Raw genomic sequence first — 56,340 nt, forward strand, 5'->3', positions numbered from 1 at the left:
GCTGGTGGTGGATGTGCTGCGGATACAGCTGCAATACAGCACCCTAGAGTATGGCCTGCGCGCGGCATTGCGGGAGCTGCAGGCCGAGTCGGCCGCTGGGCGGATCCCCTTGGCTGGCGCTATTCGGGAGCGGTTACTGAAGCAAGGGCACGGTGAATTGGCCGGGGTGGAGGTGACTGTCAGGCATCATGTGTCACTTGCAGCCATGTTGGGGCAACAAGAGGGGGGGCTGGATCCGGGCAGTGACATCCGTGCGCCTGCCGATCCCGTGCTGGAGGTGACTGCCAGACTTCGCCCCCGTTTGCTGCTGACCCCGAGCTGGCTGGTGGCCGATCGCCAGCTGGGTTATCAGAGCACCTTGTTGTTGCTGACTGACCGGTTGCCGGCAGGTGGTGCAGGATGAGCAGAACCATCACTCGACCTGCACAAAACAGAGGGAGTATCAGCATCGAGGCGATGTTGTTTATCCCCGCGCTGTTGGCCCTGCTCAGTTTTGGCAACGAGGCATTGCAACTGCTGCGCCTTGAACAGCGGTTGCACAATGTGGCCTATAACGTGACGCAGATAGTGACCCAGCAAGGGGTCACGCAGGATGCGGCGGCAGTTTCCCAGCTGGCGTTTTATCAAGGATTTGTGCAGCAGCAACTGGCGGCTCTGCATGGTGGGCAAGCGGCGTTGACCATAGAGCAGTACAACAGCGCCAGTGGTGAACTGTTGCCGCTGTTGCAGGGAAGTGGCTGTGCCGGGCAGGGCAATTGGCCGCCGCTGCGGGTTGGCACCTTGATGCGGGTGACCCTCTGCTATCGCCCGGATGTGGACGGGGGGGGCATGTTTCGCCGCCTGTGGGGCGATCGTGCATTGACCACCCACTTTATTCAGGAGGTTCACTGATGCCACTATTGTCTGAACAGCGTGGCGGCTTATCTCCGGCATTCGCATTGATGCTGGTCGGGGTATTGGCGCTGACCGGGGTCGCCATCGAGCTGGTGCGCGGTTACAACGGCCAGAGTCTGCTCAGCGCCGCTGCCGATGCAGTCATCTACTCTGCGGCAGATAGCGACACAGCCTTGCAAGATGCCCAGGCGCTGATGCAGGCCAATCTGAGCGGGCGTAATCTGCAGGTGGCTACTCCCCGCCTGAGCCAGGGAGAGCAGGGGGCGCAGGTGATCTTGCAGGGAAAAGTTCCCGCTCTGATGGATCTCTCGGCGATAGATGAAGGGGAGGAGGGGATGCCGATTGCGGCGGCTGCGCGTGCCAGCAGTGCACGAAGCCGGATCGAAGTCGCGTTGGTGCTGGATATTTCCGATTCCATGTCAGGTGCACCCATGAAGGCAATCAAGCAGGGCCTTGTCGAGTTTGGCGAGGTGCTGTTTGGTCGCGAGCGGCGCAATCAGGATCGGGTAGTCAGCATCATTCCCGCCACCGGGCTGGTCAATATCGGCGATCATCCCGAGCTGTTTCATCCCGAAAGCATCGAAATTCCCTTCGGGTTGCGGACGCTGGCAGAGGAGCGTGGTTGGCTCAATCTGTTGTCGCGAGAGGTGCCAGGGCGTCAACGCAAGGCATTCTGTGCCAGATTGCCAGAACATGTTGATGGTATCGATCGGGTGGCAGAGGTCACGCCCGGCTGGATCCGCAAACTGGAGCAGGCCCCGCGGGATGAACTGCGGCCCCATCTTTTTTACAGCACCAAGCCTCCCCCCATTGCCCGTTATGGCGATGGGACGCCCTTGCTGGCCTTTGCGCCAAAAGAAAATCCGCTGGATCGCTATCTGGAGAACCGCCGTGACAAGCTCGGTATTTTCGATGATGCAGATTGCGGGGTCAGTCCGATCCAGCCTCATCTTGCGACCCGTGCAGACTATCGTCAGGCGCTTGATACCCTCTATGCCGCATTCAATACCAACACGGCAGAGGGGGTGATGTGGGGTTGGCGGCTGCTTTCACCAGAGTGGCAGGGACGCTGGCGGCAGGGGGCGGCAGCCTTGCCGCGCCCATATGGGTTACAGGATAACCGCAAGATCATGGTGCTGTTTTCCGATGGGGAACACATGACCGAGGCGGCATTGCGGGATCGCAAGCAGTTGCTGTTATGCCGGGAGATGAAACGCAAGGGGATCCAGATCTATACGGTGGCGTTCGAAGGGGATACCCGTTTCGTGGCTCAGTGTGCCAGTGATCGCTCCCTGGCCTTCAAAGCAACCAAAAGCAATATTCGTACTGTACTGACCCGGTTGGCGAGCTCCATCAACGATGTCGTGTTGACGAAATAATGCAAAGAGGGGCCTGATCGGCCCCTCGCTATTCAAGGTGTTAACAGGGTCACATCGCCGCGCGGAAGATGGCGACGATCTCTTCGTGGCTTGCCTGTTTCGGGTTGGTGAAGCCGCAGGCATCTTTCAGGGCGTTGCTGGCCAGGGTATCGAAGTCATCGGCCTTGACGCCGAGCTGCTCCAGACCGGCCGGGATCTTCACATCCAGCGCCAGCTGCTTGATGGCGGCAATGGCCGCGGCGGCGCCCTGCTCGTCGTTCATGGCGCTCACGTCCACCCCCATGTAGCGGGCCACATCCTTCAGACGAGCCGCGCTCACCTGGGCGTTGAACGCCTGAACGTGGGGCAGCAGCACGGCGTTGCAGACACCGTGGGGCAGGTCATAGAAACCGCCCAGCTGGTGGGCCATGGCGTGCACATAGCCCAGGCTTGCGTTGTTGAAGGCCATGCCGGCCAGGAACTGGGCGTAGGCCATCTGCTCGCGGGCATGCAGGTCATCGCCATGGTGAACGGCGGTGCGCAGGTGCTTGGCAATCAGCTCGATGGCCATCACGGCGCTGGCATCGGTTACCGGGGTGGCGATGGTAGAGACATAGGCCTCGATGGCGTGGGTCAGGGCATCCATACCGGTGGCGGCGGTGAGACCAGCTGGCTTGGCCAGCATCAGCTCGGGATCGTTGACCGACATCAGCGGGGTAACATGCTTGTCGATGATGGCCATTTTCACATGGCGCGCTTCGTCGGTGATGATGCAGAAGCGGGTCATCTCGGAGGCGGTACCGGCGGTGGTGTTGATGGCGATAAGCGGCAACTGCGGCTTGGCGGAGCGATCCACCCCTTCGTAATCCTTGATGCTGCCACCGTTGGCGGCGACCAGCGCGATGCCCTTGGCGCAGTCGTGGGGCGAGCCGCCACCCAGCGAGATAACGCAGTCGCAGCCGTTGGCCTTGATCATCGCCAGACCCGCTTCGACGTTGCTGGTGGTGGGGTTGGGTTTGGTCTCATCGAAAACTGCGCTTTCAATGCCATGTTCAGCCAGCAGGGTGGTGAGCTTGGCGACCACGCCGATCTGGTTGAGGATTTTGTCGGTGACGATCAGCGCCTTGCGGTAGCCGTAACCCTTGATATCGGCGGCAGCCTCTTGCAGGCAGCCGGCACCCATCAGGTTGATAGCGGGAATATAGAACTTGAATGTAGCCATGATGGACTTCCTATAGTTAGCCATTAAGTGGTATTTGAGAGCTAGGCTACCATCTAGAAAGGGATACAAAAGCATCTTGTTTACAACTTTACGGGGTCGATCACGAGTCGTTAATTAAGCGCTGAACCAGGCTTGACTTTCCCGCATCTGACTCGATTTGCAGAAAAACGTTTGTCAATTATTTCATTGAGTTAGCAAACGTTTTGCGCAATGTTTATCACTGTCAATGCGTGGAAGTGTGAGGCGCTTCAAGGAATTGGAAAGCGCTTTCGACCATAGTTGGCGCCTCCCCGAAGAGGGGGGTAAAGGCTTGAAAGTATCATAAAGAATCATCTTAACTTGTGCCCTGACCATGCTGGCAGGGGGCAACCAGGAGTCCACTATGTCTGATGTATTTCACTTGGGTTTGAAGAAAGCGGATCTGCAAGGCGCCACCCTGGCGATCGTCCCCGGTGACCCCGAGCGCGTGAAGCGTATCGCAGAGCTGTTGGATAACCCGGTGCACCTGGCCAGCCATCGTGAATTCACTACCTGGCGCGGCGAGATGGACGGCAAGGCCGTGATCATCTGCTCTACCGGTATCGGTGGCCCGTCCACCTCCATCGCGGTAGAAGAGCTGGCCCAGCTGGGTATCCGCACCTTCCTGCGTATCGGCACCACCGGCGCCATCCAGCCGCACCTGAACGTGGGTGACGTGATCGTGACCACCGGTTCCGTGCGCCTCGACGGTGCCAGCCTGCACTTTGCACCGATGGAGTTCCCGGCTGTTGCCGACTTCGACTGCACCACAGCGCTGGTGAACACCGCCAAAGAGATGGGCTCCAAGCTGCACATCGGTGTGACTGCCTCCTCTGACACCTTCTACCCGGGTCAGGAGCGTTACGACACCGTATCCGGCCGTGTAGTGAGCCGTTTCCAGGGTTCCATGAAAGAGTGGCAAGCCATGGGCGTGCTGAACTATGAGATGGAGTCCGCAACCCTGCTGACCATGTGCTCCAGCCAGGGCCTGCGTGCCGGTATGGTGGCTGGCGTTATCGTCAACCGTACCCAGCAGGAAATCCCGAACGCCGAGACCATGGCGAAGACCGAATCTGATGCCATCAAGATCGTACTGGGCGCTGCCCGCAAGCTGATCTGATAGCACCACAAAGAGTGGGGGGTGGGGGCCGTTGCGAAAGCGCGGCCCCTATCTTTATGGCTCTGTCCCAATTACGTGTTGAAAGGCTAATCTTGAAGTAGGCCATCACCTTGAGGTCTACCATCATGGATACCCCAGCCTTTCAACACCTGTTGTCCCTTTTTCCCCAGTTAACCCTGCGCCAACGCCGTGTTGCTCAGCAGGAGCTCACTGCACCCCACACCATTACCTCGCTCAATACTCAGTTACCGGCATGCAGTGGCTGCCCCCATTGTCAGGCCAATGTTACCCAGCTGGCGCCTTGGGGATGGAGTCGGGGGCTGCGCCGCTACCGTTGCAAACTGTGTCTGCGCACCAGCACCGTTCTGACCAAGACGCCCTTGGCCAGATTGCGTAAAGCACAGTGCTGGGAAGACTACGCGCAAGCTCTCATCGAAGGACTGACTGTCCGCCAGGCCGCGCGGCGCTGTGGGGTCAGCAAAAACACCGCATTCCTCTGGCGTCACCGCTTCTTGCGCGCGATGGCAACCCATCAGGCCACCCGGGAAGAGGGCATCGTTGAGGTTGATGAGACCTTCTTCCTTGAATCGTTCAAGGGGCAGCGGGGACTGCCGCGTCCACCACGTCATCGCGGTGGTAAAGGTCGAACTCGTGGAACCGGGCCAGATTACATCCCGGTGATGGTGGTACAAGACCGTGCAGGCCACCATGCGGATTTCCAGTTGGAGAAAATAGATGCCGAGACGGTCATCGCGGTGTTGAAGCCGTTGGTGTCACCGGATGCGGTGCTGTGTAGCGATGGGGCGGGTGTGTATGCCTGTTTCAGCAAGGAACAGGGTATAACCCATCAGGTGGTGCGCAATCGTCAAGGCGAACGGGTAGTCGGTGCGTATCACATCCAGCATGTGAACGGATATCACCATCGGTTGAAAGAGTGGATGGAGCGGTTCCATGGCGTGGCGACGCACTACCTGAAGAACTACTTGGGTTGGCGCCGGATGCTGGAGCGTTACGGAAAAGGCGTAAATATCAAAACATGTTTGCATGAGGCGCTGGGGCGCCCCATGCAACACGTAATTGGGACATAGCCATCTTTATCCGCCATTTACCGCCTTTCCTCTCCCGTCACCCCTTTCACTGATCCCGTCGCCCTCGCACTTGTTGTTCCTAGCCATTGCCTCTAAAACGACGCTGGACTGCGTACTTGCATTGGCTCGCCGCTCACCGGATGAGCAAAATCCAGCTCGCTGGCATGCAGCATCAGCCGCGGTGCCTGTTCGCAGCCGGGCGGCAGCAGGCCACCATACAGATCGCAACCGAGGATGGGGTGGCCCAGCAGCTGGCTGTGGATGCGCAGCTGATGGGTGCGGCCGGTCTCCGGCACCAGCCGCACCCGGGTTAAAGGCACGGTTTGTCCCTGCATCTGCTGCGCTAGCCGCTCAACCACCTGATAGCGGGAGCGGGCGGGTTTGCCGCTGGCGGCGCAGATCTTCATCAGCGGAAAGAGGGCCGGATCCTTGGCGATGGGGGCGTCGATAACCCCTTCGTCGTCAATCAGATGACCGCACAGTAGGGCGCTGTAGGCTTTGCTCACCGCCCGCTGGCTGAACTGCTGGCAGAGCAGGGCATTGATGGCCTTGTTTCTGGCCACCACCATGATGCCTGAGGTGCCAAAATCGAGGCGATGCACCAGGGTGCAGCCGGGGTAATCCTGCACCAAGCGATAGTGAACCGAGTCGAGGTTCTGCGGGTTCTTGCCCGACAGACTCAGCAGGCCGCTCGGCTTGTTGATGAGCAGCAGGTGTTCATCCTCGAACAGGATCTCGATGGTGCCCTTGCAGGGTGGGGCGATAAAGGTGTCGACAATAACGGACATAAGGTGCACGGGCAGAAAACGGGGGGCGATCATACCCGAACCGGCGCGGCTGGGCGAATGGGCGGTGCGCAGCCTCGGAAAATGAATGGGATGACGCCATGCAACCTTTTGATAATGAGCCGCGTTGAGCGGGGCGGTGTGCCGTGCAAACCGCCCAGGTCAGCAACAAGGCCCCGTTTTGTGACCCCCTCCCGAGTTCATCCGAGGCTTGCTTGTTAAGGTATGGCTCCCTGTTATGTTGTAAGGACTCATCCCATGGCACTGCCCGTTATTCTCGATTGTGATCCCGGCCACGACGACGCCATCGCCCTCATTCTGGCGCTGGCCAGCCCTGAACTTGACGTGCTGGCGGTCACCACCAGCGCGGGCAACCAGACGCCGGACAAGACCCTCAACAATACCCTGCGCATTCTCACCCTGCTGGGACGTGACGATATTCCGGTGGCGGCGGGGGCACCGAAACCGCTGGCCCGCGAGTTGATTATCGCCGACAACGTCCATGGCGAATCGGGCCTCGATGGCCCCAAGTTGCCGGATCCCGCCTTTGCACCGCAGAGGATGACGGGGATCGAGCTGATGGCCAAATGTCTGCGCGAGAGCCCGGAGCCCGTGACTCTGGTGCCGACCGGCCCGCTGACCAATATCGCCCTGCTGCTGGCAGCACACCCCGAGCTCAAACCCAAGATTGCCCGCATCGTATTGATGGGGGGCGCCGCAGGGGCTGGCAACTGGACGCCGGCGGCGGAATTCAATATTTATGTCGATCCGGAAGCGGCCGATATGGTGTTCAAGTCGGGCATCCCCATCATCATGTGTGGCCTCGATGTGACCCATGAGGCGCAGGTGATGGACGAGGATATCGAGCGAGTGCGCGCCATCACCAATCCGGTGGCCCAGTGCGTGGCCGGGCTGCTCGACTTTTTCATGATCTACCATCGGGATCCCAAGTGGGGATTTGCTGGCGCGCCGCTCCACGACCCCTGTACCATTGCCTGGTTGCTGGCTCCCGAGTTGTTCCACGGGGTCGAGTGCCGGGTCGATATCGAGACCCGGGGGGAGCATACCGTGGGGATGACGGTGGTGGATCGTTATGGTCTGACCGGCAAGCCAGCCAATGCGCTGGTATTGTTGGGGCTGGATCGTCCGGGCTTTATCGATCTGCTGGTGACGCGGCTGCGGGCCTTTGACTGAGCGCCGGTTCATTTTTGCAAGAAGGGGCGGGGAATGTGGAAGAGAGGCTTGGTGCTGCTGGCCGGGTTGCAACTGACAGGCTGTGCGACGCCATTCGAGCGGATGTGGCAGGGGCTGGCGACCTGTGAATTTACCGATCTCTATGTGGATGAGACGGGCAGGCCCGCCAATCTACAACTGGCCAACTACACCCCCTACAAGGTGAGCGACGGCTTTGCCTGGTACAAGGTGCACGAGGAGCTGCACGGCTTGCCGGTGGTCGGCTTTATCGTGCCCGCTTCCAGCTTCGAAGTGCATGCTCTCTTTGTCGATACTCCCATCGCCAATGCCCGCCGGTTGACCCACAACGCCTACGGCAGCGAGTTTGGTGACGAGCAGAAGCATGACGAGGGGTTGGCGCCCCTGCTGCTGCGGGACCCCAACAACCCCAAGCGCTCCATCATCGACTGCACCCGTGGCGAGTCTGACGGGGAGCTTGAGGATTCGGCCATGCCCGAGTAGGGCGCCTGTCATGCCATCGGCCTGAAAAAAGAGGGGCCAGCCTTGCCGGCTGGCCCCTCTTTTCTATTGTTGCTCAGTGCCCTGATCAGGGATAGCTCAGCGTCTCCTTGATAAGCGGCAGTTGAGCCTTGATCCATGCCGGATTGCAATAGGTTCCCCAGTCGCAGGCCTGACTCGACATCATTTCAGGGATAGCTCAGCGTCTCCTTGATAAGCGGCAGTTGAGCCTTGCTCCATGCCGGATTGCAATAGGTTCCCCAGTCGCAGGCCTGACTCGACATCATTTCAGGGATAGCTCAACGTCTCTTTGATAAGCGGCAGTTGAGCCTTGATCCATGCAGGGTTGATGGGGCCCCAGTCGCTGATGCGGTAGTGCCCCTGCAGATGGCGAGCCCCCTCGGTCTGCTCGAAGGCGCAGCTGATATCGAGTTCGGCCAGCGCGCTCAGGGTATCTTGCGCGGTGCGGCGCGGCATGCCGGTTGCCTCCATGATGGCAGGTACCGTGTCCGTGCCCTGGCTGATCAGCCAGGCCACGTAGAGCCGCCGGTAGAAGCTGGTGCGGGTCTTGCTCGGCTCGCTCATAGCTCGTCCTCGAGACGATCGAAGTAGCGCCAGGTCGCAATGGCGGCCTTGCCCATCACCAGTGCCCAGAGGCCGAACCAGAACCAGCGGAAGAAGCTCCAGGTGGAGGCGTCAGGTTCCGTGCTCTCAATCTTGGTGACGTTGGGGAACATGGAGAACATGTTCACGCGCCAGCCGTAGGAGGTAATGATAGCCAGGCGTTTCTCGAACTCCATCGACTTGGCCTTGGCCTGGACGTCTGCGGCGTTGAACTTGAAGTAGAAGGGCCAGCCCCACTCGGTATCTTCATTGCGAAACACCCGGATCTTCTCGCCGGGGCGTTCGGTGTAGATGTAATAGACGTCGGTGGTGGGGCCGTCAGCCGGGTTCTTCTGGCTGATGGGGCCATCCTTGTCGGTGCGCTTCACCTCGACCCCGGTGATGGTGGCGATGGTGTGCTCCGGCAGGTAGTAGTCGAGCCAGGCGGCGGAAATGAGGGCGATGAGCCCCAGGGCGATAAAAGCGGGTTTCTTGAATCTCAGGCTCATGGTGTGCTCACGTGAGGGGGAGTAACGTGCCTCTACCATACCGATATTTGACAGGGCAGCCCAGCCCCTTATGGCACCAACGGCCAAAAAATGGCGTTTAAAACAGAGACAAAGCCATTGTTCCATCAACAAGAAAGGCCCTTGTGGGCCTTTTTGTCTGGTTCACTTTATGCGCTTACAGCTGGAATTGAGCCAGCTGTTTGCGTTGCTGCTCGGCGAGTTGCGAGAGCTCGTTGCTGGCACTGGCGCTCTGGCTGATGCCGGCGGAGCTCTGACTCACGATCTCGTGAATATTGGTGATGTTGCGGTTGATGTCGGCGGTAACGCAGGACTGCTCCTCGGCGGCGGTGGCGACCTGGGCGTTGGCGTCGTTGATCTGGCGCACTGCACCGGTAATGCCGCTTAGCAGATCCTGCACCTGAGCGGACAAGCGCTGGTTATGGCTGAGGATCTCCAAAGTCTCCTGTACGCCGTTGTTGGCGGATTGGGACTGGCTCTGCAGCCGCTCGATGATGGCCTGGATCTCCTTGGTGGAGTCCTGGGTACGGGCTGCCAGCATTCTCACTTCGTCGGCCACCACCGCAAAACCACGACCCGTTTCACCGGCACGGGCCGCTTCGATGGCGGCATTGAGCGCCAGCAGGTTGGTCTGCTCGGAGATCCCCTGGATCACTTCAATTACCTTGCCGATCTGCTCGGACTGGGATTTGAGCTGGGCCACGATGGCTGCGGCATCTTCCAGACTGCCCGCCATCCGGCTGTTGGCGGCGATGCTTTCGGTAAAGAGGGCGAGCCCCTGTTCGACCCGGCCATTGGCATCGCGCGCCAGCTCATCGGCGACGGCGGCGTTGTGGTTGACGTTGTCAGCGGTGCTGGAGAGTTCGGTCACGGCGGAGGCGACCAGTTCGATCTCGCTGTGCTGCTGCTTTGCATTGGCCTCGGACTGGGTCATCACGGCGGCCAGCTCGGTGGCGGCGGAGGCGACGCTGTTGCTGATCCCGGTCAGGTTCTCGATGGTGCTACCAAGTTGCCCCAGAGTGAGGTTGATATCTTTGGCCAGACGGGTCAGCTCGTTGTTGCCCTCCGCTTTGGCACGCACGTTGAAGCGTCCTTGCGCCACGGCGTGCATCACCTCTTGTAGCTGACTGATGGGGCTGACGATGCGCCCGGAGAGGACCCAGCCACAGATCAGCGCCGCCAGCAGGGTACCGGCGGTGAGCAGCAGGGTACGCAGCAGGGTGGCGTCGTAGTGGGCCTGCTCTTCGGCCAGCTCTTGCTGGATCAGCTGGTTGATGTGGGCGGACATGCTGTCTATCTGCTTGATCAGCTGTTCACCCAGCTCGCGGAAATGGAGGCGAGCCGCCTCGTAGGCGACCGGATCGCCGCCACCCTGATGTTTTTGCGCCAGCAGCGGCAGCATGTTGCTGCGGGTATGGCTGAGGTAGGCCTGCAGGGCGGCAGCGACCTGACGGTTATCCTGCTCGGCACCGGGGAGCACCAGACGGCCGAGGATGGCGTTGATCTCCTGCTCGGCGCTGTTGAGGTTTGCGGGCAGTGCGGCAAACAGCTTGGCATCGTAGAGGCCATAGATGGCGCTGGTGCGTAGCCGGTAGGTGGCGTGGATCAGTTTGGCAATATCGTCCTTGTGCTGGACCACGCTCTGGGTCGTCTCATCTATGTCATTGATGGCTTCATCCAGACCCTGTTTGCTGATGGCGATCATCACCATCATCAGCAGGCTGGCCAGCAGCAAAGGTATCAAGACCTGGACACGTATTGATAGATTATTCAATGACATAAATGGCTCTAATCCGGAATTGGAGGAGCCGACATCTTACACATGCACGTCAGGAGCTGTCACAGGCTTTTATTGCTGAAATGTGCTGAAGAAAAGGTTTTTTCTTGTGAGAAAGGAGCCATTTAGGCATGATTGAGCGCTTTATCCCCTGAATATGTGGTACAACTGGCTGGGTTGTGTCAATCCTGTCCCGTTTTCGTGATTTCCCGCTCTCGTCATATGGAGGTGTGTTGTGTCCAGCTGGATCGATCCGGCCATTCTGGCTCTGTTTATCCCGACCTTTTTCTTTGTTTCGGTGACCCCCGGCATGTGCATGACCCTGTCGATGACCCTGGGGATGAGCCTGGGGGTGCGCCGTACCCTGCACATGATGTGGGGGGAGCTGATCGGGGTCGGGCTGGTCTCGGTGCTCTCGGTGATCGGGGTGGCAGCCATCATGCTCAACTATCCGGGGATCTTCGCCGCCTTCAAATATGTGGGGGGCGCCTATCTGGTGTGGCTTGGTATCCAGATGTGGCAGGCCAAGGGGAAGATGGCCATTCCGGCGGATCTCTCGGCCGGTCAACAGACCAGCGCCATGGGGCTGGCGCTGCAGGGCTTTGTCACCGCCATCGCCAACCCCAAGGGGTGGGCCTTCATGATCTCCCTGCTGCCCCCCTTTATCTCTGCCGACAAGCCGATGGCGCCGCAGATCAGCGCGCTGGTGGCGCTGATCCTGGTCATCGAGTTCTCCTGCCTGTTGCTCTACGCCAGCGGCGGCCGCACCCTGCGCCACTTCCTCGCCAAGAGCGGCAACGTCACCCTGATGAACCGCATCGCCGGTACCCTGATGCTGGGGGTGGGAGTCTGGCTGGCGCTCGGGTAAGAGCTGTCAGTGACTCTCGCCACAAAAGAAAAATGCCACCGGTCGGTGGCATTTTTAATGGGCGCAGGGTGGCTCAGCGAGGCTTGAAACGCTCGACCCAGGGGTTGGCGGTGAGGCCGTGCAGGATGACGCTCAATATGATGGTGCAGAGCACGGTGGCGATGATGGGACGCTGGCCAATCAGGGCAGGCTCGTTTTGCAGCACCATCACCGCAAAGACGATACTGGCAAGGCCCCGCGGGCCGAACCAGCCGATAAAGAGCTTGAGCTCCGGCTTGAGGCCGGTACCGATGAGGCTCAGCCAAACCGGAACCATCCGCAGCAGGGTGAGGCTGGCAATGGCATAGAGCCAGTATTGCCAGTGCAGCAGCTCCGGCAGAATGGGCATCAGGGTCGCGCCAAACACCATCCAGATCACCACGGAGAGCAGGTCGCCGTAGCCTTCGCAGCTGTCCATATAGGCGTGCTTGTGCTCGCCGAGGCGGTGGCCGATAAAGAGGCCGCCGACAAAGGCGGCGATAAAGCCGCTCCCCCCGAGAGTCTGTGCCAGCGCAAAGCAGAGCAGGGCCAGCCCCGGCATGGTGAGCTGGCGCCAGAGCGGCAGTTGCCAGCCGTTGAGATAGGAGATTTTCAGTAGCCGGATGGTGAGGCTGGTCAGCACAAAGGCGACCAGCAGGCCAATGCCAATCTCCTCTAGCATCAGGGTGATAGCCAGAGTGGCGGTGCCTGCGTGCTGCTCGGTGGGGGCGATAAGGGCCAGCAGCAAAAGCAGCACAGGTACGCAGATGCCGTCGTTGAGGCCGCTCTCCTGATTGAGCCCTTCACGCACCGGTGCCGGCACCGCGGGGTTGCTGACCACCGCCTTGCCGAGCGCCGCATCGGTGGGGGCAAGAATAGTGGAGAGGATGGCCATCTCCAGCAGTGGCAAGTCGGGGAAGATCCAGTGGCCAAACAGGGCGCCACAGAGCAGGGTGAGGGGCAGGCCAATCAGCAGCAGCCGGATGGGGAGCTGGCGGTTGGCCAGCAATACCTGCCAGTTGGTGTTGGCGGCATCGTTGAACAGCACGATGACCAGCGTCAGCTCGGCCAGCAGCTTGATGCCGGCGCTGTCGATAGAGAGGGAGAGCAGCTCAAGCCCTCCCGGCCCCAGCAACCAGCCGGTCAGCAGAAAGAGCAGGGGGCCGTTGACCAGTTTTGACTCGAAGCGCCCCGCGATCAGGCTGTAGATCAGCAAGAAGGCGGCGATCACCGCCAGATTCTGGTAAAGCAGGTGTGCATCCATACAACCTCCTTTCTGCCCCCGCAGGGGCGGTTTAATCGGTCAGGCAGTCGGGATCGAACACATACTCCCCATCCAGCCAGCGCACGATTTCGTCGACGCAGGATTGGTCACGAAACGGCAGATAGCGCGCCTTGAGGGCGGCAATCTGCTCGGGGGTGAGCTGTGCCAGCCCCAGATCCTGAAACAGCGGCAGGTCGGCCTCGATCATCGCCGAGATCTGCGGGCCGCAGGTGGCGTTGAGGGCGGCATGCAGCGCCTTGTCGGGGTCGTACTGCTTGCCGAGTCGGTAGCTCATCGGCAGGGTAGCGAGGGGCAGGGCCGACAGCGCCGCCTGTTTCATCGGGTTGACCGCATGGCCAGAGACCAGCTCTGCCAGCTCGGCGGGGCGGTTCTCGAAGGCGCGCAGGTGCAGGTAGCTGCTCGCCTTGCTGCCATCGTTAACCGGGTAGTTGTCCCACAGGAAGGGCTTGCGGCCGAGCAGTTCGGTCACCTGCTTGAGGTGACTGGCTGGATATTCGCTGGAGCAGACCTTGGGGCCGGTCCAGAAGATCTCGAAACGGCGATCGAGCTGCTCGCCAAGCTCCTCCAGATAGCGCGGTGGCATGGCGCCGAACACCTTCTCCAGTACCGGATCGGTCGAGTAGTAGCTGGGGCAGAAGATAAGGCGGCTTGCCTTGCTGTGGGCCGCGATGTCGTGGGCGATGGTGAGCTGGTGACGGGCCAGATCCGGGGTATCCCCTTTCATGTCGTCAAACAGCACCGCCAGAATATCGGGCTGCAGCATCTCGTCGATGAGGCGCACTTTCTCAAGCAGCGCCGAGCGTTTGCGATCGTAGTCGTGATGCGCCCCCATGGGGCTCAAGCCCACCCCGAAGGCGAGCCCGTTGGCGCGGCACTGGCGCGCCAGCTCGGCGAGATCGGCCAGCTGCTGCTCGGGCCAGGGGAGGGCCCAGTGCTTGCGCAGATAGCCATCCTCTTTCGGTGCATAGATATAGAAGCCGTAGCCGTGGCGTGGCAGCCACTGGGCGTAGCGGGCGCGGGCCTGCCAGCTCCATCCCTTGCCAAAAAAGCCTTCAATGACCCCCAGATTGGCAGCGGGGGGCAGGGGGCCGGACAGCAAACTTTGATATGGCATAACACTCTCCCTTCTTGCTGGGGACTTGATACGGGACGGTCGGTCAGACCGGATCCTCTTCCTGAAAGCGCACCCCGATCTTGCTCGGCACGCTCTCGTCCATTTCGGCCACGGTCCAGATCAGGCCCTGCCATTCGATGTTGTCACCGACTACCAGATTATCGCCCAACTGGCTGGCAATAAAATCGCCCAGTGTCTGATCCGCCACCTCGCTCACATCCAGCCCGTAGAGAGGGGCGAGATCCACCAGCCGCGCGGCTGCTTCCAGCAGGAAGTCACCGAAGAAGCGGGGGCCGAGATCTTGCTCCGGCGCCTGACTGAACAGCTTACCGAGGGCGGGGAGGTCACGTTCGTGACCGATCACGCAGAGGATGTCATCGGCCTGCAGACAGGTACTGCCCGAGGGGTGGAGCAGCTCGCGGCCGCGAAAAAGGGCGCAGATCCGGGTGCCGGTGGGCATCTGCAGATCCCGCAGTGGCGAGCCGATGCACCACTTCTCCTCCCCCAGCTGGTAGACGAAGGTCTCCCACTGGCTGTCGAGATCGATCTCGAGCCCGGAGCGGTTGATGGGGGACGGCGGTGCCGGTACCTCCACCCGCGCCAGTTTTGAGGCCAGCGGCAGCGAGCTGCCCTGCAAAATCAGCGAGACCAGCACCACGAAGAAGGCGACATTGAAGTAGAGCTGGGCGTTGGGCAGCCCCGCCATCATGGGGAACACCGCCAGAATGATGGGCACTGCGCCGCGCAGGCCGACCCAGGAGATAAACCAGCGCTCGCGGGGGGCGAAGTTCTTGAACGGCAGCAGCCCGATCCAGACCGACACCGGGCGGGCAAACAGGATCATCCACATCGCCAGCGCCAGCGCGGGCAGGGCGATGGGCAGCAGCTTGTGGGGGGAGGCGAGCAGACCCAGCACCAGAAACATGCCGATTTGGCTGAGCCAGGTCAGACCGTCCAGCACCGACAATGTGGTGCTGCGGCTGCGCAGGGCGAGGTTACCGAGCAACAAACCAGTGAGGTAGATGGCGAGGATGCCGCTGCCACCGACCGCCGTGGTGAGGGCGAAGATCAGCAGACCGCCGCTGACGGTGAGCAGCGGATAGAGTCCCGGCGCCAGGCGGGCGGTGTTGATAAGGCGCCACAGCAGCCAGCCGCCGCCAAGGCCAATCCCGGCGCCAAGGCCAAACTGCTTGACCAGTTGCAGCAGCAGGAAGCCCCCATCCAGCCCTTGCTGGGCGGTGGCGAGCACCTCGATCAGGGTGACGGTGAGAAACACTGCCATGGGGTCGTTGCTGCCTGACTCTATCTCCAGAGTGGCGCTCACCCGCTCGTTGAGACTGCGTCCGCCAAGCAGGGAGAAGACCGCCGCCGCATCGGTGGAGCCGACGATGGCGCCGATCAGCATCCCCTGCATCAGGTTGAGATCAAACAACCAGGCAGCGGCGAGACCCGTCAGGCCGGTGGTGATGGCCACCCCGACCGTCGCCAGCGACAAGGCAGGCCAGAGTGCCACCCGAAACGAGGAGACCCGGGTGCGCATGCCGCCGTCGAGCAGAATGATGGCAAGCGCCAGGTTGCCCACCAGATAGGCGATGGAGTAGTCAGCGAAGTGGATGCCACCTGGGCCATCCTCACCGGCCAGCATGCCGACGGCGAGGAAGATAACCAGAATGGGAATACCGAGGCGGGAAGAGAGGGCGCTCAACAGTACGCTGGCTCCCACCAACAGGGCAGCGACAAAAAAGAAACTGTTGATGGTAGCGGCATCCAAGGGCGAACTCCTTCCTGGTAATGTGCAAAGTAGGCACATTATATGCAGTTAGGCCCCCTTTGTGTGGCTTATTTGTGCATCAATTTGCACTTTCTTACATTTTTCATCCCTTTTTCAGCATGGCCGCGCCATATTCTGACAGTGACGGGGTTAACGAAAGTGGAGTCAAAGGAGCGTCGATTTCAGGATGCGCAGGGAGGAGAGGGCGGGGAAAAGCGAAACGGCACAGCAGAGGGAGAGGGGAGCACAAGGGCGCTCCCCACGGGATGGGGGCGGGATTCAGTCGTCCTCGTCATCCTTCACTTCGCGGATCTTGTCCTTGTAGTTGGGCAACTGCTTCTCCAGCCGTTTCATGTCTTTGATGGCATTGAGAAACAGCCCGAGCAGGAACAGCAGCGGCAACCCTATCCACAGCCAGAGATTCATGGGATTTTCCTTTCGTCAGGACAGGTGGTGACATAACGGGCCAAAATTTCATCAAGGTTGGCCAATATGGTCGACTTGCCTTCAATATCCGCCTGTTGCAGACAAAGTGCCAGTGCCGCGGGATCGAGCCGCTGCTCATCGGACTCCAGCGAAAAGCTGATATGCCAGGGCTCGTAGGCGACCCCGCTCTCTGCCCCGACCGGCTTGGCATAAGGGAGGAAGAAGCCGAAGTCGCTCATATGGTCGCTGAGCCACTCGCTGAGATCTGCAAACCAGCCCTCGGCTTCATACTCCCAGGGCTCCAGTGCCAGTTTGGCATCGGCGGGCAGGCAGTCCGGGTCGTAGATATCGAGATCGGTCCCCCAGTGGTGACGGCTGGTGCCGGGCAGGGCACTCCAGCGCAGGATGGCGTGCAGCCGCTCCACCTCGCTTAGTTGCAGGGCATCGATGGGTTGGCTGTTGGCATCGAGCAGTGGCCGTTCGCCGCACCACTTGCCATTCCAGATGGCGAGCTGGCGCTCGAAGCTGCGCCAGCTGGAGGCCGCCTGCAGGTTGAACCCCTCATAGGCGGCCGCCACCTGCATGTCATTGAAGGCCGCCGCGGTGGCGGCGGTCAGACGATGGGGGCCGCGCCCCACCACAATAAGGTGACTCTCGTCGAGCCCCAGCAGTTGTTCCTGCGTCATGCCAGCAATCTCTCGAGCACCCCTTGGTACATGTCCGCCAGCAGATCCAGATCGTCCGCCTTCACGCACTCGTTCACCTTGTGAATAGTGGCGTTGACGGGGCCAAGCTCAATCACCTCGGCGCCGGTGGGGGCGATAAAGCGCCCGTCGGAGGTGCCGCCGGTGGTGAGCAGGGCCGGTCGCTGACCGTTCACCGCCTCGATAGCCGCCACGGCCGCATCGAGCAACGCGCCGGTGTCGGTGAGGAACGGCTGGCCGGAGAGGGTCCAGCTCAGCTGATAATCGAGGCCGTGTTTATCCAGCAGCGCCTCGACCCGCTCGCGGATATCCAGGTCGGTCAGTTCGGTGCTGAAGCGGAAGTTGAACTGGACGTGCAGTTCACCGGGAATGACGTTGGAGGCACCGGTGCCGGCATGAATGTTGGCTATCTGGAAGCTGGTGGGGGGGAAGTAGGCATTGCCCTCATCCCACACGGTGGCAGCGAGTTCCGCCAGCGCTGGCGCGGCTTTGTGGATGGGGTTGTCCGCCAGATGGGGATAGGCCACATGGCCCTGCACCCCGCGCACCAGCAGATCGCCGGTGATGGAGCCGCGGCGGCCGTTCTTCACCACATCACCGACCACGGCGGTGGAGGAGGGCTCGCCGACGATGCACCAGCGGATCTTCTCGTTGCGGGCCTCCAGGGTGTCGATCACCCGGGTGGTGCCATTGATAAAGGGCCCCTCTTCATCGGAGGTGATGAGAAAGGCGATGGACCCGGTGTGATCCGGATGCTCGGCCACGAAGCGCTCGACCGCCACCACCATGGAAGCCAGCGAGCCCTTCATATCGGCGGCACCGCGGCCATAGAGCAAGCCATCCTTGATGGTCGGCTCGAACGGCGGGGTGTGCCATTTGTCCAGCGGCCCGGCGGGCACCACGTCGGTGTGACCGGCGAAGCAGAACAGCGGCCCCTCGCTGCCACGACGGGCCCAGAGGTTGGTGGTGTCCTCAAACACCATGGGCTCGATAACGAATCCGATCCTGGCGAGGCGCTCCGCCATCAGGGTCTGGCACCCTTCATCGAGGGGGGTAACGGAGGGGCGGCGGATCAGATCCTTGGCCAGTGCGATGACATCCGACATCAGTTGTCCTTAGTTGTCCTTAACGGGAGAAGAGGGATTGGTAGTGATCAGCCTTGAAACCCAGGGTCAGTTCGCCGTCACGGTCCAGCAGCGGGCGCTTGATCATGGCCGGATGTTCCAGCAGCAGGGCGCGCGCCTTGGCGGTGTCGAGCCCCTGTTTGGCCTCATCCGGCAGGGCGCGGAAGGTGGTACCGCGACTGTTGAGCAGTGCTTCCCAGCCGAGTTTTGCCAGCCAGCTGTCCAGATCGTCCGGGTTCAGACCATCGGCGCGGTGGTCGTGAAAGCGGTAGTCGATACCGGCCTCATCCAGCCACTTGCGGGCTTTCTTGATGGTGTCACAGTTTTTGGGGGAAATGCCGTAGAGAACGACTTTGCATTCGGTCTTGTTTTCCATGGGGTTCACCGTGTTCCGTTTGATGGGCTGTAGCATACAGACGATCTGCACGTATGAAAACGAGGCTGCCTTGGGTTAGCCACCACGGTGGATGGTGTGCATTGGCGGACACGAGAGTGATTCGGTAAAAAAAATTCACATTGATATTGTTAGAAGTGCCGAGATCCTGATAGGCTTATCTCATCTTGTCTTTCTGCCTTGTTCGTCAGTTCTTGAATGTGGGCCAATGTAAAGGTGTTGCCATGAGCCGTTCCCCAAAAGCCTATTCCTACATTCGATTCAGTACCCCAAAACAGGCACAAGGGGACAGCTACCGACGTCAGTTGGAGCTTGCTACGGAATACTGCCAAAAGCATCAACTACAACTTAGTGATAAAGCACTTGAGGATTTTGGGGTGAGTGCCTACAGGGGGAGCAATCGAACTAATGGAGCTCTGGGGCGTTTCATTGATGCAGTGAAGGATGGGAAGATTAAGGAAGGATCTTACCTGTTGGTCGAATCGGTTGATCGCCTAAGTAGGCAAGCAATTGAGGACGCGTTACGCCAATTCCTAGAGATGATTGGTTTGGGAATTGTGATTGTAACCCTTATTGATGGGCGAGTTTATAAAAGTGGGGCTGTGGACATAACATCGCTACTTGTTTCAATCGTTAGTATGGCACGAGCCAATGACGAGTCTAAAACAAAAAGTAAAAGGAGTAGTGAGGCTTGGGAGAATGGTCGCAAGCACGCTAGAGAGAATAACCAAGTGATGAAAAACTCTCGCTTACCTTCATGGCTGAAATTAGAGGAGGGCAAGATTATTGCTATCCCTGAACGAGTCAAAGTCGTGAACGAGATGTTTGAGCTGGCAAAGTCCGGCTGTGGCTACGAGCAAATAGCCAAGATCTTTCTGGAGAAGGGCTATAAGACTTTTGGAAAAAAAGCTGACTGGCGTCCCGCAGGCATTCAGGCGGTTATCAAGAGTGAATCTGTGATCGGAGTGTTTCATCCACATCAAATAAAGGATGGTAAGCGGATTCCGGAGGGAGACCCTATTTGGGGATATTATCCGGCGATAGTCGAACCTATGTTATTCAATGAAGTGAAGCATCTTATCAACCAGAGAAATAATCATAGTGGTTCTTATCGGAAAGGCACTTATAACAACCTCTTTAGCGGTATACTGCGTTGCCAGTGTGGAGAATCGTTACGCTACCAAAATAAAGGGCGAGCAGGGAGCCCTCGTAACTATCTTGTTTGTCCTAAGCAGAATATTACAGGGTGTAATCTGCCAAACATGCTCTATGACAAAGTTGAGCCTCAGTTATTACAAGCAGTTAGTATCCTATCAGAAGTAATGCAAAGACGGGTGGGGGAGAATGAGAAGTTTTTATCTCTTCAAGAACAGTTAGCAACATTGAGGACTCAATTAGATGTTGAGAGTAGAAAGAAAGATAAAGCTGCTCAATCCATATTAGATTTTGACGATGATGCTACTTTTCGAAACGCATTTGTAAAGAGCAAAGCTAGCTGCAAAGTCTTAGAAGAAAAAATACGCGAACTTGAAAACGAGCTCATGAGTCTTGAGTTGTCAGAAAAAACAATTCTCAATCTACTGAAACCAGAGGAACTGATCAGCACGGAGCAACGTCAACTATTTAATAGCCAATTAAAAGCAGTGCTGAAAGAGATCAAATTTAGCTACGATGGTTATGATCTAGCCGCAGTATTCAAGGGGTTAGATGATCAATTCATGCTAGAGCAAGCTTTCAAACCCAAGCTGGCAGGCAGTAGCGTTAGAGATCTCTGCGGGGAGGAGTTGTTAAGGACAACCTCGGAAGCTCCCTACATTGATGCTGCGTGGGTGAAGGGGGAGATTGAGGAATACGCTCTCCACCGGAAAGATGTGTCAAGCGGTCTGGATGATGAGTTCGAGGATTTGAGTTTACAAGAGTCAAAGTGAAGGCATTGCAAGGGGAGTTTGGCGTGGTAGGTATCTTTGTTGGGCACCATTCACAGGGGATCATCGACCCAAGAGCATTGCTGTCACAGATACCTGGCTTCAATGGGCGTTACAGTCAGTACGTCAGGCGGGCAATCGCCAACCTCCGGCAGGTGCAGGGGCTTGACCTGCCGGAGATTCCCGAACCCGGTAATGGATTGGGGACGTGGACTCCCTTACAAGCCTTGGCTGTGTTGACCTATGGCCCCAGCTTTCACCTGAACGCAGTGTTGATAGCGGAAATCGAGCGGTTGACCGGACAATCATTACCACGAGAGGAAGGTCAGAGCCGCTATGAGGCAGCATTTTACACAGAGTACCTAGTGTCGCTGCGTGCTTATTTTGAAGAACAGCAGCCGGGTTTGCGAATCGAAGTGATCCCGCAATTCTCTTGCGGCCCTTACCGAATAGATTTCCGAGTCGATTTGCAGTGGTTCGACCCAGACGGAAAGTATTTTGACAAACCGATCCGGCAGGAGGTGTACTTGCTGGAGTTTGATGAAGCCTATCATCTGGAGCCAGCGAACCGCCAAGCAGACCACCAGCGTGATGCCTACATCGAGCAGCAGACGGGCCTCAGACCGCTCAGGATACGGCACGAGGAACAAGAGCTGTGGGCCACCATCTGTCGTGCTCAGGGACGCATCCTAAGCGTGGAGGAGTACCTGCAAGGGCTGTTGATGGCTATGGCAGAGCCGGGCGATGGCCGACATCTTGATATAACGCGAGATTCTGCCCAGAGTGCTTATACCTGCGATCCAGCCGGGTATCTACGATATCCAGCTCAGCCGGGACGAGACCTTAAAGCGATTGCAGAGCGGCTTGACTGGCGGTTGAGTCAGAGGCATAGCGGTAATCTGGCATATCACCGTCTGACCCCGCCGCGAGTGACTGCCAATCGACACATTTCGGGGTGATGTGTCTGGTCGATTTGAGTCTCATCGACACATCCGACAGCGTGTTCATGGGCTTTTCGGCGGTATGTGTCTGGTGTTCCAGCTGTTCCAGCCCGATATATATACCCGTTTAGTTACTCTGACTCTTATCTATTTACTGCACCGAGGGGGGAGCTTACCAGCCACCCAAAGGAGAGATTTCGAGAAGATTGCAACGATCTTGCCCGGTTGATTGCCCGGCAAAAACAATCCCAAACCCCACCAGCACAAGGAAAACGAGCAGGCAACATTCAGACCAAACGCCGGTATAAGCCAGATGAGACCAACACCATAGGAGAATCCCATGGAATACATCACATCTGGCCCCTTGTCGGGAGCCATCCAGCAAGGAGCAGGCGTATGAATGAGCAGCAAGGAAACCCGTTACTGAAAGCGTTGGAGGCGGCACTGCTGGCAGCCTTGGGCGTCCTCATTAAGGAAGCCGTCAACTCGATGCAGACACCGCCGCCTCCGCCGAAGGAGCCGGACGCTCAATAGACCATGCCCGTGTGACAGACCGGAAGCCCCCCGGCAACCCCTGTCACACGGGTTGGTTTTCGAGTTTTGACACGTTTTTCTTGCAGGGTCTTGAGCCTATTGGGAGGCCATCATGGCAATCATCGGGTATGCCCGTGTCTCGACCACGGGGCAATCGCTGGAGCAGCAACTGACAGCTCTGGCGGGGTGCGAAAAAGTCTTTAACGAGAAGGTCAGCGGTAGCAAGACGGATAGGCCGCAACTACAGGCAATGCTCGAATTCGTCCGCTCTGGAGACGTGCTAAAAGTGACAAAACTGGATCGACTCGCTCGAAACACCCGTCACTTGCTGGAGGTCACAGACCAGCTACACGCCAAAGGGGTAACATTGCAGATCCAAAATCTGGGCATCGACACGGCGACACCAACGGGCAAGTTGATGCTGACCATGATCGGAGCCATCGCCACGTTCGAGCGGGAAATAATGCTGGAGCGTCAGGCGGAAGGGATCGCCTTGGCGAAGGCAAAAGGGGTCTACAAGGGCCGGAAGCCGACAGCTATGGAGAAGCGTGATGAAGTGCTGTATTTGGTTTCACAAGGACAACCAAAAGCTGCGATAGCTAGACGTTTAGGGATTAGCGGTTCAAGTGTGCATCGTATCGTTAAGGGCTCCATGTAGCCCTTATAGTTTGCTTTCCATAGCTTTTACATGGATATACACTTGCCCAACCATTAACTTTTTGGAACGGATACAGAATGCTGCTTGATGACTATAGTCGCTATGTGATTGATTGTGAGCTAGAAATGGGGCGGATTCCCAAAGATGCTCCAGATATGCCCCTGAGAAAATGCTTGCCATTTTTCATCAAGCTGATTGATAGCGGTAAAGCTGTATACCCGTTTAACAATGAAAAATCAGTCTTACGCATCATTAGTTATGATGTATCTGATCCGAATGCTCTTACGCTGCTTTTCCAGTTGTCTGATAGCGGTGTTTCCGACCCTGCGTTTGCAAAACTTGCTACTGGTGAATCACGAGTAGTGAAAAAAGGTGATGGTGAGGGAGTGGCAGCAACGGCACATCTCGTAATTGCTCTTGATCCAATAAATGCTTCATTTTCAGACATTTACGCCGCTGTTTTTGAGGAGGTCCCCGGAGTCACGAAGACGCTGATCGGTGCCTGTATGACATCTTTCATGGCGGATGCTGTATCACTTGAGTTTGAACGAGTTAACGGTAGTAAACGCTCTACGGTTAAATGTCGACCTAGCATTTCATTGCAGCCATTAGCAGGCCAAAGTATTTCTGATTGCTTAAAAGATGGCTGGCTGTTGGGGTTCACTGTAGTGCAAAAGTCAAAGAATGCTGTTTTGGATGATGATGGAGACTTGAGGGTCGAAGAAACTCGGCTGATGATCAAAACGCCAAAAACTCGTGCAGAAAAAGCAATGGCATTAGTGAGAAAAACAGTAGGTCATTTTCAAAATACCGAGTACACAGGGCTACGTTTGATGTACGAGGATGGTGATAAACGGAGAAAAGGAATTCAATTGGATGCGAGACGAGATGATTACCTTGCATCTAGCTTTGTGAGGACAGAGCATGTTGTTCTGTCAGAACAAATTCTGCATTGCCAAGACTCAATTCATCCAGATCTTAATCATAAGATGTTGAAAATACTTAAGAAAAGGTGATTTATGTTTGTCGTGGATAAGCTCTTAAAGCCGCTGCACTATGTGTTGATATCGAGCACCGAGAAAAGGTGGTTCGATTTTGGCTTACCGCTGATTTTTGCCGCGATGAGCATTCTGGTGATTTACGTTTTTCTGCCACAACCGATTTCATTTATCGGAAAAGACAGCATCATTTCTCTATCAAATGGGATTTTGCAGATATTATCTGGTTTTTACATTGCTTCAATGGCTGCTGTGGCAACCTTTAACCGTGAGGGCATGGATGATCTCATGGAAGGGTCTGATAGACCCAAATTGCGTGGTTTAGCTCTGAGCAGACGCAGTTTCCTGAGTTACCTATTTGGTTATCTTGCATTCATGAGCATTGCAATGTACTTCGCTGGTGGCTTGGTACAGTTAGCGTCAGGAACAATACATAGCTTCTGCATAGAGTATCCTTTTTGGAAAATGGTTCTAGCGACACTCTATCTCTTAACTCTTTGGAATATATTGTTCACGACGGTTTTAGGAATGCACTTCCTGATTGATAGGATTCATCGTTCGAAACCCGAGATGATTATTGGAGATGGTCAGAAAGACGATGAGAAACAGTAGCTTTTGAGTCTTTAGCCCGAGCCTAGCTTGGGCTTTTTTGTATCACCAGCTCGGTACTTTCAACAATAATATCTGCAGTTCTTGATGCCATAGAGGGTGATGGCCATGGGGAGTCCTTCTCTTGTGGGCGCTGGCCGTGGCCGTGCCCGAAAATCCGAATCAACAGAGTGCAAGGGCCCGATTCTGGCATTGTGGCAATCCCATGGCAACGCCGATGGTCTGGCTCGCGGGTTTTACCGGAACTGGTCACACCTGAACGGCGATTTTGAGCACAAGGTCAGAAGCAGTGGGGCTGGCGTGCCCGATGGGGTTGGGTATTGCGGGAGAAGATCGACTATTGCAGGAGAAAAAGAGAAGGGGGCAAACGCCAGATAGCCAAAACGCGCCAGCGGGCGCGTTTTGGTCGGCATCATCAAGCACCTCAATCAGTGCAGGGTGGTCCACTCATGGTCAAAGACCCGGGCCCGTTCCCAGGGTGCATCAGGCAGGCTGGAAGAGAGGCCAGTGTATTTGCCCACGTCGTCCACCACGATGGCGGAGAGGATCGGCAGGTTGTTTTCGGTGCAGTACATGCGGATGCGTTGCAGCAGGGTGCGCAGTTCATCCTGGCACTGCTCCAGCCCGGCCTGCTTGGCCAGTTTGGAGTAACGAATGGTAGTGCGTTCCTTTGCAGACTCGACGAGGATGTCCCACAGCTTGTAGTCGCAGGTCGAAGCACCTGCGGTGGCTTGGCTTGTCATAACTCTCTCCGGCGCGAAATGGTCGCTATATGTCGAAGCGCATCTTCGCCAGTTCGGCGCCGTCATATGTTGATCCAACGCAAAAAAGAGGGGAGTCGCGTCACACAATTCCCGGATATAGGGTGATAAAGGTTTTTCGGCAGTTGAAATAACGAAAAATTGTTACATGGCCGACATATTATGCTAATGAATCACGGTGACGGCACCTTTATTGATAGGGATCAAAGGCAAACAGTGGTCAGATCACTAGATTTCGCTCTTCGATAAATTTATCAGGAGTGAATATTGGAACTTTTATTCGTCTTGCTCGTTCTGGTCGCCGTGGTCTACGGCATCATCAAGGATTACAACCCGCAGGCGGTGCTGGCGCTGGCGGGCATGGCCATTTTTGCGGTGGCCTACTGGCTGGGGCTGCACCCCATTCTCCCCGCTGACAAGAGCACCGGTTTCGCCCTGTTCGACCTGTTCGAAGTGTTCAAGGGGATCTTCTCCTACCGCGCGGCGGGACTTGGCCTCACCATCATGGCGGTGGCGGGTTTTGCCACCTACATGTCCCATATCGGGGCCTCCCAGGCGCTGGTGCGGGTGGCGGTCAAACCGGTGGCAGGCATCCAGTCCAGCTACCTGATGCTCTCCATCTGTTATCTGGTGGCGGTCTTTGTCTCCCTGTTCGTTACCTCCGCCACCGGCCTTGGCCTGCTGTTGATGGTCACCATGTATCCGGTGATGCGCAACCTCGGCATCAGCCCGGCCTCCGCCTGTGGCGTCATCGCCACCTCACAGGCGTTTGAAATTGGCCCAACCCAGACCAACGCCATCTTCTCTGCCGGTCAATCCGGTATGGATCCGACCAGCTATTTCGTCGACTACCAGATCTGGCTGGTGGCCCCCATGCTGCTGGTGACCATGGTGCTGCACTTCTTCTGGCAGCGTCACTGCGATCGCAAGGATGGCTGGGATCCTGCGCTCCATCGCGGCGATCACGCCGAGCTGGACGAGCAGGGCACCGAGAGCGTGCAGGCGCCTACCTGGTATGCCCTGCTGCCGATCATCCCCTTCGTGCTGATGATGACCTTCTCCAAGCTGCTGGTGAGCGACATCAAGATGAGCGTGGAGGTGGCCATGCTGCTGTCGGTCTTTATCGGCATGCTGTGCGAGCTGCTGCGTAGCCGCTCGGTGCGTACCGCATTTGCCGGGCTGTCGAGCTTCCTCGATGGTATGGGCAAGGTGTTTGGCCCCGTGGTGGCGCTCATCGTCTGTGCCGAGCTGTTTGCCGAATCCCTCAAGGCCATCGGCGCCATCGATACCTTGCTGCACTCTGCCAGCAATGCCGGTATCGGCAGCGGTCTGATGACCCTGGTGATGGTGGCGCTGATCATGGTGGCGGCGGTCATCATGGGCTCCGGCAACGCGGCGTTCCTCAGCTTCTCGACCCTGGCACCGGCGGTGGCGGCCAAGTTCGGCGTACCTGCGGTGACCATGCTGCTGCCGATGCAGCTCGCTTCCAGTATCGGCCGCACCGTCTCCCCCATCGCTGCGGTACTGATCGCCTGTGCGGGGATTGCCAAGGTATCGCCCTTTACCGTGGTCAAGCGCACCAGCGTGCCGATGGCGGGGGCGCTGCTGACGGCGTTGACCCTCAACTATCTGCTGTTCATGTAGTGATGTGGGTTATGTAAGTGGTGTTTGGAATTTACCGGTCGGGCGGGTGGCATGGCTGCCCGCCTTTTTCTCACTGTGTCGCATTGTTGCAATAGACGATCGGCCATCAACGCTGATTGTTGCATGGAGAAGATAATGACAGTTGTAAAGAGCCCGTTTTCCCTTGATAGCTATCTGGCCGATCTGGCTCCGCTCATCAACCTCGATTGCGGTACTCGCACCCCGGCCGGGGTAGCGAAAGTGGCCGACATCATGACCGAGAAATATGAGGCCATCGGCTGGCAGGTGACCCGCCACCAGTTCGCTGCCGAGTGCGGCCCCTGCCTCGAGATCACCAATGCGCCGGGTGCCGATCACTACGACGTGATGCTGTGCGGCCACATGGATACCGTCTTCCCCGAGGGGACGGCGGCCAAGCGCCCGCTGAAAATCGAAGGCAATCAAGCCTTTGGTCCCGGCGTCTCGGACATGAAGAGTGGCCTGCTCTCTATCTGGTATGCCCTCAAAGAGATGGATCCGGCATTGCTTGCCAAGCTCAAGGTGCTGGTCTGCTACAACTGCGACGAAGAGATTGGCTCCCCCTGGTCGAAAGATTGGCTGGTGGAGAAGGCCAAACAGAGCGGCTGCGTGCTGGTGGCCGAGGCTGCTCGCCCGAGCGGAGATCTCATCAGCGCCCGCAAGGGCAATGCCAAGTACCGCATCACCTTCCACGGCAAGGCGTCCCACGCCGGTTCGGCCCTGACCGAAGGGGTCTCTGCCATTACAGAACTCGCTCATTGGGTGCTGGCCATCAACGAGCAGGTCAACATGACCACGGGCACCACCATGAACGTTGGCGTGGTACAGGGCGGCACCGGTGTCAACGTGGTGCCGGACTTTGCCGAGGCGATCGTGGATTTGCGCTTCTGGAGCAACGAAGAGGCCGCAGCGGTGCACGACCGGCTCACCTTTATGGCCAACAACCCCTTCCTCGCCGGTTGTCGGGTCGAGGTGGATCGCCAGACCTTCAAGCCGGCGATGCGCCCGAGCGGTGACACAGAGGTGCTTATGGCGCTGGTAGAGGTGGCAGCCAAAGAGGAGGGGATCCCCTTCAACTGGCTGGAGGCCGGTGGCGGCTCGGATGCCAACTTCACCGCCGCCGCAGGGGTGCCGTCGCTGGATGGCTTCGGCCCCATGGGGGGCGGTTTCCACTCGGAGGCGGAGTTCCTGCTGCTGGAGAGCATCGAGCCGCGCATCCGCCTGCTGCAGCGGGTGCTGGGCAAGCTGGTGAAATAAGCCGGTTTATCCCTTGTTCGGGTCGTCATGGCCCGCTCAAAACTGGTCCGCTCAAATCCAAACGGGAGGCTGTAGCCTCCCGTTTTTTTTCTCGATTTTTCGCGTGTCCCTGAACGAGCGTGCCAGATCGCCTGAGGCCGTTACCCCTGTGGCTCGGCCAGATAGGCCAGATGATCCTGGCGCGCCACCTGCCAGCCATCGAGGCGCAGCGGGGCGGCAAAGCCCGGGCCGTCGGTCACCATGGTGTGGTACTCCCCTTGCTCGCCGCAGGCATCGAAGCCCTCGCGCTCGGCCAGTTGTTGTAGCTCGCAGAGGGTGGCGGCATCAAGGGGGCGCCCAGTCCACTCGGGGGCCAGTACCCGGGTATCGACGCAGGAGAGGTGGGCGATGATGCCGCGTGCCAGCATATCCGCCAGCAAGGCTTGGCGAGATTGCTGCCAGAGCGGGGTATGGACGGTGAGACCCAGCGGCTGGCAGCGTTCGCGGATCCAGTTAGACGCACCGCCCACGCTGTCGATATCGCCGGTCACCACGCCATCGAGTTGCCACTCCTCCTTGAGCCGCGCCAGTGCCCGCTCATAACCGAGATCGAACGGCGCTTCTATGGTGACCAGCAAATGGGGCAGCCCGAGGGCTTCCGCCTGACGGCGCACCAGCGGCAAGGGGTGAGCCAGAAATCGGGGCTCTGGCGGCGCAAAGGTGGCCAGTGCCACCACCTGATGGCCCGCTTGGCGGGCATGACAGAGGGCCAGCATGGCATCTTTGCCACCGCTCCAGAGCAGGATGACGCGAGACATGGATGAGATTCCAGTGGTGAACGAAGGGGCATGCTACCCAGCGGCGGGGGCAGAGGTAAAGGCATAGTGTCCGGAAATGGCGGCGGGGAAGTGGTTGAGGTAACGGAGCGGGGAAAAAAGCAGGCCCCCGAAGCGGGGGCCTGTATTGCAATAGCGTGGTAAACGCCGCTGCGATTAGAGCAGGATGCTGGTGAGGATAAAGCCCAGCGAGCAGGAGGTCACCACCCCGATCAGCCCCGGAATGATGAAGCTGTGGTTGATGATGAACTTGCCGATGCGGGTGGTGCCGGAGCGGTCGAAACCGATACAGGCCAGATCGCTCGGGTAGGTCGGCAGCACGAAGTAGCCGTAGCTCGCCGGCAGGAAGGCGATCAGCAGCTTCGGCTCCACGCCCAGCGCCAGACCCATGGGGGCGATGGCGGTCAGGGCGGCGGCCTGGCTGTTTACCAGCTTGGAGATGAGGAACAGCACCAGGGCGTAGGTCCAGGGTTGGGCCTGTACCACATGGGCTAGAGTCTCTTTGAGCAGCGGCATGTGAGCCTGGAAGAAGGTCTCACTCATCCATGCCACCCCGAATACGGAGAAGATGGCGACCATGCCTGCCTTGAAGACGGCACCGTTGGCGATCTCGCCCGGTTTGACCTTGCAGCGCATCAGGATGATGGCACCGGCGATCAGCATCATCATCTGGATCACCAGGTTCATGGAGAGCGGGCCAGTTTTGTCCTTGATGGTGAACACCGGACGCAGACCTTCGTTGGCACCGAGCAATACCACGGCAGCGATGGCGGCGAAGAAGATCCAGGTAGACCAGTATGCCTCTTTCGGGAACTTGGTGTTGAGCAGAGTTTCACCACCGCCGTAGATGAAGGCACGCTGCTCCGGGTCTTTGATCTTGGCCTGGAACTCTTCATCCTTGTCCAGATCCTTGCCGCGACGCAGGCTCCACAGGGCCGCCACGATGACACCGGTCAGGGAGGAGGGGATGGCGATCATCAGGATGTCGAGCAGGCCGTAAGCCTGACCGATACCGTGACCGGCCGCCAGAATGGAGACCATGGAGACCACGGCAACGGAGACCGGGGAGGCGCAGATGGCCATCTGGGAGGCAACGGAGGCCACGGCCATCGGACGCTCGGGACGGATGTTCTTCTGCAGCGCAATGTCAGCGATGATGGGGAACATGGTGTAGACCACGTGGCCGGTACCGCACAGGAAGGTGAGGGTCCAGGTCGTGAGCGGCGCCAGGATAGTGATGTATTGCGGGTGACGGCGCAGCAGACGCTCGGCCACTTGCATCATCAGGTTGAGGCCACCGGCAGTCTGCAGGGTAGCGGCACAGCCGATCACCGCCAGAATGGTCAGCATTACCTGAACAGGCGGTTCGCCCGGCACCAGGCCGAAGACGAAGGTCAGCAGGAAGAGACCGATACCACTGATGAGACCGAGTCCCATGCCCCCAAAGCGGGTACCCAGCAGCAAGCAGCCGAGTACCACTAAAAATTCCATCAAGATCATTCCGTTACCTCGTGTGATTCAACCCATATTGCCGCGGGTAGCCTGAACCATGAATTGTCATTGTCTGTTTTATTTAGCCCAAAAGGGTTAGTTGCTATTCTGCTCCCCTGAAAAAGTGAAAAAATTGAGTTACTTCAATAACTCGATGAATTTTTGATTAAACCACTTAAAAACTACGTACTAACAAAAACATTATTTTTGTCACCAAGTGGTATCACTCGGGGCCAAGCCAGCGGGTGGTCATGGTGGCGGCACAGAGCGGCAGCAGGGCGGCAGGGGAGGGGCATAAAAAGGGCTCGATTGCGGCAGAAGAGGGTGAAAAAACCAGCGCTCAGGCTATTTATGCCAGCAAGGGCTGACTTCGGCGGGTTGGCTCACTTGGCCGCAGGTGCTTGCTGCAGATAGCGGCGCTGATAATCTTCGCTCAGCTTGGCAATATCGAGTCTGGCAATGGCCTGTGCCACCCGTTGTTGCAACGCCTGCTGATCGGGGTGAAACATGATGTGCAGGCTCTTGTGTTCGAGGATCTTCGGGTGAAATTGCAATCCGGAGCTGCTCAGCTTGCGATCATGGTTGATGAGCCAGTGAAAGACATCCCGATCGATCACCGCCAGATCGAGCCGGTCGCGCTGCAATTTGCGCAGGTTGAGCAGGTCGGAATCGACGGCGGCAGTGTTGAGGCGCTTGCTGGCCATCAGGGCATCGAATTCACGGGTGTTGACGTATCCCTCCACTACGCCGATCCGGTAGGGGGCGAGATCCGTGAGCTGCTGCCAGGGGATGGGGGGGCCTGAGCGCTGCGCCATGCCCAGCACGCTGTCGCCCACGCTGGGGGAGCTGCGCCACAGGGTGGGCAGGGTATCGGAGAGGTACTCGGGAAAATAGCCGCTATAAGGCTGGGTCGGGTCGGCCGCCAGCCGTACCGCCCGCTGCCAGGGATAGAAGTCGAACGTCACCTCCAGTCCCGCTTCGGCAAAGGCGCGTTTGACGATATGACCGGTGAGGCCGCCATCGGGCAGGCTCTGGCTGGTGTAGGGGGGCCACTCCAGGGTGGTCAGACGAACGGGCTCGGCCCACAGTTGAACAGGCATGCAGGACAGCAATAGCGAGAGCAGCAGGCGATATCCCATAGGCGACGAGTTCCTTGTGCCGGTTGATCCTGAGTATCACCCATAACGGTGACAATAAAAAAGCCGACCCACAGGTCGGCTTTTGCAATGCAGTGGCAAGATGCCGCTGATCAGAACTCGGCGGTACGCGGAGTACGCGGGAACGGGATCACGTCGCGGACGTTGCCCATGCCGGTCACGTATACAACCAGACGCTCGAAGCCCAGACCGAAGCCGGAGTGCGGCACGGTACCGAAGCGACGCAGGTCGCGATACCACCAGTAATCTTCCTTGTTCAGGCCCATCTCGGCCAGGCGGGCATCCAGCACGTCCAGACGCTCTTCACGCTGGGAACCACCGATGATCTCGCCGATGCCCGGTGCCAGTACGTCCATCGCGGCAACGGTCTTGCCGTCGTCGTTGAGGCGCATGTAGAAGGCCTTGATATCTTTCGGGTAGTTCTTCACCACCACCGGAGACTTGAAGTGCTCCTCGGCCAGATAGCGCTCGTGCTCGGAGGAGAGATCGATACCCCAGGAGACCGGGAACTCGAACTTCTTGCCGCAGTTTTTCAGCACTTCGATGGCGTCGGTGTAGTCGATCTGGGCGAAGTCGGAGGAGACGAAACGCTCCAGACGGCCGATGGCATCCTTGTCCACGTGCTGGGCGAAGAACTCCAGATCGTCGCGACGCTCGGTCAGTACGGCGTTGAAGACATACTTCAGCATGGCTTCGGCCAGTGCGGCGTTATCTTCCAGATCGTTGAAGGCCACTTCCGGCTCAACCATCCAGAACTCGGCCAGGTGGCGGCTGGTGTTGGAGTTTTCAGCGCGGAAGGTCGGGCCGAAGGTGTAGACCTTGGAGAGTGCGCAGGCATAGGTTTCGGCGTTCAGCTGGCCGGATACGGTCAGGAAAGCCTCTTTGCCGAAGAAATCTTCGTTGTAGTCCACCTTGCCGGCGTCGGTGCGCGGCAGGTTTTCCATGTCCAGAGTGGAGACGCGGAACATCTCGCCGGCACCTTCGGTGTCAGAGGCGGTGATGAGCGGGGTCGCAACCCAGAGGAAACCCTCTTCGTGGAAGAAGCGGTGGATGGCTTGCGCCAGGCAGTGACGAACGCGGGTCACGGCGCCAACGATGTTGGTGCGCGGGCGCAGGTGGGCCTGTTCACGCAGGTATTCGATGCTGTGGCGCTTGGCGGCCATCGGGTAGGTGTCCGGATCTTCGACCCAGCCGACTACCTTCACCTTGGTCGCCTGCAGTTCGAAAGCCTGGCCGCTGCCCTGAGAGGCGGCAACCACGCCGGTCACTTCCACGGAGCAGGCAGTGGTCAGACGCAGCACTTCATTCTCGTAATTGGCCAGGGTATTGGGGACAACTGCCTGTACCGGATGGAAACAGGAGCCATCGGAAATGGCCAAAAATGAGATCCCCGCCTTGGAATCACGGCGAGTCCGGATCCACCCTTTGACAGTATGGGTGGTGCCGACCGGATACTTACCGGCCAGCACATCTACTACGGATGCGTGCGTCATCGAAATATTGTCTCCAGCTTGTTCTTGCAGCGCTATTTGCAACACTAGGGAGTCTGGCCCGGGCACAGATGGCCCACCATGGCAGACTAAGCCGTCAATCTTACCCGCGCGGGTTTGATAAACAAGCAAAAATGTCGGACTCTGGTGGGGTTTTCGGCATGGTTCACTCAACAAGAGTGTCACGGGCGCAGGAGAGGTGGGTGAAAGATCGGCGGCATGGGCCAGATTGGCTGACACGGGTGTTGCAGGGGCTGGTGATGCTCTGCTGGGGCGGCTTTATCGTGCTGCTCTCCCTTTACCACTATGCCCGGCCCGAAATTGCCTACGGTTTTCTGGTCTATGGCGGGATCGAGGTGCGCGATTATTGGGACCCGGCCCTTACCCCCTGGCTGGTCTACGGGCTCTGGAGCTGCTGCGCCCTGACGCTGGCGGTGTTGCTGCTGGAGCGCAAGCGCAGCCGCCGTCAGGATGACTCCCGGCATGTCAATCTGGCCATCCTGCTATTGGTGCTGATCGCCAGCTTGCTCTTCTACTACGTCGGTTAAGCGTTCGTCTTAGCGGGGCTGATCCGGCTCCTGCCTGCTGGCCTTGGTGCGCTTGCCGAGCTGGCGCTCCACGCTGTCGAGCATCTGGTTGTAGGCCACCGCCACCCGGCCAATCTCGTCGCCGTCATCCCCCTCCAGCCGGTGGCCGAAGTCGTGCAAGTCGGTGGCCTCTTCCATGGAGCGGGTCAACTGGTTGAGAGGGCGCACGATCCAGGTGCGGATGACCCAGAGGGTCAGCAGCAGTCCCATCCCGAAGATGCCGGTGAGAATGAGCGCCGAGGTGAGAATATTCTGCTCGACCCGGGTAAACAGCGAATCGAGGGAGTAGTCAAAGCGCACCGCCCCTAACACAGTGTTCTCCGGCACCAGATGACAGCTGGTGCAGTCGGTGCCGCGAAAATCCTTCTTGGCCAGCAGCGGTCGGGTGACCACCAGACGGCTGTGCATGCCGTTGTGCACCACCTCCAGGCTCCCTTTGCTCGCCAGAGCCAGCTCATCAAACTCATCTTTTACCTGCTCTGTCTCCCGTCCCGGCCCGAACTGTTTGCTCACCGCATCGCCACGAACGATGCGGGCATCCTCCACATGGGCGTGGTCGAGAAACTTGCCGCGCAGGGTATCGCGGGCATCCATCTTGCCGGTCAGCATCAGCATGTTGAGGCCGTCGAAATAGGCTTCGGTCTGCTCGCGGCTCTGCTCCTTGATGAGGGTCAGGATGAGATCGCGCTCGCGCACCGCCTGATAGGCTGCGGAGAAGACCAGTACCATGGAGAAGATGAAGAGCAGGAAAAAGTTGATTTTGGCAGCAATGGAGAGGCGCATGAGCAGTCTTTCTTGATGGTAAAACCGCAGCAGTTTACCCCTCTTGGGGCCTCAGGTCTGGTGTTTTGCTCACATTACGGCAAGTGAAACTGCACTGAAGTGGATAAAGTTGCCCTCTTTATATATCAAATGCCGGTAGTCAAACGGGCGGCAGCGATGGCCGCCCGCTGCATGCATTAAAACTCGCCTTCGGCGATGGCCTGACGGATGGCGCCGGTCAATACCCGCAGCTCTTCAGGGGTGATGACGAACGGAGGCATCAGGTAGACCAGCTTGCCAAAGGGGCGGATCCAGGCGCCCAGTTCGACAAATTTGCGCTGGATGCGCGCCACATCCACCCGCTCTTTCATCTCCACCACCCCGATGGCGCCGAGCACCCGCACATCCGCGACCGCCGGGTGCAGGGTCAGCTCCACCAGCTCGGTACGCAGCTGATGCTCGATGGCGCGCACCCGCTCCTGCCACGGTGAGGCCAGCAGCAGATCGATGGAGGCGTTGGCCACCGCGCAGGCGAGCGGGTTGCCCATAAAGGTGGGGCCGTGCATAAAAACGCCCGCCTTGCCGTCACAGATGGTGCGGGCGACATGCTCGGTGGTCAGGGTCGCCGAGAGGGTGAGGTAGCCGCCGGTAAGCGCCTTGCCCAGACACATGATGTCGGGGCTGATCCCCGCCCAGTCGCATGCAAACAGCTGGCCGGTGCGGCCAAAGCCGGTGGCAATCTCGTCAGCAATCAGCAGCACGCCGAACTCGTCGCACAGGGCGCGCACCCACTGCAGGTAGCGGGGGTGATAGAAGCGCATGCCGCCAGCGCCCTGTACTATGGGCTCAAGCACGATGGCGGCGATCTCCTCGTGATGATCCGCCATGAGTGTCGCCAGCTCCACCACGCACTGCTCATCCCACTCGGCGTGGAAGCGACAGCTGGGCGCATCGACAAAATAGTGTTCCGGCAGGAATCCCTTGTAGAGCTCATGCATGCCGCCATCGGGATCGCAGACGCTCATGGCGCCAAACGTGTCGCCGTGATAGCCGCTACGCAGGGCGACAAACTTGGCTCTGGGCGTCCCCTTGGCGTGCCAGTACTGCTGGGCCATCTTGAGTGCCACTTCCACTGCCACCGAGCCGGAATCCGCCAGAAATACCCGATCAAGCCCCTTCGGAGTGATCTCCACCAGCTTGCGGCAGAGCTCAACCGCCGGAGCGTGGGTGAGGCCGCCAAACATCACGTGGGACATCTTGCCGAGCTGGGCGGTGGCGGCGGCGTCCAGCTCCGGCACCTGATAGCCGTGCACGCAAGCCCACCAGGAGCTCATGCCATCCACCAGTTCACGGCCGTCGCTGAGAGTGATCTTCACCCCTTTGGCGCTGGCTACTTCATAGCAGGGCAGGGGGTGAGTGAGGGAGGTATAGGGGTGCCAGATGTGGTGCAGGTCGAACTCTTGGTTGGTCATTTTATATTCTGTTGTCAATTGATTTGATCTGGTCGGTGTTGACAGTCTACGCGTGCTCTCTACACTAGCCAACAATTTCAGCCACTTGGCACTGCGCCTCACCCTGAGCGCGCAGGCCCGGCGGCGGGTTTTGTGGCCGTCCATCCCAAGATGGCGGGCGCAGGATCCCACTAATAACAACCGGAAGCCATGTATGAATGCTCTCACCGTGGGCGGTCACGCCCTTCGTCATGACTGGACCCTCGCCGAGGTTCAGGCCCTGTTTGCCCTGCCATTCAACGATCTGCTGTTTCAGGCCCAGACCGTCCACCGCGCCCACTTTGACCCGAACGAAGTGCAGGTGAGCACTTTGCTCTCCATCAAGACCGGCGCCTGTCCGGAAGATTGCAAATACTGCCCCCAGAGCGCCCGTTACCACACCGGGCTTGAGGCCGAGCGGCTGATGGAGGTGGAAAAGGTGCTGGAGCGGGCCCGCGAAGCGAAGGCCAACGGCTCGTCACGCTTTTGCATGGGGGCCGCCTGGCGCAATCCCAAAGAGAAGGACATGCCCTACATCATCCGGATGATTGAGGAGGTGCGCGGGCTCGGTATGGAGACCTGCATGACGCTGGGGATGCTCACCGCCGATCAGGCGGTACGTCTTGGCGCTGCGGGGCTCGATTACTACAACCACAACCTCGACACCTCGCCGGAGTTTTACGGCGAGATCATCTCCACCCGCACCTATCAGGACAGGCTCGATACCCTGGAGCATGTGCGCAGTGCGGGCATGAAGGTCTGCTCTGGCGGCATCGTCGGCATGGGTGAGCAGGCCAAAGACCGTGCGGGACTCTTGATGGCGCTCGCCAACCTGCCGCGGCACCCGGAGAGTGTGCCCATCAACATGCTGGTCAAGGTGAAGGGAACGCCGCTGGAGAACGAGGAGAACCTCGATCCATTCGAATTTATCCGCACCATCGCCGTGGCGCGGATCATGATGCCCGCCTCCCATGTGCGCCTCTCAGCCGGGCGGGAGAAGATGAACGAGCAGATGCAGGCGATGTGCTTTATGGCGGGGGCCAACTCCATTTTCTATGGCTGCAAGTTGCTGACCACCCCCAACCCGGACGAAAACAGCGATATGCAGCTGTTCAAGCGGCTCGGCATTCGCCCCGCCCAGCGGGCCCAGAAGCCGGATCAGGTTCAAGAAGAGGAGCTGCTGGCCGAGGTGAGCCGCCAGAGCGAACCTGCCGAAATGTTTTATGACGCCACCCGCCCCCGTGCTGGGGCCGCTAGGTCATGAAGGGCCCTGCAGTAACGGGCCCCTTTGGGTTGAGCGCGGCGCTGGCCGGGCGCGAGCAGGTGGGTCTGCTGCGCAACCGCATCGCGACCGACGGGGCGAGTGGCGGGCGGCTCAAGGTTGCGGGGCGCGACTACCTCAACTTTTCCGCCAACGACTATCTGGGACTGGCAGATCACGGCGCCATCAAGGCCGCCTTCAACGCGGGGATTGAGCGCTATGGTGCGGGCGCCGGTGCCTCGCCACTGGTGACCGGTTACAGTCATGCCCACCAACAGCTTGAGGAGACCCTGGCCGAGTGGCTCGGAGTGGAGGCGGTGCTGCTGTTCAACTGCGGTTTTTCCGCCAATCAGGCGGTGCTCAAAGCCCTGCTCGGCAAGGAACATCTGCTGTGGCAGGACAAACTCAACCACGCCTCCCTGCAGGAGATGGGCAGCCAGCTCCCCTGCAAGATGAAGCGCTTTGCCCACAACGATATGGCGGCCCTTGAACGGCAGCTTGAGCCAAATCGCGGACTGATTGTCTCGGAAGGGGTGTTCAGCATGGACGGGGATCAGGCCACCTGGGGTGAGCTCGCAACCCTCGCCGCCCGGAGCGGCAACTGGCTGATGATCGACGATGCCCATGGTCTTGGTGTGCTGGGATCCGAGGGGCGCGGCACCCTGGCGGCGCAGGGGGTTGCTCCTGCCAGCGTACACATCCAGATGGGCACTTTTGGCAAGGCGCTCGGGGTTGCCGGTGCCTTTGTCGGCGGCAGTCGCGAACTGGTGGAGTATCTGGTCAACTTCGCTCGCCACTATGTCTACAGCACCCATATGCCCGCCGCGCAGGCTTGCGCGGTCAGCAAGAGCATCGAACTGGTGCGCGCGGCTGATGAGTCCCGCGCCCATCTTGGCCAGCTGATCGCTCGCTTCCGGCAAGGGGCACAGGCGTTGGGTTGGCAACTGGGGGCGAGCGACACCCCGATCCAGCCGCTGCTGGTGGGGGAGAGCAGTGTTGCCCTGCAACTGGCTGAACGGCTGCGGGAGCGCGGCGTCTGGGTGAGCGCCATCCGCCCGCCCACGGTGCCAGTCGGTACGGCCCGGCTGCGCATTACCCTGAGCGCGGCTCACCGCGAGCAGGATGTGGATCGCTTGCTCGATGCCTTGGGGGTCTGCCCTGCAGTTACAACGCTTGGGGAGGCTCACTATGGCTGAGCGTTTTCAAACGGTCGACAAGGCGCAGCTTGCTCGCCGTTTCGGCGCCGCCGCTCGTCATTACGATGCCCACGCCCGTTTTCAGCAGGAGGTGGGGCAGGCGCTGCTGGAATGGATGCCAGACAGGCTGGTTGGCACTGATCTGACGGTGAGTGGGCTGGATCTGGGCTGCGGCACCGGCTTTTTCTTGCCCCAACTGGCGAACCGTTGTCACCAGCTGGTGGGGCTGGATCTCGCCCCCGGCATGCTGGCGCAGGCCGCCTTGCGTGGCAGCGGTGCTCGCCTGCTCTGCGGCGATGCGGAGCAGCTTCCTTTCGCCGATAACGCGTTCGACTGGATTTTCTCCAGTCTGGCGCTGCAGTGGTGCGAGCGTCCGGCCCAGGCTTTCGGCGAGCTGCTGCGGGTGGTCAAACCGGGCGGCCAGATCTTTTTCTCGACCCTGCTCGATGAGTCGCTCTGGCAGTTGCGAGCCGCCTGGCAGCAGCTTGATTGTCGCGCCCATGTCAATCGCTTCCTCAGCCTGCCACAATTGGAGCAGGCGCTGGCGAGCGCCGGGGTATCTGCTCCCGAGCTGCGTTGTATCACTTGGGATCTCGCCTATCTTGAATTGCCGCAGTTGTTGCGCGATCTCAAGGGGATTGGGGCCAATCAGGTCAATGACAATCAGGGGAGTGCCGCCCCGGCCGGTCTGAGTGGTCGCGCCAGATTGCAGCAGCTGGCTCAGGCGTATGAGGCGTTTCGCCAGCCCGATGGCAGGCTGGTCGCCAGTTATCGGGTGTGCCTCGGCCGCCTCAGCAAGCCTCGCTGAGCGCCGGGAATCGCAGTGTGTGCAGGGCAGTGTGCCACTCCCTGCCAAGGAGAGAACCGTATGAAATCATTCTTTATCACCGGCACCGATACCGATGTGGGCAAGACGCTGGTGGCGCGCACCCTGCTGCGCGAATTCAGCGCACAGGGAATCAAGTGCGCGGGTTACAAGCCGGTCTCGGCCGGATGTGCCCGCACCCCGGACGGGCTGCGCAACCTGGATGCCGTTCTGTTGCAGGAGGCGGCGAGTCTGCCGCTGCCCTATGAGGTGGTCAATCCGTTCGCCTATGAGCCGCCGATTGCGCCCCACATCGCCGCCAGCGAGGCGCGCCAGCCTATCACCATGCAGGGGTTGAGCGAGGGGCTACGCAAGATTGAACAGGCCGGGGCCGAACTGGCGGTAGTGGAAGGGGCGGGGGGCTGGTATCTGCCGCTCGATCGCAAGCATCTGCTGTCGGACTGGGTCAAGCAGGAGAACATGGCGGTGATCATGGTGGTGGGGGCCAAGCTGGGTTGCCTCAACCATGCGCTGCTCACCTTTGCCGCCATTCGCAATGATCAGTTGCCGGTAGCGGGGTGGGTAATTAATCGGCTCCATGGTTCCATGAGCCATTATCAGGAAAATCTGGACACCCTGAGGGGCTTGCTGCCAGCCCCCTTCCTCGGCGAAATTCCGTTTATAAACAATCCGCTTGAAGCCGATTTGCAGGGGCGTCTCGATATCTCGCCGCTACTTTGACGGCATATTCAGCGAACATTCATCGAATCTCCCTAGAATGTCGACATTAACATGATCAGGTGGGGATCCCGAGTGATCCCCGGTCATGTCCCTTATCTTCACAAGGAGTCTATATGAAGCGAATTATGCTATTCCTGGTGACCAACCTGGCCGTCATGCTGGTGCTGGGGGTGGTACTCAATATCCTGTTCTCGGTTCTGGGGATCAACAAGTCCAGCATTTCCGGGCTGTTGGTGTTCTGTGCCGTGTTCGGTTTTGGGGGTTCCTTTATCTCCTTGCTGATGTCCAAGTGGATGGCCAAGCGCAGCTATGGCGTCCAGGTCATCGAGCAACCCCGTAACGAGACCGAGCACTGGCTGGTGAGTACTGTGGCCCGTCAGGCCCGCGAAGCGGGTATCAAGATGCCGGAAGTGGGGATCTACGACTCTCCCGAGATGAACGCCTTTGCGACCGGCGCCCGCCGCGATGATTCGCTGGTGGCGGTCTCCTCCGGCCTGCTCTACAGCATGAGCCGTGACGAGGCGGAAGCTGTACTGGCCCACGAGGTTAGCCACGTGGCCAATGGCGACATGGTGACCCTGACCCTGATCCAGGGTGTAGTGAACACCTTCGTGATGTTCTTCGCCCGTATCGTGGCTGGCGTGATCAGCAACTTCTTCAGCTCCAACAACGAGGAAGAGAGCAGCAGCACCGGCGGTTTTGCTTACATGATCACCGTGTTCGTGCTGGAGATGCTGTTCGGTATTCTGGCCTCTATCATCGTCATGTGGTTCAGCCGTCAGCGTGAGTTCCGTGCCGATGCCGGTGCCGCCAAGCTGGCCGGTCGCGACAAGATGATTGCCGCCCTTGAGCGCCTCTCCCGCGGTGCCGAGCCGCAGCTGGAAGGCTCCATGATGGCCTTTGGCATCAACGGCAAGCGCTCCATGAGCGAGCTGTTCATGAGCCACCCGCCCATCGAGCAGCGTATCGCCGCCCTGCGTGGTTGATAGATACTGAATGACGTGGGATCACCCCGAATAAAAAACGGCTGCCTTCGGGCAGCCGTTTTGCTTTTCAGCGTTCTTTAAAGCTTGAAGTGTCCCATCTCCTGGCGCAGTACCCGTGACAGCTGCTTGAGCTTGGCCGCCTCTTGGGACACGTGGCGGGCGGCATCCCCCGATTGCTCGGAGAGGGAGGTGATGTTGCCGACGGTAGAGACCACCTCGTTGGCTGCGGTGGACTGCTCGCGCAGGGTGTGGCTGATCTCCCCCATCAGGCCGGTGAGGTTGGAGGCGTGGCTCTGGATGCTGGCGATCGCCTCGCCGGTCTGGTTGGCCAGCGTGACCCCACGGGAGACGTTGTTGACCGTGTTCTCCATGCTGCGAATGGAGGCATCCGCCCCGCTCTGGATCTTGCTGATCATCCCGGTGATCTGCTGGGTTGAGGCTGCCGAGCGACTGGCCAGATTGCGCACCTCGTCGGCCACCACCGCAAAGCCGCGACCCTGTTCACCGGCCCGCGCTGCCTCGATGGCCGCGTTGAGAGCCAGCAGGTTGGTCTGATCGGCGATGCCGCGGATCACCCCGATGATCTCCGAAATCTGCTGGGTATGGCCGTTGAGCTCGGAGATGGTGCTGGCCGCATCCCCCACAGTGGTGGAGATATTCTCGATGCTGCCGAGAGTCTCTTTAATGACCCCCGAACCCTCCTCCAGGGTATTGGCGGAGACCTTGCTCAGCTCGTCGGCATGGGTGGCGTTGTCGGAGAGGTGGCTGATGCTCACTACCAGCTCCTCGATGGCGGCGGCCATGGTCTGGGTGCTGGTTTGCTGATCGGTGGCAAACTGGGCAGTCTGCTCGGCGATCTGGGCGATGCTGTCAGCAGAGTGGGACAGCTCCTCGGTGGAGTGAGAGACCTTGGCGATGATCCCCTTGAGGGTGGTCTGCATACCGCCGAGAAGACCGATCAGGCTCTCTTTCGATCCTGGCGGCACCTTGATGGGGCGCGAGAAGTCCCCTTCCGCCATCATATGGAGGTCGGTCTTGAGCTGCTCGACCGAGGTGCCCACCAGATCGAGCAGGGAGCGATAGGTGCGCCAGAGGAAGAACATCAACACCAGACCGAGGGCGATAAAGAGATAGCGCAGCATGTCGGTATTGGCGATGGCGCTCTCGACTGCCTCATGGTTGCGCTGCTCCATCATCACGTAGAAGTCATCGATGGGGGACATGATGCGCCCCTTGTTCTGGTGATAGGCCTTGTCATGCATCATGGCGATGGCTTTTTGCTGGTTGGCAACCGGGTCGCCATCGGTCTGCTGCACCAGTTTGAAGGCGGCGACCTCGGTGTTGACCAGGGCATCCGAGTTGTTTTTGGCCTCGTTCAGTTTGGCGAGCTCACCGTCGGTGAAACCGGCATCCTTCATCAGGTCGATCAGGCCACGGCGAACATTGCTGTCGGGGCGGGGATTCTGGCCGTTGGCGGCGACAAAGTCCCAGTAGATACGGTTGTAGCCATCCGGCCTCGGCTGTTCGCCGTTGCGAATGGCCAGGATCCGCATGTACTGCTGCTCGTAGGCTGGATCCTTGGTGATGACATAGGTGCGCCCGAGTCGGGTCAGATCATCGGAGGATTGGCGCAGTTCGTCGGCCAGCAGGTAGGAGACATATTGTTGTCGATAACTCTCTTCCAGTTGTTTACCCGCCCAGCTGTAGGCGAAAAACACCAGTGACAGCAGGATCAGGGTGATGACGGATAGCAGCAGGTTGAGCTGAAAGGCGGGCTTGTTCTGTTCCATGGTATGGGCGTCCTTTCCCTATGGCTGAGTGTCGTATGGAGCATCGCCAAGTCAATGGCTGGCAAGGCTTTTTGCTCTGAGAGTATAGGAAGGGAAACTCACTGATGAAGGCCGTGGGGACAAATTAAGGGCGGGTCAGGTGAACAAGTGTGGATAAAGATGACCGGGGTCAATTCCCCGGTCATCTGGGTTGGCGTGAATTAATGTGGCCCGATCACCCGATCATAGGATTTCAAGGTCGGTAAGCGGCACGGCGCAGCAGGCAAGGATCTTGCCCTCTGCCCGCTCGGCGGCGGTGATGGCGGGGGCGTCGGGGTGATCCACCTCGCCCGAGATCAGCGTCTGTTTGCAACTGCCGCAGATGCCGGCGCGGCAGCTCCAGGGCAGCTCTACACCTTGCTTGTTGGCCTGATCCAGCACAGTGCCCTGATTGTTGCCGGCAAAGGCTTGGACGCCGATACGCAGTTGCACCGCCTGATGGGGGCGAGCCACCGAGAGAATCGCGCCGCCAAAACTCTCCTGTTTGATCCGTGCGGCTGGAACGCCGAGGGCTGCCACTTTCGCCGCCGCATCGGCCATAAAGCCGTGGGGGCCGCAGATAAAGACCTCTTTCCCGGCCAATCCTTTGACCAGTTGCAGATGCTCATCATTGAGTCGCCCTTGCAGCCCCTGCCAGTGATTGTCCGGCTGGCTCAGGATAATGGTGAGGGTCATCCCCTGCTGCGCCATGGCGTGCAGTTCGCTAGCGGCGGGAATGTCCGCTTCGCTGCGGCACAGGTGCATAAAGTGAACCTCTTCCAGCTCCCCGCGTAGCGCCAGGGTGCGGGCTATCGCCAGCATGGGGGTGACGCCGGAGCCTGCGGAGAGCAACAGGAGGTTGTGCTCGGACCCTAAGTGAAACTCACCAGCAGGGTTGGCGGCCAGCAGCCGATCACCCACCTGCAACTGCTGGTGCAGCCAGTGGGAGATGCGGCCACCCTCCACCTTTTTGACGCTGATGCCGTAACGCTCCGGGTGATCCGGCGTAGAGCTCAGGGTATAGCGCCGCTGGATCCGCTCGTTTTTGATATCGAGACTGATGGGCAGATGCTGGCCCGGCAGGTAGTCGGGCAGAGGCTCGCCATCGGCGGCTTCGAACCAGAAGGTCTCCAGATCCCGCGCCAGCGGTTCGCGGGCCACGCAGACCAGCTCCCGCTTCTTCGGCGCGGCGGCGGGATAGACGACCGGACGGGTGCGCTCCAGCACCTCGATCTCGCTGCCTGCCTCAATCCAGCCCTCGTTCAGGGCCACTAGATTCTGGCCGAAGTAGACCTCGCCATCCTCGCCACGGCGGTAGCGGGTGAGGGTGGCCAGCGGCTCTTTCAGGGCGTTGAAGCGATCGGTGCCTGCTTCCACCGTGGTCATGATGCAGCGGCTGCAGGGCTTGACCACCTTGAATTCCACCTCGCCGATGCGGATGCGCACCCAGCTGTCCTCCTCGAAGGGCTGGGTATTGCTTGCCACCAGATTGGTGCGGAATTGGCTCATCTGGTGCAGCGCATCGGAGCGCAGATTGAGATCCTCAAGGGAAGCCTGGCTTATCAGCAGCAGCGGATAACCGTCGGCAAAGCTGACCCGGGTGCCGGTCTTTTCACGAAAGCGATCAGAGGTTTCACCCAGCCAGAGCAGTTGCACCGTCTCCCCTGCCACCCGGCTTAGCCAGCCATCGGCTTTGGGGTCAGTGTGCAGGGCGGTGAAACGGTCGCTCCAGACTCCGGTAGCTTGCGGGGTGCGGCTGAAGTCGACCTCTTGCAGGGTGAGCGGTTCAAAGCCCGGATAGCGCAGTTGCAAGCCCCCTTCGATGGGGGTGGCCACAACCTGTTGCAGTTGGGGATGGGTTCGGGCGGTGATAAAGGTGCCGTCCGGTTTGACCACCATGTAGCGGCGATCCCCTGCCAGTCCCTCTTCGGTCACCCGGGCGAGAGCCAGCGGCATACCTGCAGTCGATTTGATGGGGTAGAGGTGAATGCTGTCTAGCCTGGGCATCTTCATATCCTTGTGACGCGGCGTGATCGCCTGGAAAAAGGGGAACATAACGGTTCCCCGCCGATCCGGCAATCCTTTCAAGGGGGCGGTCTATAGTTGGGAAAAGAGAACAAGAGGGCATCGGGATGAAAATAAGCTGGTTGCTGGCGGGGAGCCTTTTTTGCCACGGGCTCTGGGCGCAGGAGCTGACCTTGACCACGGGAGAGTATCCCCCTTACTGCTCCGAGACGCTGAAATATCAGGGGCTTATCCCCCATGTGGTGAGCGAGGCATTCAAGAGTGAAGGGGTGAGCGTCAAGTTTCAGTTTTTGCCCTGGAAGCGGGCCTTTCGCTTGTCGGAGGAGGGGGTGGTGGATGGCACAGTCCACTGGTATGAGTCGAGCGAGCGGCGCAAAACCCATCTCTACAGCGATCCCATCCTGAGCGAGACCTACGTCTGGTTCTATCTCAAGTCCGATCCGCTGGAATGGCGCAGCTATCAGGATCTGGCGGATCGCAAGCTGGCTGCGGTCAGTGGCTATACCTACAATGCAGATTTTTTTGCAGCCATCGCGCAGGTGCCGCTGCAGGTGCAGTTCGTCACCCGGCTGCGCCAGAGCTTTGATCTGCTGCTCTCCGGCCGCGCGGACCTGACCCTGGAGAACATCGATGTCGGCTACTACTCCCTGCGTCAGTTCTACCCGGCCAGCACGGTCGATCTCTTTGCAACCCATTCAAAACCCGTGATGAAAGTTGAAGGTCACTTGTTGATCAGCCGCAAGCGTGCCAACGCTGACGAGCTGATCAAAACCTTCAATCGGGGGCTCGCCAAACTGAAAGCCAGCGGTCAGCTGGAGAAGATGTTACTTGAGTCACGTTCTGGTCTCTATGAACCATAAAGTGCAACATTTTTTGATCCTGATTCGCTAATCAGTACAAAAAAGCGGCCATTATCGACCCAGTTCCCAGTTTCTAACGCTTTCGCTTCTTCCCCATCCGGCCACCGTCCGCTTCGGCTACACGGTATCAAGCGCCATCGGGTGGGGCCTGTCACACAAAAAGAAGAAAGCAATGTATGAGCAAACAACTGGACATGACCCCATTGCCGGATCTCTCCCTGAAAACGGGAACAGGCCCGGTGCGTACCCGGCTACCCGTCTGGCGGCCGGCCCTGCCACCCTGCAATCACGCCTGCCCGGCCGGAGAAAATATCCAGGCCTGGCTCTCTTTGGCGCAGGCCGGTCGTTTTGAGGCGGCCTGGCAGACCCTGATCGAAGAGAACCCCTTGCCCGCCATTCATGGCCGGGTCTGCTACCACCCCTGCGAGAGTGCCTGCAACCGCGGTCAGGTGGATGAATCCGTCTCCATCCACGCCATCGAGCGCTTCCTCGGCGACGAGGCGCTGGCCCGTGGTTGGCAGCCTGCGCCACCTGCCCCTGCCAGCGGCAAGAAGGTGCTGGTCATAGGCGCTGGTCCCTCCGGCCTCTCCTGCGCCTGGCATCTCAACCGGCTCGGTCATCAGGTGGAGATCCGCGAGGCCGGGCCGCTTGCTGGCGGCATGCTGCGCTTCGGTATTCCCGCTTACCGTCTGCCCCGCGACGTGCTGGATCGGGAGGTGGCTCGCATCGTGGCGGCTGGGGTGACCCTGACTCTCAACCACAAGGTGGAGGATGTGCTGCGCGAGCGCGACGAGGGGGGCTTTGATGCCGTCTTTATGGCCATCGGCGCCCATCTGGCCAAGCGGGTCGATATTCCGGCCCGGGAAGCGGGCAAGATCCTCGATGCGGTGAGTTTCCTCGAACAGGCCAGTCTGGCCGAAGAGCAGGGCTTGCCGCCACCCAAACTGGGACGACGGGTAGCCATCTACGGCGGTGGCAACACCGCCATGGACGCGGCCCGCACCGCCCGCCGCCTCGGGGTCGAGGAGGCGATGATCATCTACCGCCGCGACCGGGATCATATGCCTGCCCACGCCTTTGAAGCCGACGAGGCCGAGGAGGAGGGGATCAAGATCAACTGGCTGCGCAGCATCCGCCAGCTCGATAGCACCAATATCGAAGTGGAGGTGATGGCGCTGGATGCCGAGGGCAAGCCGGTGCCCACCGGCAAGTTTGAAACTCTCGAAGCGGACTCCCTTATTCTGGCGCTCGGTCAGGAGGTTGATTTGAGCGTGCTGGAGAGCATTCCCGGCGTGCGGGTCAACAAGGAGGGAGTGGTGCAGGTGGCGGGTAACCTGATGACGGATGTGCCAGGTCTGTTTGCGGGCGGCGACATGGTGCCCTCCGAGCGCACCGTCACCATCGCCACCGGCCATGGCAAGAAGGCGGCACGCCATATGGATGCCTGGCTGCGCGGTCGCCACTATCAGAAGATGGTCTCTTACCCGCTGGTGGGGCCGGAGCAGTTGCAACTCTGGTTCCAGACCCACGCGCCCGCCAGCAGTCAGCCGGTCAAACCGGCGTGGGCGCGGGATGACTTTGGCGAGATCATCGGCGGGCTGGATGAGGTGGCCGCCCGTTACGAGGCGGCGCGCTGCTACTCCTGCGGCAACTGCTTCGAGTGTGACGGCTGCTATGGCAGCTGCCCCGAGCAGGCCATCGCCAAGCTGGGGCCGGGCAAGGGGTATCAGGTGGATGCCGAGCGCTGCACCGGCTGCGGTGCCTGTCATGACCAGTGCCCTTGTCACGCCATCGAGCTGCGCCAACCGGAGGAGTCCCAATGAAACATGAACTGATCATGGTTGACGGCAACGAAGCCGCGGCCCGGGTGGCCTACCAGCTGAGTGAAGTGTGTGCCATCTACCCGATTACCCCGAGCTCGACCATGGCCGAGCTGGCCGATGCCTGGGCGGCAGAAGGGCAGACCAACCTGTGGGGCAACATCCCCACCGTGGTAGAGATGCAGAGCGAAGGAGGAGCAGCCGGCACGGTACACGGCGCCCTGCAGGCAGGGGCGCTCGCCACCACCTTCACCGCCAGTCAGGGGCTGATGCTGATGCTGCCCAACATGTACAAGATTGCCGGTGAACTGACTTCGGCGGTGTTCCATGTGGCGGCCCGCTCGCTGGCGGCGCAGGGGCTGTCGATCTTTGGCGACCATCAGGATGTGATGGCGGCGCGCAGCACCGGCTTTGCCATGCTCGCCTCCGGCTCGGTGCAGGAGGCGCAGGACCTGGCCTTGGTCGCCCACAGCGTCACCCTGCAGTGCCGGGTGCCCTTTATCCACTTTTTCGACGGTTTTCGCACCTCCCACGAGGTGAACAAGATCACCGCCCTGCATCGGGATGAAATTCGCGCCCTTATCGACAACGACTGGGTGCGGGCTCACCGTGCGCGGGCGCTCAACCCGGATCATCCGGTGATGCGCGGCACGGCCCAGAACCCGGATACCTATTTCCAGTCCCGCGAGAGCGTCAACCCCTTCTACGAAGCGGTGCCGGCGCGGGTGCAGCAGTGCATGGATAACCTGGGCGAGCTGACCGGTCGTCACTATCGGCTGGTGGAGTATCACGGTGCGCCCGATGCCACCGACGTCATCGTGCTGATGGGCTCGGGGGCGGCCACTGCCCGCACCACCGTGGATTGGCTCAACCGGCAGGATCGCAAGACCGGGGTGCTGGTCATTCGCCTCTATCGCCCCTTCCCGGTGCAGGCGCTGCTGGATGCGCTACCGCAGAGTGTGCGTCGCATGGCGGTGCTGGACCGCACCAAGGAGCCGGGGGCGGGCGGCGAGCCGCTGCTGCTGGATGTGCAGAGCGCGCTGATCGACGGCTTGCAGCGCGGTCTTATCAAGCGGTTGCCCTGGCTCAGTGGCGGTCGCTACGGCCTCTCTTCCAAGGAGTTCACCCCCGCCATGTGCGCGGCGGTGTTCGAGGAGCTGGCATCCGATGCGCCGCGCCCCCGCTTTACCGTGGGGATTGTCGATGATGTGTCGGGCCTCAGTCTGGCCTGGCACCCCATCGGCGATCTGGAGCCCGCCAGTCGGGTACGGGCGCTCTTCTTCGGCCTCGGCGCCGACGGCACAGTCGGCGCCAACAAGAACAGCATCAAGATCATCGGCGAGCTGGAGGGGTTCCACGCCCAGGGTTACTTCGTCTACGACTCCAAGAAGTCGGGCTCGCGCACCGTCTCCCACTTGCGCTTTGGCCCAGAGCCCATCGACGCCCCCTGGCTTATCGAGCAGGCGAGCTTTATCGGCTGCCACCAGTGGGGCTTTGTCGAGTCGGTAGACCTGCTGGAGCACGCCGCCGAAGGGGCGACCCTGCTGCTCAACGCCCCCTATGAGGCTGACAAGGTGTGGGGCCAGCTGCCCGAGCGGCTGCGCGCCCGTATCCGTGCCCTCAATATCCAGCTCTACTGCATCGATGGCGATCGGGTGGCCGAGCAAAACGGCATGGGCAATCGCATCAACACCATCATGCAGACCTGCTTCTTCGCCCTGGCCGGGGTGTTGCCACGGGACGAGGCCATTGCGCTTATCAAGGAGAGCATCGAGAAGAGTTATGCCCGCAAGGGACCCGAGGTGGTGGCGCGCAACTTCGCGGCGGTGGACGACACCCTGGCCCACCTCCATCAGGTGGCGATCCCGGCCGGTGAGGAGCAGATCAGCGACTATCCGTTGCCACTGGCACCGGGTGGCAGCGAGTTTGTCCAGCGCGTCACTGGCGAGATGCTGGCGGGGCGCGGCGATCTTATTCCGGTCTCCATGCTGCCGGTGGATGGCACTTACCCCACTGCCACCAGTCGCTTCGAGAAGCGGGATATCGCCCGCGAGATCCCGATCTGGCATTCGGATATCTGCATCCAGTGCGGCAACTGCGTCTTTGTCTGCCCCCACGCGGCGCTGCGGGCCAAGTTCTACCATCAGGACTGGCTGGCGACCGCCCCCGAGGCGGCCCAGTCGGTGCCCGTCACTGCCAAGGGCTTCCCCGACAGCCGCTACACCCTGCAACTCTATCCGGAGGATTGCACCGGCTGCGGCCAATGCGTGCAGGCCTGTCCGGTGCGGGCAGGAGCAGATGAGGAACACGAGGGCGAGCGCGCCATCACCATGATGGATAAGGCGCCCCATCTGGCTGGCCAGAAGCAGGCGTTGCGCTGGTTCGAGAGCCTGCCCTGGCCTGCCCGCGAGCGGGTGGATTTCTCCACGGTGCGCGGTGCCCAGTTCCTCGAACCCCTGTTCGAGTTCTCCGGCGCCTGCGCCGGTTGTGGCGAGACACCGTATCTCAAGCTGCTGACCCAGCTGTTTGGCGATCGCATGCTGGTAGCCAACGCCACCGGTTGCTCCTCCATCTATGGCGGCAACCTGCCGACCACGCCGTGGGCCAAGAATAGCGAAGGGAAGGGGCCAGCCTGGTCCAACTCCCTGTTCGAGGACAACGCCGAGTTTGGCTTTGGTTTTCGTCTCACCGCCGATCAGCATCACGGTCAGGCGGTGGCGGCCCTCGAAGCGATGAAGGGGGAGCTGGGCGCCGAGCTGGTCGATACCCTGATTAGCGCCCCGCAGCGGCTGGAGTCGGAGATCCGTGCCCAGCGCACCCGGGTCGCGCAAGTGCGGGAGCGGCTGGAAGAGGTGAAATCCGGCAAGGCCCGCGAGCTGCTCTCCTTGATTGATCAGCTGGTGCGCCGCTCGGTCTGGATCATCGGCGGCGATGGCTGGGCCTATGACATCGGCTCGGCGGGGCTAGACCATGTGCTCGCCTCCGGCCGCGATGTGAACGTGCTGGTGATGGATACCGAGGTCTACTCCAACACTGGCGGTCAGATGTCGAAATCGACCCCGCTCGGCGCCGTCGCCAAGTTCGCTGCGGGGGGCAAGACACTGGCCAAGAAGGATGTGGCGTTGCAGGCCATCTCCTACGGCAACGTCTATGTTGCCCGCATCGCCTTTGGTGCCAATCCGCAGCAGGCGCTGCAAGCCTTGCGCGAGGCGGAAGCCTATCCGGGCCCGTCGCTGATCATCGCCTACAGCCACTGCATCGCCCACGGCATCGACATGGAGTTTGGCCTGACCCAGCAAAAACGCGCCGTGGCCTCCGGTCACTGGCCGCTGATGCGCTACAACCCGGTACTGCGACAAGCGGGGCAGAACCCCTTCAGTCTCGACAGCCTGCGTCCCTCCATCCCCCTTGCCGAATACCGCCAGGAGGAGACCCGTTATCGGGTGCTGGCCCAGAGCCATCCGGAGGAGGCCGAACGGCTGATGCAGGTAGCGCAAAAAGTGGCGTGGCAGAAGTGGGCCACCTACGAGGAGATGGCCACCCGTGAGGCCAGCCATTTCCATCCGCCGGTGTGAGAATGGGTGAGTGAAATATAACCAAGCGGGCCATTGGCCCGCTTTTATGTATTGGAAATGCACTAATTGCTCACAGGGAAAACGCATTTTGTTCGATGAAAAGTACCGTTACAGAATAATCAAGACATTGATTCAAATAACAAAACTATTGATATGTAAGCCCCAAGTGGGCATCATACACTCATAAAAACTTTTAATTTATCTATTCTATAAATAAGATTTTATTTGGGTGAAGTTATGAAATTAACAGTTCCAGAATTAAAAATTAATGATGATGAAGGATTTTCAGCAGAAAAAGATTTGTTTAATAGGAAAGAGTTTGGTGATCGGCTATATAATTTGATAATGAATTCTGATGAGAATTTGGTACTTGCCTTGGATGCTCAGTGGGGTGAAGGCAAAAGCACATTTATAAGAATGTGGTCTGGTGAAAATAAATATAAGCAAAAACCACCTCTTGAAACAATATATTTTGATGCATTTGAAAATGATTATCAAAAAGAACCTTTCTTGGCTCTCGCTTCGGAAATATATGAGTTGCTAGAGGACAAGGCTGAAAGTAAGAAAGTAGAGTTCAAGCAAAAAGCAGCTCAGGTTTTTAAAACTTTTAGTAGAGGCATGATTAAAACTGGCATTAGGCTAGGTACTGCTGGTCTAATTGATGGTTCGATGCTCGATCAGGCTGAAAATGATATTTCTACATTGGTCTCTGAACAAGTAGATTCAGTTATTGCTTCCAAGTTTGAGAGTTCTAAAGCAGATAAATTAGCATTGAGCAATTTCAGAGAGTTTTTATCAGATATAGCGATCAATCATACACCTGGAAAACGCATAGTTTTTGTTGTTGATGAGCTCGATCGTTGCAGACCTGATTTTGCATTAGATCTACTAGAAAATATTAAACACTTATTTTCAGTATCAGGTATCACATTCTTGCTTGTTATGAATAGAAAGCAATTGGAGGAGTCTGTCAAGTGCCGATATGGTAATGGAATTGACTCCGTTACATATTTACAGAAGTTTATTAATGTTTGGCTATCTCTCCCTCGTGTATCCAGTAAAAGTAATCAAGATGATGGTGTCAAATATCTAAAAAAAGTTTTTAACTCGATGAGTGAAGGGGATGGTGTCAATAATGTGGAAGTGATACAAATACTACAGTCCATTGTTAGGCATTTAAAGCCATCATTACGCGATATAGAGAGAATTTTAACTTATTTCGCAATCATAGATAATTCTAGTGATGATTCCATGAGTGATTTCTATCAAAATATAATGGCGACAGTTTGTTTTTTGAAGGCGGTTAATCCAAGGTTGTTGGATGAAGTAGTTAGTAAGCGAGCAAGCACCCAAGAATTATTGGATTTCCTTCAAATATCAAAAGGTTCAAATTACTTAGCAGACGATACTATTAAGCATCTGGCTGCAGTAGTAGAGTTTGATCTTGCTTCGGAAGAAAGCCGAGCATTAATGCAGAGAACTAGAACGATAGAGTTTAGATTCGGGATCCCACCTAGTCAGATTTTTAACTATTTTTATCAACTTCTTAATAATATTCAGCCAGCGCGATGAGTTACATAATGAGTGATTCATTATATGTCATGGAGTGTATTTTTTAGAAGAAAATGGCTTTAGGCATATGTAGCCAAGGCTTCCTTTTCCTACCAAGGCAGGTAAGCTGCGGGGCAAATAGCGTCAAGCAGGAGAAGGGACGATGACAGAGCAACATTTCGCCGGGACGATCGGCATTCTGGGGGCGGGGTGGCTGGGGCTGCCGCTGGCGCGGGCCTTGCTGGCGGCAGGCAAGCCGGTGGCGGTGACGGTCAGCAGCGCCGAGAAGGCGGCCCGTCTGCAGGGGGAGGGGATCGCTGCCCATCCGCTGACCATCTCTGCCAACATGGGCTCTGCCGAGATGCCCGTTGCTGATCAACAAGCGCCGTGGCCCATCCCCTGCGAATCGTTGGTTATCTGCGTACCGCCCAGCAAGACCGATGACTACCCGCACGCGGTGGCAAAGGCCTGCGCGTTGGCCAAAGCGAATGGCACCCGGCGGGTATTGTTTGTCAGCGCTACCTCGGTGTGGGGCGCGGGGCAGCAGGAGGGTGAACAGCCCCAACCGCGCCATGCCCGTGGCGAGCGGATGCTTGCGGCGGAGCAGGCGGTGCTGGCGGCCGCTTTCGAGACGGTGATGATAGTGCGCCCCTCCGGCCTTTATGGCCCGGATCGCCATCCCGGTCGTTTCCTGGCGGGCAAGACGCTGGATGGCGGCGCCCAGTCGGTCAATCTGGTCCATCTGGAAGATGTGGTGGCGGCTTGCATGCTGCTGCTGGAGCGGGGCAAGGACGGAGATGTTTTCAACCTGAGCGCGCCTGTGCATCCGCGCCGCGAGCAGTTCTACCCCTTTGCGGCGCGTCAGCAGGGGCTGCCTGCGCCGGTCTTTATCGAGCCTGCCGGTGAATTTCAGCCCATCGACGGTCAGCTGATTTGCCAGCAGATGGGATTCAACTATCGCTGGCCCGATCCGGCCCACTGGTTTGCCGAGCTCGCCGCCTCGGGCAATTGAGGTTTGCCAAGGGGGTGATCGCCCCCTATCATGCCGCCATCCATGAGAAAGAGGCGGTAATGATGGTAGATACAAAACGTCACCCCGATGGGGAGTTGTTGCTGAGAACCCTGGCAATGCCAGCCGATACCAACCCCAATGGCGACATCTTTGGTGGCTGGATCATGTCCCAGATGGATATAGGTGGGGGCATTATGGCCAAGGAGCTGGCAAAAGGACGTATTTGTACCGTATCCGTCGAAGGCATGACCTTTCACAGTCCGGTCAAGGTGGGCGATGTGGTCTGCTGCTACGGCCGCTGCATGAAGATCGGCCGCAGCTCCATGAAGCTCAAGCTGGAGGTGTGGGTCAAGCCGGTACTGCGGGAAAACGATGCCCAGCGTTACTGTGTGACCGAGGGGATCTTCACCTATGTCGCCATCGACGAACAGGGCAAATCCCGCCCGGTTCCGGTGAGTGCCTGATTAAATCAGCCGGGCATTGATGATGGATATTTCCTGCTCAAGCCCGGTTTTTTGCCGTATCATGCGTTCCAGCATCTCTTCCGAGCCCACATATTGCAGGGTGTCAAACAGGCAGAGATCGCATTGAGGGTCCCGTCTTATCTGGTAGACGGTGGCCAGCTCCACTTGATGACAATTTCCTTGTTGATCATAAAACGTCACGTTGTACCGAAGTTCTTTCGCCATGAGACAAGGTCCTTCTGGTTGGGTGGAACAGGGACTATCAGCTTAGTCGGCGTGGATGACGTTTGTGATGGTCGCAACAAAAAGCAAAGGCGGGCGGTTGTTAGCCAATGAAAAATAGTTATCGCATTCTTGGCACCTCCCTGCTGACCCTGGGGTTGGTGGGCTGTTTTGAGGTGCCGGATCAGAACCATCTGGTCACAGCTCAAGGGATTGTGCCGGGACTCGACTGCCAGCGTCCGCCGCTGGTCGCGTTGGCGACTACGGCGCTGCCCCGTGAGTTCGGGGTGACGGTGTGGAATCTCTACAAGGGCCAGCGCAAGAACTGGCGTGAAGGGATGGACAGTTATGCCAAGGGGCAGGATCTGGTGCTGCTGCAAGAGTCGGCCACCCGTCCCGATATGCTCGACTGGCTGCGCGCCGGTGATTTCCAGTGGCAACAGCTGCAAGCCTTCACCCAGGGCGGCGTGTCGTTCGGGGTGATGACGGTGGCCAAGACCCCGCAGGCGTTCGTCTGTGGCGTGCGCTCCCCCGAGCCCTTGCTGCGCATCCCCAAATCCGGGCTGGTGAGCCTCTATCCGCTGCAGGGCGATCCTGATGGCGTGATGGTCATCAATATCCATGCGGTCAATTTCGAGCTGGGGATGGCCACCTTCCGCGAGCAGCTCAACGATTTGACTGCCTTGGTGCGCCGCCATCAGGGGCCGGTGATCCTGGCCGGTGATTTCAACACCTGGAGCGACAAGCGTCAGTTCTGGTTAAGCAAATTGGTGGACGAGCTGGGTCTGCAAGAGGCCGTGCCGGTGCCTGACTTGCGCCGCACCGCCTTCGGTCGCCCGCTGGATCACCTCTACTACCGCAATCTGGACCTGGTTGAGGTGAGTTCACCGGCGACCGACAGTTCGGATCACAACCCCATCATTGCGCGCTTTGCCGCCCAGTCTGTGACTCCCTGATCGGGGATGATGTGTGCGTGTTGCCCATAAAAAATCCGGCGCCTGATGGCGCCGGATTTTTTATATGCTCTGGCGGTCAACCCGCTCGGGATGACCCGCGAGAATTACTGGTAGAGACCCAGATTCGCTTTGGCGTAGGCTTCGAAATCGGTGCAGCCACCGATGTGCTGCTCGTCCAGGAAGATCTGCGGCACGGTGTTGACCGGCTTGCCGGCGCTCTTGGCCAGATCTTCTTTGGTGATGCCTTCTGCATGGATATCCACGTAGCGGAATTTGAAGTCATCGCGCTGTTCGGTCAGCTGCTCGGCGATCTGTACGGCACGGACACAGTAGGGGCAACCCGGGCGACCAAAAATCACTGCAAACATATTTTCTCTCCGTTTTTTAAGCCGTTTATGTATGGCCGTTGATATGAGGCAGGCAACAGCATAGCCCTGCCTCGTGGCGACTTGAAGCCGAAATTATCGATACCCTGATTCGAGTGGGCCTATTGGCTCAGCTCTCATCGGCGATCTGGATCGGCTGCTGCTGATAGATGCTCTCCAGCACCCCCTTCTCGAATACAGTCCAGGGCCACGGCGCCTTGCTGGCACGGTAGCGCTCATGGGTGGCCGGATCTTGGGACAGGCCACGCTGGAACATCACGAACGCCTTGCGCTGGCCGCCTGCCGTGTCGATAAAGCCCACCAGATTGGAGGTGCCGGTGATGGTACCGGTCTTGGCATGTACCTTGTTCTTCATCATGGGGGCGGTGACGCTGCGGCGCCACGCAAGGGTGCCATCCACCTGAGAGCTTGGCAGCAGCTTGATCAGGCCAAGCTCGGCATCATTTTTCTGGATGAAGTTCAGCACCGACATCATCTGACGGGCGCTGATGAGATTGTGAGCGGAAAGACCGGAGCCGTCAGCCAGGGTGGCATTGCCCAGATCGATGCCGTTCTTGGTCAGGATGGCGCGCACTGCCATGGTGCCGCTGCGATAGCTGCCTGGCTTGTTGTAGTAGTGACGACCCACGGTTTTGAGGAAGGTATCGGCATAGAGGTTGTCCGATTTCTTCAGCATCTTGGCGAGCATCACCGGCAGGGAGACCGAGTAGTGGGTGCCGAGGGTCTCTGCTCCTTCAGGGGCCTTGT

53 protein-coding genes (2 of these 53 running past the window's edge) are annotated in these 56,340 nt (G+C 59.0%); 29 read left to right on the forward strand and 24 right to left on the reverse strand.

Annotated features, from left to right (window positions below):
• The 3 genes in view from I6L47_RS21135 to I6L47_RS21145 are tightly spaced (at most 53 nt apart) and all read left to right on the forward strand, a layout consistent with a single transcriptional unit that may run on beyond the window.
• Positions 1-403, forward strand: partial view of a TadE/TadG family type IV pilus assembly protein gene (locus I6L47_RS21135; RefSeq protein WP_216948294.1) — the 3' portion only. It extends 71 nt beyond the left edge of the window; only the last 403 of its 474 coding nucleotides appear in the window; the start codon falls outside the window, past its left edge; it ends in the stop codon at positions 401-403.
• A gap of 53 nt (positions 404-456) precedes the next feature.
• A complete protein-coding gene (locus I6L47_RS21140) occupies positions 457-891 on the forward strand; it encodes a pilus assembly protein FlpK (RefSeq protein ID WP_302056608.1) in 435 nt (144 codons plus the stop codon).
• Positions 891-2,273, forward strand: coding sequence for a vWA domain-containing protein (locus tag I6L47_RS21145; protein WP_216948296.1), 1,383 nt, complete (start codon positions 891-893; stop codon positions 2,271-2,273). Before I6L47_RS21140 ends, I6L47_RS21145 begins: the two co-directional genes overlap by 1 nt.
• 49 nt (positions 2,274-2,322) lie before the next feature.
• Here the strand turns inward: I6L47_RS21145 and yiaY are convergent, their stop codons facing one another.
• On the reverse strand, positions 2,323-3,474 hold the full coding sequence (gene yiaY, locus I6L47_RS21150) for an L-threonine dehydrogenase (protein ID WP_005337978.1): 1,152 nt from the start codon (positions 3,472-3,474) through the stop codon (positions 2,323-2,325).
• Positions 3,475-3,856: 382 nt separating this feature from the next.
• Between yiaY and udp the strand changes: the two genes are divergently transcribed.
• Positions 3,857-4,612: a uridine phosphorylase gene (udp, locus tag I6L47_RS21155; protein WP_005337975.1), complete on the forward strand. Its 756-nt coding sequence runs from the start codon at positions 3,857-3,859 to the stop codon at positions 4,610-4,612.
• A 125-nt stretch (positions 4,613-4,737) separates the two neighbouring features.
• Entirely contained in the window at positions 4,738-5,700 is a 963-nt protein-coding gene (locus I6L47_RS21160) for an IS1595 family transposase (protein WP_216948297.1), read from the forward strand.
• A 92-nt stretch (positions 5,701-5,792) separates the two neighbouring features.
• Here I6L47_RS21160 and I6L47_RS21165 read toward each other — a convergent pair whose 3' ends face one another.
• Positions 5,793-6,488, reverse strand: coding sequence for an RluA family pseudouridine synthase (locus tag I6L47_RS21165; protein WP_216948298.1), 696 nt, complete (start codon positions 6,486-6,488; stop codon positions 5,793-5,795).
• A 255-nt stretch (positions 6,489-6,743) separates the two neighbouring features.
• Here I6L47_RS21165 and rihA point away from each other — a divergent pair, with 255 nt between their 5' ends.
• Positions 6,744-7,679: a pyrimidine-specific ribonucleoside hydrolase RihA gene (gene rihA, locus I6L47_RS21170; protein ID WP_216948299.1), complete on the forward strand. Its 936-nt coding sequence runs from the start codon at positions 6,744-6,746 to the stop codon at positions 7,677-7,679.
• 33 nt (positions 7,680-7,712) lie between these two features.
• The gene (locus I6L47_RS21175; RefSeq protein ID WP_005337958.1) at positions 7,713-8,180 is read left to right on the forward strand and encodes a hypothetical protein; all 468 of its coding nucleotides are present in this window, start codon (positions 7,713-7,715) and stop codon (positions 8,178-8,180) included.
• Positions 8,181-8,465: 285 nt separating this feature from the next.
• Here the strand turns inward: I6L47_RS21175 and I6L47_RS21180 are convergent, their stop codons facing one another.
• The 3 genes from I6L47_RS21180 to I6L47_RS21190 form a co-directional block, all read right to left on the reverse strand.
• Positions 8,466-8,762 (reverse strand): helix-turn-helix domain-containing protein, encoded by a 297-nt coding sequence (locus tag I6L47_RS21180; RefSeq protein WP_005344341.1) that lies wholly within the window; start codon positions 8,760-8,762, stop codon positions 8,466-8,468.
• Positions 8,759-9,289 (reverse strand): DUF1523 family protein, encoded by a 531-nt coding sequence (locus I6L47_RS21185; protein ID WP_005350438.1) that lies wholly within the window; start codon positions 9,287-9,289, stop codon positions 8,759-8,761. The genes I6L47_RS21180 and I6L47_RS21185 overlap by 4 nt, the downstream gene beginning before the upstream one ends.
• 175 nt (positions 9,290-9,464) lie before the next feature.
• Positions 9,465-11,087, reverse strand: a complete 1,623-nt coding sequence (locus I6L47_RS21190; protein WP_216948300.1) for a methyl-accepting chemotaxis protein — start codon at positions 11,085-11,087, stop codon at positions 9,465-9,467.
• A 232-nt stretch (positions 11,088-11,319) separates the two neighbouring features.
• On the opposite strand from I6L47_RS21190, the gene I6L47_RS21195 reads away from it, so the two are divergent.
• Positions 11,320-11,952 (forward strand): LysE family translocator, encoded by a 633-nt coding sequence (locus I6L47_RS21195; protein ID WP_005344345.1) that lies wholly within the window; start codon positions 11,320-11,322, stop codon positions 11,950-11,952.
• A 73-nt stretch (positions 11,953-12,025) separates the two neighbouring features.
• Here I6L47_RS21195 and I6L47_RS21200 read toward each other — a convergent pair whose 3' ends face one another.
• From I6L47_RS21200 to I6L47_RS21230, 7 genes are all read right to left on the reverse strand, one after another.
• Positions 12,026-13,234 (reverse strand): sodium:proton antiporter, encoded by a 1,209-nt coding sequence (locus I6L47_RS21200; RefSeq protein ID WP_088869754.1) that lies wholly within the window; start codon positions 13,232-13,234, stop codon positions 12,026-12,028.
• 31 nt (positions 13,235-13,265) lie between these two features.
• Positions 13,266-14,369 (reverse strand): beta-N-acetylglucosaminidase domain-containing protein, encoded by a 1,104-nt coding sequence (locus I6L47_RS21205; protein WP_139740713.1) that lies wholly within the window; start codon positions 14,367-14,369, stop codon positions 13,266-13,268.
• Between the two features lie 43 nt (positions 14,370-14,412).
• On the reverse strand, positions 14,413-16,140 hold the full coding sequence (locus tag I6L47_RS21210; RefSeq protein WP_216948301.1) for a potassium/proton antiporter: 1,728 nt from the start codon (positions 16,138-16,140) through the stop codon (positions 14,413-14,415).
• Positions 16,141-16,419: 279 nt separating this feature from the next.
• Positions 16,420-16,566, reverse strand: a complete 147-nt coding sequence (locus I6L47_RS21215) for a hypothetical protein (RefSeq protein WP_005337933.1) — start codon at positions 16,564-16,566, stop codon at positions 16,420-16,422.
• The gene (locus I6L47_RS21220; RefSeq protein WP_216948302.1) at positions 16,563-17,252 is read right to left on the reverse strand and encodes a M15 family metallopeptidase; all 690 of its coding nucleotides are present in this window, start codon (positions 17,250-17,252) and stop codon (positions 16,563-16,565) included. The genes I6L47_RS21215 and I6L47_RS21220 overlap by 4 nt, the downstream gene beginning before the upstream one ends.
• Positions 17,249-18,376 (reverse strand): succinyl-diaminopimelate desuccinylase, encoded by a 1,128-nt coding sequence (gene dapE, locus I6L47_RS21225; protein WP_216948303.1) that lies wholly within the window; start codon positions 18,374-18,376, stop codon positions 17,249-17,251. Before dapE ends, I6L47_RS21220 begins: the two co-directional genes overlap by 4 nt.
• A gap of 19 nt (positions 18,377-18,395) precedes the next feature.
• On the reverse strand, positions 18,396-18,770 hold the full coding sequence (locus I6L47_RS21230; protein ID WP_111901255.1) for an ArsC family reductase: 375 nt from the start codon (positions 18,768-18,770) through the stop codon (positions 18,396-18,398).
• Positions 18,771-19,012: 242 nt separating this feature from the next.
• Between I6L47_RS21230 and I6L47_RS21235 the strand changes: the two genes are divergently transcribed.
• The 6 genes from I6L47_RS21235 (at position 19,013) to I6L47_RS21260 (ending at position 24,456) form a co-directional block, all read left to right on the forward strand.
• Positions 19,013-20,716 (forward strand): recombinase family protein, encoded by a 1,704-nt coding sequence (locus I6L47_RS21235; RefSeq protein WP_216948304.1) that lies wholly within the window; start codon positions 19,013-19,015, stop codon positions 20,714-20,716.
• Entirely contained in the window at positions 20,713-21,672 is a 960-nt protein-coding gene (locus I6L47_RS21240; RefSeq protein WP_216948305.1) for a hypothetical protein, read from the forward strand. The genes I6L47_RS21235 and I6L47_RS21240 overlap by 4 nt, the downstream gene beginning before the upstream one ends.
• Positions 21,673-22,050: 378 nt before the next feature.
• Entirely contained in the window at positions 22,051-22,188 is a 138-nt protein-coding gene (locus tag I6L47_RS21245; RefSeq protein ID WP_010674054.1) for a hypothetical protein, read from the forward strand.
• 112 nt (positions 22,189-22,300) lie between these two features.
• Complete coding sequence (locus I6L47_RS21250) at positions 22,301-22,846, forward strand: recombinase family protein (RefSeq protein WP_216948306.1); 546 nt, start codon at positions 22,301-22,303, stop codon at positions 22,844-22,846.
• A 77-nt stretch (positions 22,847-22,923) separates the two neighbouring features.
• Entirely contained in the window at positions 22,924-23,862 is a 939-nt protein-coding gene (locus I6L47_RS21255) for a hypothetical protein (RefSeq protein WP_134984411.1), read from the forward strand.
• Positions 23,863-23,865: 3 nt separating this feature from the next.
• Complete coding sequence (locus I6L47_RS21260; RefSeq protein WP_179903533.1) at positions 23,866-24,456, forward strand: hypothetical protein; 591 nt, start codon at positions 23,866-23,868, stop codon at positions 24,454-24,456.
• A gap of 425 nt (positions 24,457-24,881) precedes the next feature.
• On the opposite strand, the gene I6L47_RS21265 is transcribed toward I6L47_RS21260, so the two are convergent.
• On the reverse strand, positions 24,882-25,196 hold the full coding sequence (locus I6L47_RS21265) for a hypothetical protein (protein ID WP_005337929.1): 315 nt from the start codon (positions 25,194-25,196) through the stop codon (positions 24,882-24,884).
• Positions 25,197-25,481: 285 nt separating this feature from the next.
• On the opposite strand from I6L47_RS21265, the gene dcuC reads away from it, so the two are divergent.
• Positions 25,482-26,858, forward strand: a complete 1,377-nt coding sequence (gene dcuC, locus I6L47_RS21270) for a C4-dicarboxylate transporter DcuC (RefSeq protein WP_128836092.1) — start codon at positions 25,482-25,484, stop codon at positions 26,856-26,858.
• Between the two features lie 135 nt (positions 26,859-26,993).
• Entirely contained in the window at positions 26,994-28,133 is a 1,140-nt protein-coding gene (locus I6L47_RS21275; protein ID WP_129504360.1) for a M20 family metallopeptidase, read from the forward strand.
• Between the two features lie 140 nt (positions 28,134-28,273).
• On the opposite strand, the gene I6L47_RS21280 is transcribed toward I6L47_RS21275, so the two are convergent.
• The 4 genes from I6L47_RS21280 to asnS form a co-directional block, all read right to left on the reverse strand.
• Complete coding sequence (locus I6L47_RS21280) at positions 28,274-28,930, reverse strand: adenine nucleotide alpha hydrolase (RefSeq protein ID WP_129504359.1); 657 nt, start codon at positions 28,928-28,930, stop codon at positions 28,274-28,276.
• 174 nt (positions 28,931-29,104) lie between these two features.
• Positions 29,105-30,448: an anaerobic C4-dicarboxylate transporter gene (locus tag I6L47_RS21285; RefSeq protein WP_005337916.1), complete on the reverse strand. Its 1,344-nt coding sequence runs from the start codon at positions 30,446-30,448 to the stop codon at positions 29,105-29,107.
• A 374-nt stretch (positions 30,449-30,822) separates the two neighbouring features.
• Positions 30,823-31,578: an ABC transporter substrate-binding protein gene (locus I6L47_RS21290; protein ID WP_129504358.1), complete on the reverse strand. Its 756-nt coding sequence runs from the start codon at positions 31,576-31,578 to the stop codon at positions 30,823-30,825.
• A gap of 110 nt (positions 31,579-31,688) precedes the next feature.
• A complete protein-coding gene (gene asnS / locus I6L47_RS21295; RefSeq protein ID WP_216948307.1) occupies positions 31,689-33,089 on the reverse strand; it encodes an asparagine--tRNA ligase in 1,401 nt (466 codons plus the stop codon).
• A gap of 200 nt (positions 33,090-33,289) precedes the next feature.
• Here asnS and I6L47_RS21300 point away from each other — a divergent pair, with 200 nt between their 5' ends.
• On the forward strand, positions 33,290-33,634 hold the full coding sequence (locus I6L47_RS21300) for a hypothetical protein (RefSeq protein ID WP_005359354.1): 345 nt from the start codon (positions 33,290-33,292) through the stop codon (positions 33,632-33,634).
• Between the two features lie 9 nt (positions 33,635-33,643).
• On the opposite strand, the gene I6L47_RS21305 is transcribed toward I6L47_RS21300, so the two are convergent.
• Both I6L47_RS21305 and bioA read right to left on the reverse strand, forming a co-directional pair.
• Positions 33,644-34,456, reverse strand: coding sequence for a HAMP domain-containing protein (locus I6L47_RS21305; protein WP_216948308.1), 813 nt, complete (start codon positions 34,454-34,456; stop codon positions 33,644-33,646).
• A gap of 176 nt (positions 34,457-34,632) precedes the next feature.
• Positions 34,633-35,907, reverse strand: coding sequence for an adenosylmethionine--8-amino-7-oxononanoate transaminase (bioA, locus tag I6L47_RS21310; RefSeq protein WP_216948309.1), 1,275 nt, complete (start codon positions 35,905-35,907; stop codon positions 34,633-34,635).
• 193 nt (positions 35,908-36,100) lie between these two features.
• On the opposite strand from bioA, the gene bioB reads away from it, so the two are divergent.
• From bioB to htpX, 5 genes are all read left to right on the forward strand, one after another.
• Positions 36,101-37,189 (forward strand): biotin synthase BioB, encoded by a 1,089-nt coding sequence (gene bioB / locus I6L47_RS21315; protein WP_216948310.1) that lies wholly within the window; start codon positions 36,101-36,103, stop codon positions 37,187-37,189.
• Positions 37,186-38,382: an 8-amino-7-oxononanoate synthase gene (bioF, locus tag I6L47_RS21320; protein ID WP_216948311.1), complete on the forward strand. Its 1,197-nt coding sequence runs from the start codon at positions 37,186-37,188 to the stop codon at positions 38,380-38,382. The genes bioB and bioF overlap by 4 nt, the downstream gene beginning before the upstream one ends.
• Positions 38,375-39,190, forward strand: a complete 816-nt coding sequence (bioC, locus tag I6L47_RS21325; protein ID WP_216948312.1) for a malonyl-ACP O-methyltransferase BioC — start codon at positions 38,375-38,377, stop codon at positions 39,188-39,190. Before bioF ends, bioC begins: the two co-directional genes overlap by 8 nt.
• A gap of 60 nt (positions 39,191-39,250) precedes the next feature.
• Positions 39,251-39,928: a dethiobiotin synthase gene (bioD, locus tag I6L47_RS21330; RefSeq protein WP_005337893.1), complete on the forward strand. Its 678-nt coding sequence runs from the start codon at positions 39,251-39,253 to the stop codon at positions 39,926-39,928.
• A 113-nt stretch (positions 39,929-40,041) separates the two neighbouring features.
• Positions 40,042-40,914 carry a protease HtpX gene (htpX, locus tag I6L47_RS21335; RefSeq protein WP_005337890.1) on the forward strand — a complete coding sequence of 291 codons (873 nt, stop codon included), beginning with the start codon at positions 40,042-40,044 and terminating at the stop codon, positions 40,912-40,914.
• A 77-nt stretch (positions 40,915-40,991) separates the two neighbouring features.
• Here htpX and I6L47_RS21340 read toward each other — a convergent pair whose 3' ends face one another.
• The gene (locus I6L47_RS21340) at positions 40,992-42,704 is read right to left on the reverse strand and encodes a methyl-accepting chemotaxis protein (RefSeq protein ID WP_069527875.1); all 1,713 of its coding nucleotides are present in this window, start codon (positions 42,702-42,704) and stop codon (positions 40,992-40,994) included.
• A 222-nt stretch (positions 42,705-42,926) separates the two neighbouring features.
• Positions 42,927-44,777: an MOSC N-terminal beta barrel domain-containing protein gene (locus I6L47_RS21345; RefSeq protein ID WP_216948313.1), complete on the reverse strand. Its 1,851-nt coding sequence runs from the start codon at positions 44,775-44,777 to the stop codon at positions 42,927-42,929.
• 77 nt (positions 44,778-44,854) lie between these two features.
• Here I6L47_RS21345 and I6L47_RS21350 point away from each other — a divergent pair, with 77 nt between their 5' ends.
• From I6L47_RS21350 to yciA, 6 genes are all read left to right on the forward strand, one after another.
• Positions 44,855-45,607: an ABC transporter substrate-binding protein gene (locus tag I6L47_RS21350; protein ID WP_120415265.1), complete on the forward strand. Its 753-nt coding sequence runs from the start codon at positions 44,855-44,857 to the stop codon at positions 45,605-45,607.
• Positions 45,608-45,783: 176 nt separating this feature from the next.
• Positions 45,784-47,430: an NAD(P)-binding protein gene (locus tag I6L47_RS21355; protein ID WP_216948314.1), complete on the forward strand. Its 1,647-nt coding sequence runs from the start codon at positions 45,784-45,786 to the stop codon at positions 47,428-47,430.
• Positions 47,427-51,002, forward strand: coding sequence for a pyruvate:ferredoxin (flavodoxin) oxidoreductase (gene nifJ, locus I6L47_RS21360; protein ID WP_216948315.1), 3,576 nt, complete (start codon positions 47,427-47,429; stop codon positions 51,000-51,002). The genes I6L47_RS21355 and nifJ overlap by 4 nt, the downstream gene beginning before the upstream one ends.
• 237 nt (positions 51,003-51,239) lie before the next feature.
• Complete coding sequence (locus I6L47_RS21365) at positions 51,240-52,574, forward strand: P-loop NTPase fold protein (RefSeq protein ID WP_216948316.1); 1,335 nt, start codon at positions 51,240-51,242, stop codon at positions 52,572-52,574.
• 142 nt (positions 52,575-52,716) lie between these two features.
• Positions 52,717-53,565 carry an NAD-dependent epimerase/dehydratase family protein gene (locus I6L47_RS21370; RefSeq protein WP_216948317.1) on the forward strand — a complete coding sequence of 283 codons (849 nt, stop codon included), beginning with the start codon at positions 52,717-52,719 and terminating at the stop codon, positions 53,563-53,565.
• Positions 53,566-53,624: 59 nt separating this feature from the next.
• Positions 53,625-54,029, forward strand: a complete 405-nt coding sequence (yciA, locus tag I6L47_RS21375) for an acyl-CoA thioester hydrolase YciA (RefSeq protein WP_005337875.1) — start codon at positions 53,625-53,627, stop codon at positions 54,027-54,029.
• On the opposite strand, the gene I6L47_RS21380 is transcribed toward yciA, so the two are convergent.
• Positions 54,030-54,254 carry a hypothetical protein gene (locus tag I6L47_RS21380; RefSeq protein ID WP_005337874.1) on the reverse strand — a complete coding sequence of 75 codons (225 nt, stop codon included), beginning with the start codon at positions 54,252-54,254 and terminating at the stop codon, positions 54,030-54,032.
• Between the two features lie 107 nt (positions 54,255-54,361).
• On the opposite strand from I6L47_RS21380, the gene I6L47_RS21385 reads away from it, so the two are divergent.
• Complete coding sequence (locus tag I6L47_RS21385) at positions 54,362-55,207, forward strand: endonuclease/exonuclease/phosphatase family protein (RefSeq protein ID WP_005350508.1); 846 nt, start codon at positions 54,362-54,364, stop codon at positions 55,205-55,207.
• Positions 55,208-55,311: 104 nt separating this feature from the next.
• Here I6L47_RS21385 and I6L47_RS21390 read toward each other — a convergent pair whose 3' ends face one another.
• Together I6L47_RS21390 and dacB are read right to left on the reverse strand one after the other, a co-directional pair.
• Complete coding sequence (locus tag I6L47_RS21390) at positions 55,312-55,575, reverse strand: GrxA family glutaredoxin (RefSeq protein ID WP_005337870.1); 264 nt, start codon at positions 55,573-55,575, stop codon at positions 55,312-55,314.
• A 127-nt stretch (positions 55,576-55,702) separates the two neighbouring features.
• Positions 55,703-56,340 carry the final stretch of a D-alanyl-D-alanine carboxypeptidase/D-alanyl-D-alanine-endopeptidase gene (gene dacB / locus I6L47_RS21395; RefSeq protein ID WP_005350510.1) on the reverse strand. The gene runs 802 nt beyond the window's last position, so only the last 638 of its 1,440 coding nucleotides appear in the window; its start codon lies off the right edge, out of view — the gene reads right to left on this strand; its stop codon occupies positions 55,703-55,705.

Source organism: Aeromonas sp. FDAARGOS 1417, assembly GCF_019046985.1.
Lineage (GTDB): Bacteria > Pseudomonadota > Gammaproteobacteria > Enterobacterales > Aeromonadaceae > Aeromonas > Aeromonas veronii.

Bases quoted from the DNA above. Each gene is read 5' to 3' on its own strand.
- I6L47_RS21260 (WP_179903533.1), top strand. From the start codon at position 23,866: ATGTTTGTCGTGGATAAGCTCTTAAAGCCGCTGCACTATGTGTTGATA.
- I6L47_RS21255 (WP_134984411.1), top strand. From the start codon at position 22,924: ATGCTGCTTGATGACTATAGTCGCTATGTGATTGATTGTGAGCTAGAA.
- bioB (WP_216948310.1), top strand. From the start codon at position 36,101: ATGAATGCTCTCACCGTGGGCGGTCACGCCCTTCGTCATGACTGGACC.
- yiaY (WP_005337978.1), bottom strand. From the start codon at position 3,474: ATGGCTACATTCAAGTTCTATATTCCCGCTATCAACCTGATGGGTGCC.
- I6L47_RS21215 (WP_005337933.1), bottom strand. From the start codon at position 16,566: ATGAATCTCTGGCTGTGGATAGGGTTGCCGCTGCTGTTCCTGCTCGGG.
- I6L47_RS21365 (WP_216948316.1), top strand. From the start codon at position 51,240: ATGAAATTAACAGTTCCAGAATTAAAAATTAATGATGATGAAGGATTT.
- I6L47_RS21350 (WP_120415265.1), top strand. From the start codon at position 44,855: ATGAAAATAAGCTGGTTGCTGGCGGGGAGCCTTTTTTGCCACGGGCTC.
- I6L47_RS21140 (WP_302056608.1), top strand. From the start codon at position 457: ATGTTGTTTATCCCCGCGCTGTTGGCCCTGCTCAGTTTTGGCAACGAG.
- yciA (WP_005337875.1), top strand. From the start codon at position 53,625: ATGATGGTAGATACAAAACGTCACCCCGATGGGGAGTTGTTGCTGAGA.
- I6L47_RS21355 (WP_216948314.1), top strand. From the start codon at position 45,784: ATGAGCAAACAACTGGACATGACCCCATTGCCGGATCTCTCCCTGAAA.
- asnS (WP_216948307.1), bottom strand. From the start codon at position 33,089: ATGACGCACGCATCCGTAGTAGATGTGCTGGCCGGTAAGTATCCGGTC.
- nifJ (WP_216948315.1), top strand. From the start codon at position 47,427: ATGAAACATGAACTGATCATGGTTGACGGCAACGAAGCCGCGGCCCGG.
- I6L47_RS21345 (WP_216948313.1), bottom strand. From the start codon at position 44,777: ATGTTCCCCTTTTTCCAGGCGATCACGCCGCGTCACAAGGATATGAAG.
- I6L47_RS21250 (WP_216948306.1), top strand. From the start codon at position 22,301: ATGGCAATCATCGGGTATGCCCGTGTCTCGACCACGGGGCAATCGCTG.
- I6L47_RS21340 (WP_069527875.1), bottom strand. From the start codon at position 42,704: ATGGAACAGAACAAGCCCGCCTTTCAGCTCAACCTGCTGCTATCCGTC.
- dapE (WP_216948303.1), bottom strand. From the start codon at position 18,376: ATGTCGGATGTCATCGCACTGGCCAAGGATCTGATCCGCCGCCCCTCC.
- I6L47_RS21390 (WP_005337870.1), bottom strand. From the start codon at position 55,575: ATGTTTGCAGTGATTTTTGGTCGCCCGGGTTGCCCCTACTGTGTCCGT.
- I6L47_RS21160 (WP_216948297.1), top strand. From the start codon at position 4,738: ATGGATACCCCAGCCTTTCAACACCTGTTGTCCCTTTTTCCCCAGTTA.
- htpX (WP_005337890.1), top strand. From the start codon at position 40,042: ATGAAGCGAATTATGCTATTCCTGGTGACCAACCTGGCCGTCATGCTG.
- I6L47_RS21200 (WP_088869754.1), bottom strand. From the start codon at position 13,234: ATGGATGCACACCTGCTTTACCAGAATCTGGCGGTGATCGCCGCCTTC.
- I6L47_RS21285 (WP_005337916.1), bottom strand. From the start codon at position 30,448: ATGATCTTGATGGAATTTTTAGTGGTACTCGGCTGCTTGCTGCTGGGT.
- I6L47_RS21175 (WP_005337958.1), top strand. From the start codon at position 7,713: ATGTGGAAGAGAGGCTTGGTGCTGCTGGCCGGGTTGCAACTGACAGGC.
- I6L47_RS21265 (WP_005337929.1), bottom strand. From the start codon at position 25,196: ATGACAAGCCAAGCCACCGCAGGTGCTTCGACCTGCGACTACAAGCTG.
- I6L47_RS21280 (WP_129504359.1), bottom strand. From the start codon at position 28,930: ATGTCTCGCGTCATCCTGCTCTGGAGCGGTGGCAAAGATGCCATGCTG.
- I6L47_RS21145 (WP_216948296.1), top strand. From the start codon at position 891: ATGCCACTATTGTCTGAACAGCGTGGCGGCTTATCTCCGGCATTCGCA.
- bioD (WP_005337893.1), top strand. From the start codon at position 39,251: ATGAAATCATTCTTTATCACCGGCACCGATACCGATGTGGGCAAGACG.
- I6L47_RS21220 (WP_216948302.1), bottom strand. From the start codon at position 17,252: ATGACGCAGGAACAACTGCTGGGGCTCGACGAGAGTCACCTTATTGTG.
- I6L47_RS21180 (WP_005344341.1), bottom strand. From the start codon at position 8,762: ATGAGCGAGCCGAGCAAGACCCGCACCAGCTTCTACCGGCGGCTCTAC.
- I6L47_RS21205 (WP_139740713.1), bottom strand. From the start codon at position 14,369: ATGCCATATCAAAGTTTGCTGTCCGGCCCCCTGCCCCCCGCTGCCAAT.
- rihA (WP_216948299.1), top strand. From the start codon at position 6,744: ATGGCACTGCCCGTTATTCTCGATTGTGATCCCGGCCACGACGACGCC.
- I6L47_RS21185 (WP_005350438.1), bottom strand. From the start codon at position 9,289: ATGAGCCTGAGATTCAAGAAACCCGCTTTTATCGCCCTGGGGCTCATC.
- I6L47_RS21230 (WP_111901255.1), bottom strand. From the start codon at position 18,770: ATGGAAAACAAGACCGAATGCAAAGTCGTTCTCTACGGCATTTCCCCC.
- udp (WP_005337975.1), top strand. From the start codon at position 3,857: ATGTCTGATGTATTTCACTTGGGTTTGAAGAAAGCGGATCTGCAAGGC.
- I6L47_RS21290 (WP_129504358.1), bottom strand. From the start codon at position 31,578: ATGGGATATCGCCTGCTGCTCTCGCTATTGCTGTCCTGCATGCCTGTT.
- bioF (WP_216948311.1), top strand. From the start codon at position 37,186: ATGAAGGGCCCTGCAGTAACGGGCCCCTTTGGGTTGAGCGCGGCGCTG.
- I6L47_RS21370 (WP_216948317.1), top strand. From the start codon at position 52,717: ATGACAGAGCAACATTTCGCCGGGACGATCGGCATTCTGGGGGCGGGG.
- bioA (WP_216948309.1), bottom strand. From the start codon at position 35,907: ATGACCAACCAAGAGTTCGACCTGCACCACATCTGGCACCCCTATACC.
- I6L47_RS21305 (WP_216948308.1), bottom strand. From the start codon at position 34,456: ATGCGCCTCTCCATTGCTGCCAAAATCAACTTTTTCCTGCTCTTCATC.
- I6L47_RS21245 (WP_010674054.1), top strand. From the start codon at position 22,051: ATGAATGAGCAGCAAGGAAACCCGTTACTGAAAGCGTTGGAGGCGGCA.
- I6L47_RS21235 (WP_216948304.1), top strand. From the start codon at position 19,013: ATGAGCCGTTCCCCAAAAGCCTATTCCTACATTCGATTCAGTACCCCA.
- I6L47_RS21385 (WP_005350508.1), top strand. From the start codon at position 54,362: ATGAAAAATAGTTATCGCATTCTTGGCACCTCCCTGCTGACCCTGGGG.
- I6L47_RS21275 (WP_129504360.1), top strand. From the start codon at position 26,994: ATGACAGTTGTAAAGAGCCCGTTTTCCCTTGATAGCTATCTGGCCGAT.
- I6L47_RS21165 (WP_216948298.1), bottom strand. From the start codon at position 6,488: ATGTCCGTTATTGTCGACACCTTTATCGCCCCACCCTGCAAGGGCACC.
- I6L47_RS21380 (WP_005337874.1), bottom strand. From the start codon at position 54,254: ATGGCGAAAGAACTTCGGTACAACGTGACGTTTTATGATCAACAAGGA.
- bioC (WP_216948312.1), top strand. From the start codon at position 38,375: ATGGCTGAGCGTTTTCAAACGGTCGACAAGGCGCAGCTTGCTCGCCGT.
- I6L47_RS21190 (WP_216948300.1), bottom strand. From the start codon at position 11,087: ATGTCATTGAATAATCTATCAATACGTGTCCAGGTCTTGATACCTTTG.